The organism is Glutamicibacter sp. NPDC088483 (assembly GCF_044753145.1).
GTDB lineage: Bacteria > Actinomycetota > Actinomycetes > Actinomycetales > Micrococcaceae > Glutamicibacter.
In genome coordinates this window covers 454,207-505,939 of the sequence record NZ_JBIVMP010000002.1, presented here as the reverse complement: position 1 = coordinate 505,939, position 51,733 = coordinate 454,207, and the positions used below count along the sequence as shown (strand labels likewise).

Genomic DNA, 51,733 nt, shown 5'->3' with positions numbered 1-51,733 from the left:
ACTCTGATCGCAGAGCGGATTACTGGCCGCGTTGAGTACATCCAGCCAAGCCGAGAGATGACTAGAGGCACATTGGATGAACCATACGCAAGGGCAATCTACGCCGAGCATTACGCCCCGGTCACTGAGGTTGGATTCATCGTGAATGATGACCACGGCTTCAAGATGGGTTATTCACCGGATGGACTGGCTGGTGACGATGGGCTGATTGAGATCAAAAGTCGATCACAGCGCATCCAGTTACAAACAGTCCTACGCGATGAAGTACCTGCCGGGAACATGGCGCAAATGCAGATGGGCATGCTCGTTACCGGGCGTAAATGGTGCGACTACATCAGCTACTCAGGTGGCATGGCCCTCTACGTCAAGCGCGTGTTTCCTGACCCTGAATGGTTCGCGGTGATTATCGAAGCAGTGAGCGCTTTCGAGAAACACGCGACCGAAGTTATCAGTAAGTACCTCGAAGCAGTGGCGAACAGACCCGCCACCGAATACATCGAGCATTTCCCAGAAACGGAGTTCACGTTCTAATGGACATTTCAGCCGCTCTCGTAGCTAAGAGTGACCAGCTCAACGCCTCGGATTTGACCGGCGCACCAGTGATTGCAACTATCCAGAATGTTCGCCCTGGTGACCGTAATAAGCCGGTCATCATCGACCTCGCCGGCATGGACGGCAGGCCATGGAAACCATCCAAGGGCATGCTCCGTGTCTTGTCTTACCGGTGGGGCACGGAGACGGATACATGGATTGGCAGGCTCGTGAAGCTCGTCAACAACCCGGAAGTGATCTATGCCGGCGAAAAGGTTGGCGGGGTTGAAGTCGTGGCGATGTCTCATATTGATGCGGCGTTCACTATCCCGGTTCGTATCAGTCAGAAGAAGGTCAAGCAACATCATGTTGATGTGTTGGCTGAGCCGGTGACTGAGCCTTGGGTGGCTCAGTGGCAGGCGATCAATAACGCGCTCACTGAGGCTGGTTATCAGGGTGACGGGCCAGCGATGCTGGGCTACGCAAACGGAATCCTTGGCGCTAATTGGGATCATCCGAACAAGATCAGCGCTGAGGACGCGCAGAAGATCCTCGCAACTGTACGTGAAGACAACAACGAAGAAGGTAAATAAATGGGTCAGGCAGCTTTTCACGGGAACCTTGGAAAGATCCACGGTTTGAAGCATTCGAACGACGGCAAGCCTCGCATCAGCTTCTCAGTTGGTGAGGGGCATTCGAAGTTCAACAAGCAAACCAATCAGTGGGATAAGACGGGCACTACTTGGCGCAACGTCACAGTGTTCGGCAAGCGTGCCGAGGCGTTGGCAGAGATCCTGCAGGAGGGCGCTAAGCAGCAGTTGGTTGTGATTGGGCGTGAGGAGACTCGCGAGTATGAGCACAACGGTGAGAAACGGGAGAGCTTGGATTGCATCGCTGACATTGTTGGCCTTGTTCCTTCGGGCACTCCTGGCACTCAGTCCCAGCAGTCGGCCCCACAGCAGAACCAGTCCCAGCAGGGTTGGAATGCGCCGGCTGCTGACCCGTGGAGCACTGGTAGCAACCAGCCACAGGGCAACGGCGGTTGGGATCAGGGAACCGCGCCTTTTTAGGCCCGACACTTTTCCACAAACCTAAAGCATTTATCCACAAGCGCTAACCCAAACCGGGTAGCGCTTTTTTAGTACCCAAAACGCGGGGTCGGTCATCACGCCGGCCCCGCAGTTACACCTAAGGAACAGATTTTGATCAAGGTCTACTCGAAACCGTCATGCGTCCAATGCAACGCAACCTATATAGCGCTCAAGAAAGCCAACATCGCCTACGAGGTGATCGACGTTTCCCAAGACGCTGAAGCACTCGAATTCATCATGGGCCTCGGACACCAGCAAGCACCCGTCGTGTACGTGGACGAATTCACTCACTGGTCAGGCTTCCGACCAGACCTCATCCAAAAGCTGAAGGAGCAGAACGATGGCTAAGGCAAAGATCAGCATCAACGAGCTACCAAAATGCGTCAACGACGACTGCAAGATGCCCATCAGGCCAGAGCGGACAAGCATCGAAGACTACCCGGGAACGTGTGCGCGTGGTGCTGCTGGCGAGTGCGGCACCTGCTATCAGAAGGAGCGTCGCAGGAACCCTAAGCCTAAGCAACCTCGTGTTGTCACTGACCCGAAGATCAGGCGCGACAAGGCGAACACTGACGCGTTCTTACAGCAGATTCACGAGACTCGGCAACGCATGGAACGCCGGCAGAAGATCCGCATGGTGACCCGATGAATGAGAAACCTGAATGCGACTCGTGCTGTGCAGGAACGGCACCTTATTTCATGTGCCGTGACAAGGAGTGTTTCTGCCATGTGGAGAAGCACCTGAAAGCAATCAAAACCCCGGTGAACCTCGGTTACAACGACCCGACCTCACGGAAGGTACTAAACAAACTAGGAGCTAAACGATGAGCATCCAAGACGAAGAAATCCAGAACGACCTACTCGGCGAGCAGTTTGATCTCTCCTGCATCGAAGCGCTCGCACCAATCCTCGCCCGCATCCCAGACCAGGAGCCCAGAGTGATCGCACGTGAAGCCCGGTACCTCGCTATCAACGACCTCGGCAAAACAGTCAAAGGCGTGGACATGGCAGGTCGGGAATTTGACGGCAAACTGATCAACTTCAACCCCAAACCGAACCTCAGCAGCGCGATCCTCCTCACCGTGCGCGGACGGTTCTACGGCAACGAACACTACATCAGACCCCAAACCCCTATCACCATCACCGGCAAGGAGACCCTCAATGGGCGCTAATGAGAAGCACGCTGCCACCTACCACGGCGGAGAATACACGCATACCAGAGCCCAGATCGGGCAAGCGCTTGAATGCGCTTACATCGAGTCCAGCGAACTTGAAGAGGTTATCGACAACGTACTGGTGATGCTGTCCAAGGTCCGCGCCGAAGCGAAAGCAGAAGCGTGGGATGAAGCGGTCAAATGGTACGTCGAAAAAATCGCATGCCCACGAACTTGTGGCGACTGCGCTTACTGCCGGGAAGACGACACCTACAACCCATACAAGGAGGAATCATGAGTATTCAACCCGTAACGCCGCGCATAACCGAAGCCGTGGAAGCTGTACTCGCAGCGTTTGAAACCGCGTACCTGGAACAGCAGAAAAGCAACCAGTACCCACTCACGCTGACCGTGGCCCAAGAAACCACGCTAATCGCAGCCATCAGCCCACACCTCGGCAACGTACCCACGCCAGCGAAAATCACCGAGATCCTATCCGAGATTCAAGACCTCCACCGACTCGACGGCAGGTGCTTGGAATTCGAAGGCGAAGAATACGAACCCGAAGACGACGGATACGGTTACGCACTCTCCGACCACGAAGACAACCGCCGCCAATTCATCAGATACCTCATCCACCAACAAATGAAATAAGGAGCCGTAATGCGCATTCGGTCTATCAAACCGGAGTTCTGGCGATCGTCCGACATCTCAGGCCTAGTGATCGAAGACCGTCTGCTATTCATCGGTCTGTGGTCTTACGTGGATGACAACGGCGTTGGCCTGGATAAGCTCTCGGCCATCACCGCTGATTTGTTCGCCGATGATCTTGAACGAGACCCCAGCGACACATTCGCGAGAGTGTCGCGAGGGTTGCAACATCTTTCTGCAGGTGGTCGCATCCTTCGATACACACTCGAAAACGTTGATTATCTGTCAATTGTGAACTGGTCTAAACATCAACGTATCGACCGCCCTGGAAAGGCTCGACTTCCGCAGTATGACGCGGAATTTGCGACTATTCGCGAGGGTGTCGCGAGCCTTCCTGTAAATGTCTCTCCCGGATCAGGGAACAGGGGATCAGGGAACAGAGGAACAGAGGAACAGGGAACAAGGGAACAGAACACTTGCTCACCGGCTACGCCGTCGAGCGAGCGCCCAACCCGGTTCGAAGAATTCTGGGAACACTACCCACGCAAAGTCGGCAAAGACAAAGCCAAAACCAAATACCTTGCAGCAGCCAAACGAGCCGACGAACAAACCATCATCGACGGCGCAACAAGGTTAGCCTCCGACCCCAACCTTCCCGAGAAGAAATACATCCCACACCCAACAACCTGGCTCGAACGCGGCTCATGGGACGACGAGCCACTACCAGCACGCTGGGACACACCAAAGTCCGAACAACGCCTACAGCAAGGGCTAGAGCTAGTACAGCGAGCCACCAGCCGGCAACCAGCCCAACCAACATGGGAACTACCCGCATTCGATCATCAGGAGATTGAACAGTGACCCCCGAAGAAATCGCAGCCGCCATCACCTACGCCAACCAGATCGACCCACGCGTCCAACTCACCGACGCAAACCTCGAAGTATGGTCAGTCGGGCTATCCACGATCAAAGCTCAGAACGTTCGCTGGGCTATCAACCAGCACTACGCAAACGGCAACGCAAACGGTGAAGGTGTGCACGTCGTCAACCCTGCCAGTATTCGCAGGAAGATCACCGAAGCGCAGAACACGCATGATCGGAAGCAGCGAGCGCTAGAACCGCCGTTGAACAAGGCGTTCAAAGTTGGCGACTACCGCAAACGCAACCCTGAACTGTACGACGAACTTTTCCAGCAAGGCCGAGAACAGTATTACGAGGATTTGAAACGGCGCGGAATACCCGCAACCCCACCATGGGAAACCAACCAAGCCACTCTCAACGAGGGTGGCTTTTCTGATGGAGGCAAACAGTGATCACGTTTTTTGTTGCCGGACATCCAGCGCCGCAGGGGTCGAAGGTGTCTTACGGCAAGGGACAAATGGTTGAGTCCAGCAAGAAGTTGAAACCGTGGCGTGACCGCGTGACAGCTGAAGCCAAGACCCGCGTGCTCGATGAACCACTGGACGGGCATCTGCGGTTGATTGTGAACTTCTACATGCCAGCACCGTTGAAGTCTAAGTTTGGTTCACGTCCAGCCGGCACCCCCGACCTGGACAAACTCGTAAGGGCTGTCGGTGATGCACTAACCGCGTCAAAGCTCATCAAAGACGACGCACGCATAGTGTCACTGATCGCTCATAAGCATTGGGCGTTGGATACTCCCGGCGCTGAAATCACCATTGAACGGCTGCCATAGGCCACAGGAGCCGATCTGAGAGCCTGACCGCCAACTACACGCAAAACCCCACTTACCCAAACCCTCGTGACCAAGACAGTCACCAAACACCAAAGGAGCCAACGAAATGGCCAGCTTCGAAGAATCAGAAACCACCGTCACCGGAATCCAAGCCGACCGCTGCTACTACATCAGCTCAAACCGGCAGAAACACATCACCCGACTCAACCGCGAAGTTGAAGCAGGACGCGCCGAACTCATCAGCACCGAAAGCGAATGGTCCCAATACAAGATCAGCGAGAAAAACTTCGACCCGCTCACCGGATTCAAACGCCAAGTCAACATGAGCGACGAACAACGCCAAGCCGCCGCCGAACGACTCGCCAAAGCACGCGACAACAAGTAACCCAAGCGCCCCAAACACCGGGCGCTTTTCTCATACCCAAAGGAAACCTAATGCCACAGTGCAAATACGGCAACGAAGCAACACGCCCCACAGCAAAAGAACGCACCATCCGACGACACAACGCCAAACAATGCGTCTGCTACCGAGAACACGAAGCAGGGAACGCAAAAAACGCGACAACCGCACCAACCAAAGAACAAATCGTCAACGTATCCGGCTCAGGCGACACCCCAGACACGTACACCATCAGCAGTGACGTTTCTTGGGGCTACGACGACTTCGTAAACTTCATCCGCGCAAAGGGCCAAGACCCAGACAAAGTCACCTTCAAGTGGGGGTCAACTAGCACTCCAAGCGGCGGGTACTTCAACAAGATCAACGACGTTCGCTTCAAAACCGGCACCGAAGGAGGCGAACCCGCGTGGCCGGTCATCCAGCAAGCACAACCAGTCATCGTCAACACCCCAGCACCAATGCCAGTACCAAACCGAAAGCTAAAGCTCGCACTCAAATCAGCAGACCACCAAATCGGCTACAGGCGACTCGAAGACGGCACACTCGACCCATTCCACGACCAAAGGCCAATGGACATCTTCACCCAAGCCTGCGCCGTCTACCAGCCAGACAAGATCCAGATCCTAGGCGACTTCCTAGACCTACCATCACAATCACGGTGGGCACAAGAAGCCAGCTTCGCACGAACCACCCAACCAGCACTAGACACCGCCCACGCATGGCTAGCACAACTACGCGCAGTAGCACCCAACGCCGAAATGATCATCATCGAAGGCAACCACGACAAACGCATGCAGAACTTTGTTGAAGCCAACGCACTCGCAGCGTTCGGCCTCAAACGAGCCAACATGCCGAACTCGTGGCCCACCATGTCAATCCCATACCTGCTACGCCTCGAAGAGCTCAACATCCGATACGTTGACGCTTACCCGGCAGCAACCGACTGGGACAACGACACCACAAGGAACATCCACGGAACCCGCGCAAACAGTAAGGGTTCCACGACAGCCCAGTACATTCACGAACACCCACACCTGAACACCTGGGCAGGGCACACTCACCGCGCAGAAATCACTTACCACACCGTTATCGGCCCTCGGGGCGAACCGCTCCGCAGGTACTCAGCCAACCCCGGTGCAATGTGCCGTGTAGACGGTTCAGTGCCATCAGTAAACGGTGCAATCGGCGCTAACGGAAAACCAGCCAAGATCGTCGAGGACTGGCAGCAAGGCCTCGGATTCTCCTACTACAACGAAACCGAATCCTGGCCGTTCGTGTACCAGATCATCGACGGGCGAACCATCATCGACGGCAAAGAATACACCGCCTAAACCCCCAAACCCCACCCCTTGAGCGTCCGTTGTGGCGCTCATTTTTCATGCAACGAAAGGCGCACAAATGATCTTCACTTCTCGCACGTACCGGGTAGCCATCCGACGGTCGATCCAATTTGAGCGCATCAAACAAGGGTGGGTCAACGAAACCGAAGACCCGCAAATCAAACCACTCTGGGAACAAGCGCTCCACGAACAAATCAACCACACCCGCCGACTCCAAGCCCGCAAACGAAAGGAACGGAAATGAGCAAGCACGCCAAACCAGAAACACCACTCGAACGCGCAGACCGACTCATCAGGGAACTCACCACTCCCGCATGGCTCAACGAGCCACCTCGCCACCACGCAACCGACCGGCGCTGGGACGTAAGGAAGGCACTCATTGACGAGTTCCATGCGTTCCCACAACGAATCCTTTGCGGAGTAGTCACTGACCGCAAAGACCTGTGGGAGCGCAACTTGGCAGCAATCCGGTGGCAAATCGACAACCCACTATTCGGGAAGGCACTCCAATGAGCACCGACGAACTCATCACCCGCGCACAAAAAGCAATCGAAACCGGACAACCAAACCTCGCCCAGCTCTACATGCGCAAAGCACTCGAACAGACCAACCAGCAGCGACGAGAACTCAACCCAATCGGATGGCAAGCGCGACAACTAACCAAGGCCTTCCAATCAATCGGAGACGCGATAACCAAAGCAGGAAAGCAATGGGCCGACATATTCGAAAGCTTCTCCAAAGCGTTCGCGTCTGAAGCTGGCATCGACCACAAGACGAACTACGCGCTAGTAGGGCCGAGCAAATGAGCGCACGATTCATCTGCCGGCAAGACCCACTCGGCTACTGGCGCATCCAATACCAAGACGGGCAACTACTCGCACAAGGAGCATGGGAAGACATGCTCGCAATCATCCGCGCCATCCACGGCAGAACACTCCCACAACACCGCCACCCAGACAGGAAAAACAATGCCTAGGAAAACACGACTCGTAAGAATCCGGTTCTCCCACTACCAACGCGGCAACCCACCCGGATACCACGGCACATCAATCCAAAAACTAATCCAATACAAGCGCCGAGTATCCGAACCATTCGATGCCGTGGATTACGACTCTCGACGCAACCCTCACAAAAGAAAACTGCTCGGACTCAACCCAGACGGGTACTTCATAGGCAAACCACTCATCCACAACGGAAAGAAAGCACGATGAAAACCTACTACGTAATCGGTGAAGACCTCGGAGGATTCTTCGACACCGCAGACTGCACCCCAACATTCCACCGAACCATCGAATCAGCAGAAGAAGACCTACGCGACTGGCAAGAACACGGACACCACGACGACCTGAAAATCTGGAAAATCACCGAGGCCAAACCATGAGCCAGCGATTCAGCGACGCCGAACTAGCAGCCGAATACTGGCACGCAATGCACCAACGACGTATCGCCATAGAAATCTCCACAGCATTCTCATCCCCAACGCAATTGAAACAACGAGATCGAGAAGCCATAACCCTCCACCGCTTCGCCACACTCCCACACGCACACGAAACAAACGTTGTAAACGAAAACACAAAGGAAAACCCGTGAGTGAACGACGCGGAGGATGCCCAACCACCGGCAAAGCAATGTTCACCACACGCAACCAAGCCAAACAATTCCGCCGACGCAAAGAATACCGAGACCAACACATCTACAAATGCACCCACTGCGGATACTTCCACATGGGCGGAACACACGGCGAACAATCCAGACACGCACACCGCAACGGCATCGGCATGACACCCATCCCAGAAGCCGCCCAGATGCTCGCCGTATCACAAACCGTCATCCGCCTCATCATCCAATCCGGCAAAGCACACGGCGACGACAACAACATCCGAACCGAAGACCTCAACAAACTACAGAAAGCGATGTACCAAACATGAACATCACCGCCAAAGAACTCTCAGGCGAACACATCGGGAAAACCATCACCACCCCGATCGGCATAACCGGAAACATCGCCGCAATTGACCACGAAGAAGACGGCACATGGGTCCACCTCGACCCGCCAACAGCAAGCGGAATCCACACACTCGAACTCAACCCGGACACCCCAATCACCATCCAGGAGGAACAGTGAAACTCGATCCAGAAGCCCACGAAGCTGCCGCCATCGCCCTATTCGTCAGCGTCCGCAACACAACCCGCAAACCAGAAGACTGGGACAACACACGCGGCGTATACAAGCTCGCATACATGAACGACGCACAAGCCGCCATCACCGCCTACTACAACACCCTGCCAACAGCAGCGCAACGAGCATACGACGAAATCTACGGGAGCGAGGAAAAATGACCCTACGTTCACTCGCGCAAGAGCTAACCGAACCACACATGAAAATGATCGGAGGACGCATAGGCAAAGTACCCGCACTACTGTCTGAGCTACGGGAAGCAGTCAGCGGATCAACACACGAAGGCGGTGGCAACGGATCGAAACAACGCATCCTCGTCAACGCCGACGCCCTAGACCTCATCAAACAACTCAAAGACGAAGCGCAATCCTCCTACAGCGATCGGTTCGGACAAGAAGCGCCCAGCATCGAGCAATGCATCGCCATGGTTGGATCAGTGCCACACAATGAGGACTGGGAAAACTACTTCACCAACCAATACCAATCATTCAAAACCCGCATCGAAGCCAACCTCCGCCCAAAGAAACTACGCCGACTAGACGGCACACCCTGCCCCTCATGCGGACAAGCAACCTACGGCGAAGAACGCAAAACCTGCCTCTACGTAGACTGCTGGGCAGACAACGAAAACCTACGACCACACCAAGAATGGAGCGTCGAATGCAAAGCCTGTGAAACACAATGGACAGGCACAAATGAAATCAAATGGGTTCTAGTTGCACTAACTTCAAACAACTGTTAATCTGGTATCAATCCGGCAGAAGTGTCGGTATTTACGGAGCATCCTCACGGATCGCTCCTTTTTTTGTACCCAAAAGTGGTACCACACCGGCTGAGGGGCGAACCGGTAACACAACCCCTCACACAAAGCCCAGACCTGCACAGCAGAGTGGGCAACTCAGGCAGCGTAAACCTGAGGCAGATGAACCGCCAAGCATCGGAGCGCGTGCTTCCCACCTAGCGAGTGGGTAAGGGCAAAGCAAAGGAACATCTGCACGGCAGTAGAAGAGTCAAGGTGACAGGGCTGGCTGTAAACCGGTTCATGCGGAGTTCGATTCTCCGTGCTGCCACGGAGTGAAGATCGCGGATTGATCAGCTGCGTGAGTTCCCGTCTGGCCGGGTGGGTGAAGACGATAAAGAGACCCACTCTTGGATAGTGAAGCCGAAGCGGTTCGGCACCGGATTCGAAACCCGGGGGCGCTCTAACCGGCGCAGGCGTTCGACTCGTCCTCTATCCGCCGAGGCACGGAGACCCACGCGGTCAGCCATACACAGCGGTAACGTCCGTGCCAGGGAAGATAAGCGAATGGTCAGCAGCCTCTTTGCTAAAGAGGTACACCCGAAAGGGTTAGCAGGTTCGATCCCTGCATCTTCCGCGACGGGTCAACACTCCAATGAGTGAAGGCTACCCACGACGGTTGCGAGTAAGCACACGCTTAGTCTTCAACAACCCGAGGATAGACCTGCCCGACACAACCTACACAGCCCGATGAGGGGTAGCGCGTCACCTACTGGAGTACGCACCGCCGCCCGCGTTGGAACCGGACAACCAACGCGGGTAGCAACAAGAGGTGGTGAACGATGGCCGGCGACGGACAGACAAGCAGACGCTACCGACAACTACGCAAAGCATTCTTAGCGCGATGCGAACAAGTCAACACGCCGTGCTGGCTATGCTCACAACCCATCGACTACACCATCCCATGGCCAGACGAACAATCATTCGAGCTAGACCACCTCTACCCACGCTCCACGCACCCCGAACACGCCGAAGACCCCGCAAACTTCAGAGCCAGCCACCGCGCATGCAACAACAAACGCTCCAACAAAATGCAGGTCGGCGGACTCGGAACCCTCAACCGAAAATGGCTGAAGGGGTAGGGGCCAAACTGCCACGACCAAGTTTTTCGGACGGACAGTTCCCGGGGTGCTCCTGTTCTCTCCCCCCGCAATTTGCGAGAGGGGGTCGCGTGCGCGATTGTACCAACGAATGTCCTAGGAGGCTGCTTTGAGTGTTTTTGAGAGCTTCCAGGCTTCGGTAGAGGCTGCTGGGCATATTGATGCGGATGGTGTTGACGCTGCTGCGGTTGCTGCGGCTGGTGCGCTTGCTCGAAAGATTGATGAGTGGGACGTGATTGTTGAGTGGGCGAGGGAAGACGCGGCTGAGACTGAGTCCCGGCCTAAGGTTCCGGCGAATGACAATACGTCGTTGCCAACATTTTTGAGGTACTGCGAGGCGTTGGGTTTGACTCCTGCTGCGCGTAAGGCTGTGGGTGATCAGCCGAAGAAGGAGGCTGATCCGCTTGCAGATCTCAAGTCCAAGCGTCACGGGTCGTTACGGGCGGTTGGGGGCAACTGAGCCTCGCGTGTTTACTGCACCTTTGCGTGAGTTGACCCCTGATACTTCGTTGGGTTTTGAGGCTATTGAGACGGCTAAATTGTTTGGTCGTAAGCTTCACCCTTGGCAAGAATGGTTTCTCATTCATTCTTTGGAGCTTGCCCCTGGATCGTTTACTTCTGATGAGTTTCCGAAGCTTCGCTATAAGACGGTCCTGCTCTTGGTGGCGCGTCAGAACGGCAAGTCGTTCATCATGTCTACGCGCCTGTTGTGGCGCATGTTGATGTGGGACTCTCCGGAAGTTGAGCCTCCGCTGGTTTTGGGGGCTGCGCACAAGTTGAATGCTGCTGAGGAGATCTTGGATCTTTCCACTAAGGCGTTACAGCGTTCGGATGCCCGCCGTTATGTGGCCAGGAAGTCGAACGTGAACGGCAACAAGTACTTGGAACTGACGAACGGTTCCCGGTATAAGTGTGAGGCTGCGTCTGACGATGGTGGCCGTGGGTTGTCGGTTCTCGATCTTGCTTTTGATGAGCTGCGTCAGCAACGTGATTGGGAAGCTTGGTCGGCGTTGACGAATACGACTAATGCTCGGTTCTCCTCTCAGGTTATTGCGGTGTCGAATGCCGGCACTGGTAAGTCTGATGTGTTGCGTGGTTTGCGTAAGCAGGCCTTCGACCGTATCGCTGATTGGGAGAAGTACGTTGCTTCCGGCCAGCAGGATGCCGAAGATTTCGCTAACTCGCATGATACGACTCTTGGTTTGTTTGAGTGGTCAGCGCCGGATGATTGCGATATTCACGACCGCGATGGCTGGGCTATGGCGAACCCGTCAATGGGTTACGAGGACGAGCACGGAATCTGCTCTATCACTGAGGACATGATCGCGTCGAAGGCGGCGCTGGTGGGCTCTGGTGGTGATGAGGGTGTGCCTGAGCATGTTTTCCGTACTGAGAATCTTTGCCAGTGGGTTGTGGCCGCTTCTGATGGTCCGTTCCCTGCTGATGCGATTGCTGCGTGTGTTGACGATGGTGCTGATTTTGATCCTGAGTCGCCGATGGTTCTTGCTGTTGATACTTCGCATGACAGATCGATGACTTACTTTGCGGTGGCTGGTTATACGCCTGCTGGTGTTCCGTTGGTGCAGGTTATTGCCCAGCGTGCTGGCACTGAGTGGGTTGCTAAGACGCTTGCGGGCGGGCTTGAGTTCACTCCTGATTTGGTTGTGGTTCAGGGCCGTGGCGCGCCTGCTTCTTCGTTGATTGAGTACATAGAGCAAGAGGGTACTGAGGTTCGCAGGTGCGAGGGCACGAACCTGACTAACTCTTGTTCGCAGTTCTATGACCGGGTTATGAACGGCACGGTGCGGTTCACCAATCAGCCGGCTTTGTTGTTGGCGATGGGTGAAGCGGTGAAGAAGAGTCTCGGTGAGACGTGGGCTTGGAACCGTGCGAAGTCTCCTGTTGATGTTGCCCCGCTGTGTGCTGCTACTGAGGCTTTGTGGGGTTTGGAAATGCTTGAGACTGTAACGCCGGTAGCGACTGCTTACGGCGAGGAATACGATAAATGGTGGTGAGCGTGTGAGTGTACTAGATGCGTTTACCCGGATGCTTCGTGGCGGTACGCCGGGGAAGATGGTCACTGAACGGCTTGACGGTCAGGGCCCGGTTTACTGGTCGATGAATGAGTCTTCTGAATCTTCTTTGGACAATAAGACGATTGAAGAGCTGTGGACTAATCAGCCTCATCTTCGCACGGTGGTTAACTTCCTGGCGCGTAATATCGCCCAGCTTGGTTTGCACACGTTCAAGGCGAATGGGGAGTCAAATGAGCGGGTACGGGGCGATAGTGTTTCTCGGCTGATTTCTAAGCCGAATGCACGGCAGACTCGCTACGATCTGGTTCTTGCCCTCGTTGGTGATCTGGCGTTGTATGACCGCGCTTATTTGTGGTGTGCTCCTGATGCTAATCGTCCTGAGGGTTTCTCGGTTTATAACTTGCCGGCTGGGTGGGTGTCTTCGAAAGCTACTTCGTTCTACGGTTCGAATGAGTTCGTTGTTGCACTGCCGGGTGACGACGGCGAGAAACTGAGTTTCACCGCTGATGAAGTGATCGAGTTTGAAGGCTGGACTCCTGGCGATCCTACTTGCTCAACTTCACCGGTTGAGACTCTACGGTTGACTCTTGAAGAGCAGCATCATGCGCGTGTGCATCGGAAGCAGTTGTGGAAGAAGAACGGGCGTATTGGTTCGTTCATTACGCGGCCTAAGGATGCTCCGGCGTGGGATGGTTCGGCTCGCAAGCGTTTCATGGACATGTTGGAGGCGTTCACCGGGGATAAGGGTTCGCGTGCTGGTGGCATGCCGATGCTTGAAGATGGTATGGACGTGAAGCGTGTTGGTTTCTCGTCGGCTGATGAGCAGTGGGCGGATTCTACGAAGCTTTCGTTGGCTACTGTCGCTCAGGTTTATCATGTGAACCCGACGATGATTGGCTTGCTGGATAACGCGAACTATTCGAATGTTCGTGAGTTCCGGCGTGGGCTTTATGGTGACACTCTGGGCCCTTTGATTGCGATGATCGAGTCTCGTCTGAACGCTTTCTTGTTGCCTATGATCAGTGCTCCTGATGGTGTGTTCTTGGAGTTCAATGTTGAGGCGAAGTTGCGTGGCTCGTTCGAGGAGCAGGCGGCGGTTATTTCGTCTTCTGTTGGTGGTCCGTGGATGACTCGTAACGAGGCGCGACGTTTGCAGAATCTTCCGGCTATTGATGGTGGCGACAGCTTGATTGTTCCTTTGAATCTCGGAACGCCTGAATCTGGGTCTACCGAAGCTGTGGAAACGGTGGAGGAAGCGGAAAAGGCGGTTGCTGACCTGTGGCGTAAGTGTCTAGTGCGCCAACAAGCGGTGGTGCCAGCCAAGGGCTGGGACGGTGACCGGTGGGACCGGGAACTACAGGCTGATCTTACGGTTGCGGGCGTTCCTGATGCGTCTGAGGTTGCTAAGCGTTTGAACGCTAAGACTAAGGCGGCTCTGGATTCGTCGCCGGATAACCCGACGCACGTGTTTAACATGCTGATCTTGGAGGCTAAATGATAACCGTTGTTATTGGCCCTCCCTGTGCTGGTAAGTCGACTCTTATCGCTGAGAAGCGTGGAGAGAATGACCCGGTTATTGACTTTGATGCCATGTGTAAAGCTCTTGGTTCCCCTAACCATCACGATGCGCCGGACAGTATACGCCGTGTGGCTACTTCGGCTCGCGCTGCTGCTGTGAACCGCATTCTGAAGGGTGTTGACGATAACTCGTGGATCATTCACACTTCACCCTCTGATGCGCAGTTGGATGCGTATCGGGATGCGAAAGCAGATCTGGTCCTTCTTGATCCGGGCATTGAAGAGTGTCTGAAGCGTGTCGAGAGTGATGGGCGACCTGAACGCACAAGTGAAACCATTCGCGAATGGTATAAGAACCCGCCGGTTATCCCGGCTGAAAAGAGAAGCATCATGTCGAAAGTTAAGGCGACTGTAGCCGAGCTAAAGGCTGATGGCGACGGATTGTCTGATGGGCAGTTTGTTGGTTATGCGTCTGTCTTTGGCAATAAAGATTCTTACGGCGATGTTGTTGTGAAGGGTGCTTTTGCCTCAACTATTGAGGGCAGGCAGTTCCCGATCTATTGGCAACATCGAACCGATGACCCTGATTTGAACATCGGGAAGACCGTGGAAATCCGTGAGGATGACCACGGTTTGCTCGTTAAAGGCCAACTTGATCTTGACTCAGCGAAGGGTGCTCAGGTGCACCGGCTGATCAAGGAGGGCCGTGTTTCTCAAATGTCGTTTATGTACGACGTAGTGAAGCAGGCGGAGGTTGATGGTGGCCCTTGGAATGGCGGACATATGGAACTTCAGGAGTTGAAACTCCATGAGGTGTCAATTGTGCCGGTAGGAGCCAATCAGGAAACAGAACTTCTTGCTGTCAAAACTGGCAGTAAGGCAGGTCGAACTATTTCGGCCAAGAACGAATCCAAGATCAAAGCAGCGTATGAGGCGTTGGGGGAAATCTTGTCTTCGATTGAGTCTGACGATTCGGATGTCAGCGGCGAGGAACCAAAGAGTGGCAAGGCTGAGGAACCGGAAACGGTCAAGGCTGAGGACCAGTCAGCGGTCAAGGCGCGTAAAGACCCGGATGCAGCACTCGCACTAATCAACGCCCTAACCATTTAGGGCATAACTGAAAGGAGCCATTGTGGCTACTCTCTTGGAAAAGCGCGAGGCCGCAGCCGTGAAGGCGCGTGCTATCGCTGAAGAAGCAAAGAAGAACGGCGCAGATCTGACCCCCGAGCAGGTCGAAGAAATCGACGGACTGATTACTGAGGTCAAGACCTTTGACGAGCAGATCGTCAAGGCTAACGAGGCTCAGGCGAAGCTTGACGCTATGGGTTCTGTGAAGATGCCCGAGAAGAAGAAGGAAGATACTGTGCAGGCTAAGACCATCGGCGAACATGCTGTCAAGGCGTTCGGCGCTGAACTGGCTAACTTCAAGGGTTCGTCCCAGCGGTTCTCGCTTGGCTCCCAGGAGTTCAAGGCTGCCGGCGATTCGCACGCTCGTGTTGATGGTGGCGCATTGCACCCGCAGATCGATGAGACTGTGGTTCAGGGCTTCCGTGAACGCCCGACCATCGCTTCTTGGCTCGGCACCGGCACCCTGACTGCCGCTTCGATCACCTATTACGTGGAGGCTCTGCGTGAAGGTGCGTTCGAGGCTGTTGCTGAAGGTGGCCTCAAGCCGCAGCTTCATTACACCTACGATCAGGTCAACGACGCGCTGACCAAGATCGCCGGTCGTATCAAGATCAATGACGAGATGGCTGAGGATCTGCCGTTCCTTGTGTCGGAGATCAACGGTCGTCTGCTTTACGATCTGGTCATGTTTGAGGAGCAGCAGCTCTTGAACGGCAATGGCACCGCACCGCAGTTGCGTGGTCTGCTGAACCGTGTCGGTGTGCAGACCGAAGCGGCTGCCGATAACACTGACAACGCGGATGCGATCTTCCGTGCGCTGACCAAGGTTCAGACCGCAACCGGCCTGACTGCCGATGGCCTTGTAATCAACCCGCTTGATTACCAGACTTTGCGCCTGTCCAAGGATGCCAACGGTCAGTACTTCGCTGGTGGCTTCTTCACCGGGGCTTACGGTAACGGTTCGGTGAACGCTGCTCCGGGTATCTGGGGTCAGAACACTGTTGTTACCTCTGCTATCGCTCAGGGCACCGTCTTGGTTGGTGCTGGCAAGCAGGGCGCGACTGTTTACCGTAAGGGTGGCGTGCGTGTTGAGGCTACTAACTCTAACGAGGACGACTTCAACTACAACCGTATTTCGGTTCGTGCTGAGGAGCGTATCGCTCTGGCTGTTCGTAAGCCTTCCGCTTTCGTGAAGGTTACCTTGTCGAGCACCGCTCCGGTTGCCGGCTAATCATCTAGTTGTCTAGCGGGGGCACCATTTGTAGGTGTCCCCGCTGGTTTATCAGGAAGGAATAACTGATGGAAATCTATGAAGTTCTGATCGGGAACATTCCTCACCAGATGCAACTGGATAAGGAAACTGCTGACCGTATTGGCGCTAAGCCGATTGCGGTTCAGGAGCCGGTCAAGGTGCCGAATAAGGCACGGCGCGGGAAGGTGAAGGCTAGTGTCTCTACCTCCGATACTGACGAATAAGCCACTTCCAACAGATGACCAGTTTTGGATTGATGCTGCCACTAGTGCGGTTCGCCGGTACTGCGGTTGGCATGTAACGCCCGTTCATTCGGAGACGTTGATTGTTGATGGCAACGGTGGCGAAGTGTTGCAACTGAAGTCTAAGCATGTTGTTTCCGTGGAAACAGTTCTTGTCGACGGTTCTCCCGTTGACACGGATTGGTCTGAGGCTGGTTTGCTGGCCCGCAGTGACGGCGGTTGCTGGCCTGCCAAGTATCGGTCGATCTCGGTAACGCTGACGCATGGTTATGAGTCTGCTGGGGAGCTCGGTGCTTTGATCGCAGGCATCGCTTCCCGTGCTGCAATGAACCCTTCTGGGAACGTTGTTTCACAGCGCGCCGGCACTCAGTCGGTAACGTATGCGGCTTCTGGCGGGGCGGTTGCTTCGATTCCATTGCTTGCAACTGAGATGGCGTTGCTTGATACGTACAAGTTGAACTGGGGGCCGTGATGTTGCAGATCCAGGGCGAGCAGGTGATACGTCACCAGTGGATCAGGAATGACCGCAACCTGCAAGGTGCACTTGTTCCGGTCTATCAGGACGTTCTCTTGGAGGACGTTGGGGTAGACGTTGCTGCTGCTGATGAGCCACGCAACATGTCCGCTGAGCGGGATGTTGTTGAGCGCGTCTTGTTTCTGCCTCCTGGGATGACGATCAATCACCTTGATCAGTTCACCGTGTACGGTCAGCGGTTCGGCGTTGAGGGGTACGCGCCTCCTGTACGTAACTTCTTTACTGCGTCTACTTTCCGCACTGAAGTGAAGTTGAAGCGGGTGACTGGTTGATGGCTCGTAATTTGAAGTTCAATCAGAAGGCGTTTGAGGAGTTGCGTAAGTCGCCGGGTGTGGTTGCTGATTTGGAGCGTCGTGCTGAGCGGATTGCGGCTGCTGCTGGTGGCGAGGGCATGGGTTATAAGGTCACTGAGCTGGTTTTGGAGGGTCCGCGTGGTGCTGTGTCTGTGATGGCTACAGGGCACGCGCACTTTCATAATAGGAAGCACCATGCGCTGCTTCGAGCCTTGGATGCCGGGAGGGATTGATGGCTGAAATCATTCTCTTCCAAGATCCTGTTGTTCGTGCCGTGTCGTTCCTTGGCAAGTATGTCCCGGTTGAGGCTGGCCCGTTCATGGATGTGCCGCCTGATTGGGAGTGGGGTCCGCTACTGGTGACGGTGGTGGACACTGGTGGCCGTGGTGAGCGTGACGTTGTTCTCGATGATGCGCGCCTGACTGTTGAGGTTTCTCACGCTGATTCGATGAAGGCTTCTCGTATTGCTCGTGAGCTTCACGGCCTGATCCGCCAGTGGCCTTTCGAGGAAAAGGGCGTGATCTTCTTGCGGACTGTTCAGCGTCCTACTTTTCAGCCTGATTCTGAGACTCGCACGCCGGGTTATTCCTTCACTGTGGAACTGAGTTTCAGAGCGTCCACAGCCGAGATTCCTGCTATCTAACCAAATCATTTTCTAAGCCTGACCACGTTTGTGGTTGGGCTTCTTTTGTATGCCCTTTAGGAGGCAAATCATGGCAACTGGTACAGCTGCTATTTTGACTGGTGCTCCGGTCACCGCTACTGGTGGACTGCTGTTCGGTGATACCACTGTGGCCGCTCCGACCGATGCTACTACCGCGCTAGATCCCGCTTGGATCAAGGGTGGGTACATTGGCGAGGACGGCGTAACCCGTACCACTGACGCTTCGGATGAGAAGATCCGGGCATGGGGTGGCGACACTGTAAAGATCGTCCGCACTGAGCACTCGATCACTTACACCTTCCAGTTCTTGGAAGCCGCAAACGCTGATGTGTTGAAGCTGATCCATGGCGACGCGAACGTTACTGTGACTGCCGGCAAGGTCAAGGTCAACCACACCGCGAAGATGGCTCCGCGTAAGTCTTTCGTGATTGACATGAAGGACTCTGAGGGTGGTTTGCGTGAGTATGTGGCTAATGGTCAGCTCTCCACTTCGGGTGATGTGACGTTCGTTCATTCGGACGTTATTCGCTATGAGGTGACTATTGAGGCGTTCCCGAACGCTGCGGGTGTCAAGGCTGTTTCGTTCATCGATGCGCCTGTCGTTACTCCGTAACTAAATTTCCTGTGCCCGGTGTGTTGGTCAGCTCCACCGGGCACAGGTTCACCTTTTGATGCTGACTGACCCCAATTACTTTTATTGAAAGGGCTGACCGTGCCTGTATCGAAGAAGCGCAAGTTTGAGCGCAAAGTTGAAAAGTCTTACCCGTTCGTCACGTTCAAGTCGGAACTGTTTGACGATGAGTTCAGTTTCCCGAAGCTTGAGAGCGCACCGTTGCGCGTTATTGAGGCTATGAACACTGGCGAAGTGCAGCATGTTTCCGCTTGGCTGATTTCTGCAGGCGCGGATAAGGACGCTGTTGAGGCGTACCGTGACCTGTCTCAGGAAGAACTCATGGAGTTCATTGAGGACTGGACTGCCGGCCAGCCGGTGGGTTTAGGGAAATCAGCGAGCTAATCCAGCTCCACACACAGCATCCCGCCGCGTTCGAAGCGTCCCTCATCGATAGGGGTTTGCGTTGGCGGGATATTGCCACTGAGGACTTTACGTGGTCTGACTGTTGGGCTGTGATCAGCAATCTTCCTTACGATGACCCTTTGATCCGTGCGATCAATGGTAAGGACTGGTTCTGGTTCAACCCGATGTTCGACGTGTTGACTGGGATCTATGACGGGATTAGCCAGCTTGTTGCTGTGGTGAATCGTCGCCAGGGTATCAAGCGCACTGAGGTTCCTAAGCCTGTTCCAAGGCCGTGGGATAAGAAGCAGGAAACGGAAGTCCTGAAGGTGAAGCCTTCGAAGATCGAGGATCTTCGCAAGTTGCTTGGCTGGGACAAATAAATTCATATCACGCAGGAAGGCACCGACTAATCGTGGTCGGCGCCTTTCTTGCATTAAGCCATGGGGGTCACTTTGGCATCTGTTGAACTTGCTACTGGTTACGTCACCATTGCTTCTGAAACTTCCAAGCTGGCAAAGCAACTTGGTGGCATGTTTGCTGGCGTTGAGAAGGACGCCTCTAGTACTGGCAAGAAAATGGGCGCGGCGATGGCCAAGTCCTTTGACGCTGCGAAGCCTGATGTTGATTCGTTGGCGGCTGAGGTTGAGCGTGCTGAGAAGCGTGTTGCGGCTCAGGCTGATGTGTCGGCTCGTAAGGTTGAGGCGGCTAAGCGCAAGACTGAGATTGCCCAGGCAAAACTTAACGAAACTACCGCGAAGTATGGTCCAAAGTCTTCTCAGGCGTTGTCTGCTGTTGACCGTTTGGCGACTGCTGAGCAGAAGTTGGAAGCTGAAACTAAGGGTGCTGCGGACGCTCAGAATCGTTTGCAGAATGAGTTGAAGCAATCCAAGGATTCCTTGGCTTCCGCGTCGAAAGCATCTTCCACCGCTTCCACTACTTACGCCAAAGGTTGGAAGGGTGTTGGGCAGAAGCTCAAGGCTGAACTGTCGCGGGGCATGAAGACTGCCACGACTGCTGCTAATAAGCAGGCGGAGGATGGTGGCAAGCGTGCTGGTGGTGGGTTCTCCAATGCGTTCAAGGGGGCGCTGGCGGGTGTTGCAGCGGGGTTCTCTATCGGCGCTGTCGTCGGTGGAGTCAAAGAGGTTGTTGGGCTGGCTGGTGACGCTGAGCAGTCCATCGGCGCGATTGACACGGTGTTCAAAGAGAACGCTAAGACGATGCACGATTGGGCGGCTACAGCTTCCCAAACTGTAGGCATCTCGGGCAATGAGTACCGCGAGTTGGGTACGCTGCTTGGTTCGCAGTTGAAGAACATGGGTACTCCCATGGATGAGATTGCCGATAAGACTAATGGTCTGATCGGCATGGGCGCGGACATGGCATCCATGTTTGGCGGTACGACCAAGGAAGCTATCGAGGCTATTTCGTCGGCCCTCAAGGGTGAGATGGACCCGATTGAGAAGTACGGCGTGACGTTGAACGCGGCGACTCTTGAAGCTGAGGCGCTGTCCAAGGGTATTTTGAAGCCTGTTGTTGATGCTGACAAAGTGGCTACTGCTGCCACGAAGATGACTCTTGCGCAAAACAAGTACAACGAGGTTATCAAGAAGCACGGCAAAGACTCGGATGAGGCTAAGCGTGCACAGTTGGCACTCACTTCTGCGGAGGAGAAGTACAACAAGGAGACTGCTGGTAAGGTTCCGAAGTTGGATGCGGAGTCTAAGGCGCTGGCTATTCAGTCGGCGCTCTACGGGCAGTCTGCTGACGCTCAGGGTAACTTTGCTCGCGAGTCTGACACTTTGCAGAATAAGCAGCAGAAGGCTACTGCGTCGTTCCAGGATTTGAAAGAGACGATTGGTACGGCGTTTTTGCCGGCCATGACTTCGGCTTTCGGTTTCTTGAATGAGAAAGCTATCCCTGCGCTTGTTTCGTTTGGTGGTTGGATTCAGCGGAATCAGGAGTGGTTGAAGCCGTTGGCGGTGACCCTCTTGTCGGTGGGTGGCGCGTTCTTGATGCTGAAGGGTGCTATCAGCATCATCTTCGGTGTGACGAATGCTGTCGCGGCTCTCAAGGGTGGTTTCGCTGCGTTGAACGTGGTGATGAAGGCGAACATTTTCGGTCTGATCATCGCGGCGATTGTTGGTTTGGTTGCCGGGTTCATTTACTTGTGGAAGACAAACGAGGATTTCCGTAACTTCTTCATCAACATTTGGAATGGAATCTCGTCGTTCTTCGTTGGTGTGTGGACTAAGGTTCTCAAGCCAGCTTTTGAAGCTGTCGGCAAAGTCTTCGGCGTTGTTATTGGTGCGATAGTTGGTTTCTGGAACAGCACGCTTAAGCCAGTTTTCAGTGCTATCGGCAGTGTGTTCAAGGCCATCTGGGAGACGGTTGTCAACGTCGCCCTGACTGCCATGCTGCTTTACTTCGGCGTAGTTTTCTACGCTCTGAAAGCACTCTGGGATACGGTTCTTAAGCCTGTGTTCAATGCGTTGGGCACGTTCTTCAAATGGGTTTGGGAGTCAGTTCTCAAGCCGGCGTTGACGGCGATTGTTGCGTACTGGCGGGACACTCTAGCGCCTACGTTGAGCACCGTGTGGAATAACATCATCAAGCCTGTTTTCAAGGCTTTGGGTGACTTCTTTAGCGGGGTATGGAACAACGTTCTCAAGCCTGCTTTTGGGGCTCTCAAGCTTGGCTGGGAGGCTTTGTCTTCTGGAATCAAGCACGTTTGGAACACTTACATCAAGCCGGTCTTCCAGGCTCTTGGCGACTTCATTGAGAACAACGTAAAGCCTGCGTTCCAGCGTGGTGTTGATGGGATCAAGAAGGTTTGGGACACGATCAAATCGATTGCGTACAAGCCGATTGATTTCGTAGTGAACACGGTCTACAACAACGGTTTGCGCGAGATGGTCAACACCATGTCTAGCAAGCTCGGGTTGGACTGGAAACTGCCCGAGGTGAACATTCCTGCGTTCGCCAAGGGCGGGCACATGAAGAACGGTTGGAAGCTCGTCGGCGAAGAAGGCCCCGAACTGATCAACACCGGCCCCGGCTACGTGTACACCGCTAATGAGACTCAGAAGATGCTCAGTGGCGGTATGCAAGCGCCTATGGCTGCGTTGCCGGCAATGAACGGTGGGCATGACGAGAAGAAGTCTCAGATGCCTATCGGTGGGTTCTGGTCGGATCTTTGGGGCGGTGTGAAGAACACTGTTGGCAAGGTGAAGGACTGGGCTGTGGGCATGCTCGCGGCTGGTGTTCGTGCTGTGACTGCGCCGTTGAAGGATTCAATGTCTTCGTTGATTCCTGGCGGTGGTTTCAATGAGCTTATTCGTGGTGCCGGGTTCAAGGTGATCGATGGGTTGACTGGTTGGGCGACGAAGAAGGATGAAAGCGCTGGCGGTGGCTCTGGCTCCGATAGTGCGATGTTCTTCGATGGGCCGTTGGGTTCGTTTGCTAAGCCTGCTGCTGGTCCGATTACTTCGGGGTTCGGTACGTCGCGTGGCGCTTATCCGCATGCTGGTATCGACTTTGCTGTGAGTATTGGCTCAGCGGTTCGGGCGATGCTGAATGGTGTTGTCCGCAAGATCGGTTGGAACGCTGTCAGCGGGCGTACTGGTAAAGGCATGGTCGTTGACCACGCTGATGGTTTCTCGTCCTACTACGGCCACCTTAGCGGCTGGGGCAAGAAGCCAGGGGACAAGGTGTCTGCCGGCGAGCGCATCGCATCGTCTGGTAATACTGGTCGGTCTACTGGCCCTCACTTGCATGCGGAGTTGTGGAAGAACGGTTCGCCGTTCAACTACATGTCGTATTTGCATGATGATGGTGGTTGGTTGCAGCCGGGTGTGTCCACGATTGTGAACAAGACGCGCAAGCCGGAAGCTATCTTGAATCCGGGTCAGTGGGACACGGTTACTAAGGCTGTGAACCAGACTGTTGAGGGTGGTTTCCGTGAGTCGGATATTGATCGGTTGATTGCTGCTATTCGTGAGCGCGAGCAAGTGGTTAGTGTTCAGGTTGATTCGCGGGAAGTGGCGAAGGCGAATATCAAGGGGCGCAAGGAATTGCGTCTTAAATAATGATTGAAGTGGCTCACTGGAAACGGTGGGCCACTTCCATTTGGAGGGTTTTGTGACTGTTTATCTTGGCACGTTGGGTCGCATGATCCCCATTTATTCGACACCTTCAGCACAGTTGGAAACTGAGGAACGGTATGCGTTCACCCGAACCCTGGAAGGGCGAAGGAAAGCGCAGGTTAAACCCGTTGGCCGGCGCACTTGGGGTTTGAATGCTCAGTTCGCTGAGCCCAACGAGCACTCGCTCCTGTCCCAGTTCGCTAATGGTGTGTGGGGTGCGGGGCCGTTCGTGTTCGTGTCGGCTGATGCACCGGTGTCTAACATGTTGACGCCAGAGGTTTCTACGTGCGGGCCTGCTGCGAAGATTTCTTCAGTGATAACTTTGGCGGGCCCGCATTATCTGGGGTTCGGAGAGTATTCTGCCCGCTCCTTGTTGAACACGGACCCTAGCGTGATCATGTATTTCGGTTCGACTCGAACCCCTGTCGCTCAGGGTAAGGCTGTCACTGCTTCGGCGTGGGTTTCTGGGGCGGGCGCGGCTGTGAGGTTGTTCTGGTATGACTCTGCTGGGGCTTTGATTACTTCGGTGACAAGTTCTGTTTTGGCTACGTCTACTACGACGGTGCGTTCTTGGGTGACGAGTGTGCCGCCTGCTAATGCGGTGGCGTGCCTTGTGGGGGCGGTGAACGCGTCTCGTGGTGCCCAGCCTGCCATTACTTGGTCTGACACGCTGTTGCCGTGGAGTGATGGGCAGGGGTGCCCTAAAGCGGTTGTTTCGTCTATGTCGCGGGATCAGGTGCTGGCTGCTCCGGGGTATACGTTCTCGAATTTGAGTTTCACGGTGACGGAGGTGGGCTAATTGCAGGCAGGAAGCCTTGTTACTTCTGATGTTCAGGAGTTCACTACCCGCATCCTTGTGAACGGTGTGCAACGGTACGCTTCTTCGTGGTCTGATGACCGAGAGTTGTCAGGGGACTTGCCTCAGCAGGTTGTGGCTGCGTCTGGGGTTACTCAGGCTACCGGGTCGATTAGTTGGGTGTCGGAGAAGGACGTGAATGAGCGTCCGATGAATCCGTGGAATCCTTCTGGCTGGTTGCCGGCTAAGGGTGACCGGGTGGAGATCTATGCCGGCGATGGTGTTACTGAGTGGAAGCAGTTTCACGGGGTGATTGACCGTACTACTGGTGATCTTGAGTCTGGTTTCCAGTCAACGATTATCGATGATTACGACAAGCTATCCGCGACAGTCTCACATCAGGCGTTGTTGCGTGTCATGCCTCCTTCGAATGGTGGCGGTGAAGCGTATCGGGGCATCGGGTTGATGGCGCTTTATTATGTGGACCACGCGATGCGTCAGGCTGGTTTCCATTGCACCCCTAATTCGGAGTTCAACGCGGCGTTGACTGTGTACGGGCAGGGGTCTATCTGGCCTGCCCGGGGGTCGCTAGCGAGCACGTCTTCATCTAGCAGCCACGCGAGCACGCATGTTGCGCCGTGGGGTCTAGCGTTATCGAATTTCGAGGCGACCTACTCGCTATGGGGTTCCCACGATGCGAGCGAGCCGGTTCAGATCACCATGAACGTCGCTCCGGGACATACGGGGGCAGGCTACCTTCACGTCAGTTATGCGACTGGACATGTCCGATTGCAGATGGATGGTCGGGTGGCGACGGTCATTCGCAGTGGCACGACTATCGGCACCCTGAATATTGGTGCTGCAACTGTCGTCTCGTTGCTGGCTAAGGGTGGCGCGTGGACGTTGCGCACTAATACTGGCGCAACAGCTACTGGCTCCATGAGCATGCCTTCGGGTGCTGCTAGTACGGCGATAGTTTCTGCTGACGCTAATTCGAGGCTGGCGGGATTCCAGGTGTCTTTCCCTTCCCGCACGGTTGACGAGTTGCGGTCCACCTACCATGTGCCGAACGCCCGGTTGGATACGTCCAGCTTGTACTTGAACGGCATCATTGATGCTGCTCCAACGATTGAGAATCGTACTGCTCAGGACTTGTTGCAGGAGATTGGCGATGCCACACTCTCGGCAATGTGGATTGATGAGACGGGGGTTATGCAGTGGGTGCCATCTGACACGCTGCGTGATCGAACACCGTCCAGGACTGTCACCACGCTCGATGATGTTCTGTCATTGAGCTGGGAAGACGGGCTTCTGGGTACGGCTTCCAAAGTGACCGCTAAGGGGCGTAAGCCAGGTATCACCAAGGGGCGTTGGAAGACTGTCGTGCTTGCTCGTGGTGGCGGCTCGAACTCGATGAAGTCCGGCGATGAGCTGGAAATCTTCTTGGAACCTGACGGTGATTCGGATTGGATACAACCGTCAACGACGTTCTTGCAGGTTGGTGGGTCTGGGGCGATTTGGGGTTCAGCTAATAATCCCGACTATTCACTGACCGGACTTTATTACTCTGCGGACGGTGGAACCACTGAAACAACCGGGCTGAACGTCACCATTACTACTGAGGTCCTTGGGCTTCAAAAGGTTCTTGTGAAGTATGTTGCAGGGAATTGGCCGTCTGATGTTGAGGGTGTCCTTTCCACGTCGCCCACAGCCGAAACGTTGTGGCCCAAGAATCGGGATAAGGAACTACCCAAGCTGGTGGGTGCTGGCCGGGTCGAATGGACTGACCAGCAAGTAGTAGCAACTGGTGCTGGCGGTCCTGGCCCTGAGCTTGTGCATGAGGTGGGGCCGTGGGGTTGCCGCACCGATTCGACGTTGATGCTTGACCGGTACGCCTCCTATATCCAGTTGCAAACATCGAAGCCGCTGCCAGTGATTAACGGTTTGGGCATTGTTCCTGATCCTCGGTTGCAGCTGGGTGATGTGATCACGGTGAATTCGGATCTGATGGGCGTGAGCTTGCGGGTTCTAATCACTGGGGTTTCCAAGAGCTTCGACTCTGGTGGGCTGTCGATGGAACTGAGTGTCCGGGTGATCAGCGCGTCAGTCACTGGCATTACTTACGAGCAGTGGAATTCCATCGGGGATCTTCCGTTGACTTATGCACAGCTCAACAGTCTCGCACCCACCCCGCAAACGTATTCGCAGTTCAACGCGGACAGATAACAACATTTTTGAAGTAGCCCTCGCAGGGTAATCCTGCGGGGGCTACGTGATTTAAGGAGCGAAAATTGCCGGGTTCAACCGAAAATGGAATCACCTTCCCAACCCCTGGGGACTACGTAAAGGCAGCGGAGTTCGCTTCGAAACTGGCCAAGGATTTCGAAACCTTGGCGCTCACCGCTGATCAAGCGATTGTCGCGGGCGTGGCTCAGGGGATTATCCCTGTGTTGAGCGGGTACGTGAAGCCTAAGCCAATTCCTAGCGGGACTGATCTTCTCTCGTTGGATACTGGCTGGTGGTACAACCGTTTGACCGGAACTGCCGGCACTATGCTGAACCGCCCTCCTGGTGTGGCTGATGGGCCGTTCATGGTGCATATGGTACGCACCCCGTTCGGTCATTCCACGATCACTTACTATGGGTACTCGGGTACCGCTGGCGGCTTGTTTGAGAACCATACGGGTAACGCCGCGCATACCGCTTGGGTAGGCTGGCGTCGCTTGGACGGCACTACTGGTGGCGGCATTACCCAAGGCTCTGGGCTGGCCGGGTTCGCAAACATCCTGCGAACCCAGATGTTCCGTGATGCAATGGGGACAGTTGTTACGGGTAACAAGGGTGCGATTGCGTTCCGCTTCGACCATGGACTATCCAAGTTCGACAGCATCATCCGGCCATTGCTGGAAGCTCGCGGGATCAAGTACTCGCTTGCATTATCGGCGCGGAACTTCAACGCGGGTGAGAATGCTGGGGTCACCCCTTCCATGGTGAACAGCTGGGTTGGCGCTGAAGTGTGGAACCATGGCGCTAACCAGCATCAGGATGAATCCAGTGTTCCGGGTCTAACCGATCAGATCGTCACCGGGCTTGCTGAACTGCAAGCTGCTATTCCCGATAAGCAGATCTGGGGCTACGCGGTTCCGGGCACTGGTGGATCGGGTCAGGGTGGCTTCTTCGGTGGCGCAACTGCCGAGCAGTTCTATGAGACTGCTGCCGGCGATCTGATCCTGACTAACCATGCGGTTTCGTCTGGTTCCATGTCGGGCACTTCGCGTCGACCATTGGATGGGCGTATCCGTCAGGGCATGGCGCACTTTACGATTGAAGCGCAGACAGTGGCGCGCATCAAGTCTGAGATTGACAACGCAATCTCGAATAAGACTGGTAACCAGCTGATGATGCACCCTAACCTGCTGAACACTGAAGGTTACCTGACTACCGCCCAGCTGGTGGAAGTGCTGGACTATGTGGTGGCGAAGCGTGACGCCGGAACTTTAGCTGTGTTGTCTCCTTACGAGATGGTCGTGGCACAGTTGAGCACGTCGGGTGGTGGCAGTGTTCCAGGCCCTCCGGGTGCTGGTGTTCCTGCTGGCGGTGAAGCGTTGCAGGTTATCCGCAAGAATGCTTTCAACACCACCACTGAATGGGCGACACTGACGAAATCGTTGGTCGGCTTGTCGAACGTGGACAACACGTCAGATATGAACAAGCCTGTTTCGACTATGCAGAAACTAGCGCTCGATGAGAAAGCCGACAAGGCAGAGTTGGAGACTAAGGCAGATCTGGTTGAGGGGAAAGTGCCAGTTGCGCAGCTTCCTTCAGACGCTTTGGTGACTGATGCCAATGTGGCGGTGCAGATCAATGGTGCTCAGACAGGGCCGGCGATTGACGCACGTATCAACACTCAGGTCGCTCCGGTCGTAGAGCAGCTTGTTACGGACGCTATCGCAGATGACCAAACTATTGTTGACGCGGCAGCAGCAGCAGTGGACGCTAACCCGACGATCGCGACGCTCATGGAGAAGAACGTAGAGCAAGATGGCCGCATCGATGCTGTAGCCGAGTTCGCTCCTTCAGCTGTTCCGGACGATAACGACTTCGCGCACTTAACCTTGGATGTAGCGGGGAAGCTGATCGAAGGTGAGAAGTGGGATGGCACGAAGTACGTCACCCACCTCGAAGCTGGAACAGTGGATACTCCGGCCGGGTTAGTCAGCGTGGATTCTTTCGCAGGCTACGCGCATGTCACCACCGACGCTGCCGGCAAGCTGCTGATTGGCGAACGCGAGGATGGCACCATCCACATCCCCCACTTGGACGTGGACTCGCTCAACGGAGGGGCTGCTAAGACCGGGACCGCGAAGATCCTTATCGTTGCGGGCCAGTCCAATGCTATCTGGCGTTTCAACACTGACGGACCCGAACTGGCTGAGCCTGATTCCCGATTGAAATGGTGGAACCGGATTAACGGAACCGTGGTGGACGTCTCCCCGAACGTAACCCCGTCGATCGCCTCGGCGTTCGCCCGCAAGTACCTGGATGATAATCCGGATGCTGAATTGCTGATCGTACCCGTCACCGTGGGGTCGACAGGTTTCAGTTCGTCCTCGATCAACCCGCCGCCGGAAGGCTACGTCTATAGCTCTGGTGGCACGTGGGACCGCACGCTGACCGAAGATCCGAACAACCTCGCACAGCGGTTGTTCGACTCGCTGGCAGGCGCCTTGGAATACACCAACGACGCCGAAGTGCTGGCGATGCTCTGGTCACAGGGAGAGAACGACCGGACACGGAAAACGGAAGCGACCTACGCCGCGGCTTTCGATGACCTGGTAATGCAGATCCGCAACCAGACTGGACAGCCGGATCTGCCGGTAATCCTCGGGTCGCTGACTCCCGAGGAAATCGCCAGTCCGCAACAGGGCGGGCGTGAAGGAACCGACGGGATTGTGCGTGCCCACGAGAACACCCAATCCCGGCTCTTCAACACCGCCTATGTGTTCGGACCGGCAAACCACCTCCAATTCAACGAGCAGATCCACTTCTCTCCAGAAGGCAACCGCGAACGTGGGGAGCGCATGGCCATCGACGGATTGCGTCGGGCACGACTGAATCTGGCAAACGGCCTGCCGTACTCGCCTCGCAACCCGCAGGCACACCGTGCAGGCGACCAAGTCACCATCACCTGGGACTACCCGCTAGGCCGAGCCGTGTCTTTCACCCTCGAAACCAGCGCCGACGGGATCACGTGGGCTAGCCAAACCTTGGCCGGTCCGTTGGCCACGACTCACACCATCACCAGCAGCATTCCTGTACGTGCCCGTATCAGCACCACGAACGAATCAGGAACCAGCTACCCGACCATGGAGGTATCAGCATGACCGTCATTGAACGACGAAAGTACACGGCAACCGGAGGCAACAGCGCCACCCTGCCAACCCTCCTGCCCGGGCTGGGAGTTGCAGGGGTAGCTCACCGGTGGTCATCGTCCATGCTCGGAACGATCGGGCAGCCAGTTTCCAGCTGGCCTGCCTACAGCGGTGGCGTCGCCCTGGCACAATCCGCAGTGGCTGCGCAGCCCATCGCTGGAACTGGCCCCAACGGGACGAAGGTTCTACGCACTGATGGCGTGGACGACGTGATCACTGCCGGTTCGCAGCTGACTAATGCGAAGACGGTGACGTTCTTGCTCAGGGTACTGGACCCGGCAGGAACCACTGAAGGAGCAGTCGCTTGGGATGGCGGCTACCTGATGCGCGGATCGCAGGGTGGAAGTTCCTCCACGCGCATTGGCGCCACGGCTTTGTCTCAGCCCGAAAGCTTGGATCAGCCGAAGTTCCATGTTGTGACGGTGATCAACGATTTCGCCGGCGGCGTCGGCGCGACGGTGGTCGACGGGAACTACGGTGCCCAGGCAACAGATCGTGAAAACACGAACGTGTCCATCGGACGCGCATCAACGAACTATGGCCGTGTCGAAGTGCTGGAAGTGGCGGTTTGGAAGCGGGCGCTAAGCCAGACGGAATGCCAGACCGTGCGTACTGCTTTGCAGTCCGCCTATCCTGGGCTTGTTGCTTAGGCTAGGTTTCCTTTGGCGGCTTCTTCTGAGTACCAATCGCTTAGGTAGTCAGATTCCATGAGAATCATTTCGGCTGCTTCAGTGATGTCCATGACGCTAATGCTAGCGGAAAATCCGTCTCTAGTCCTCGGTGGTGTACTGAACGCCTTCTATGACGCCGGTGAACTTGAAGTTCCCGTCGTTGTAGGAGGCGTTTGGTTCGCCTACTTCTGATTCCCATGTGTCTACGACTGTGCCTACTGGGAGTTCCCGCACCTTGCCGAATTGATCGGTGAACGGTACTTCCATGAGAAGGCGGGCGCGGGTTGTTTCTACAGGCATGTTTCCCCATTTGTAGTAGTGCTTCGTGACTAATTGAAGCATGTTGGTTCAAGTGTTGCCGCACCAACTATCCAAACGTTGCATAAACGTTATAGACCTCTAGGAGGCTTCATGCCTACTCATGTTTTTCAGCCGTCCCGCAACCCGCCGAGGGGGTGCGTCGCATGATCTTGAAGGGTAAGTATCAGCAGGGTCGCCGGCTCATGCTCGGCGCGGTGGTTTTGTTGGCGGTCACCCACATTTGCGGGTACCTGCCCAACTCGGCACCGAATAACCTGCCGGTGAATTGGACGCGCATTGTCACGTTCATCCCGGCATGGGTGTGGGTTATCGGGTGGGCGGTCACAGCGGTTGTTGCTGTGTGGGAGATGATCGCGCAACGGGGCAGGAAAGCTATTAGCCTCACCGTCGCACTCTGTACGGCAACCGCAGCAACCTACCTGTTCTCCTATATCGTGACCATCCTCAACGTTGGTTGGGGTTCCCGCGAATGGTTCTACCTAGGACTCTACGGTGCATTCGCGCTCATCGTCTCCGGGCTGCTAACCAAAATCGGTGCACTCAAGCGCGGAGGTATCCGAACCGATGACTAACATCAACTGGGGGGTTGTTGCACAAGTCGTCGTCCCAATCGTCGTCGCCGCACTCGCAGCATGGGCTACACGTGCAGCGCACCGAACCCAAAAAGGCAGCCGAGAAAACGCGCTCATCGACCAACTTCAAGAACAGCTCATCCAAGCTGACAAGCGTGCTGATAAGCAGGATGAACGGTTGGACAAGATGGAAGCGAAGCTGAACACGGTGATGCGTACTAGTCGTGTTCGTCTCGATTACATTTACCGGCTCCGACACCACATTGACACTGGACAACCTCCACCAGCGCCGGATTGGCCTGCTGGTATTCACGACTGACCGCCGTTAGCGGTCTTTTCTTATGCCCCGTCATGGTGTGTGGCGGGGCTTTCTCATGCCCGAAAGGTGGCAATCATGTCTGATCTTGACCCGCTCGAAGCGATCGACCAAGAAGAATACGACGACCCGAACCCCGAGGAAGTCACAGACCCGAAACACCCGGACTACATTGCGCCGGCGAAGAACATCAAGAGCGTTGGAGGTGGCAAGTAATGGCGATCTTCAACGGATACACCGGGGCTAAGTCTTGCACCAAGGGGCCAGCGTCCGGCGCTAAGGGAGCCATGTCTTGGTTCCTGGCGGCGTTCAAGGACCTCAATGGACGCAACAGCGGTATTTATAATTGCCGTGCCGTTCGTGGCTCCACCCGCACTACTTCGTTGCATGGCGAGGGGCGTGCTGTGGACTTCGGGCTGAAGTACGCCGAAGACATTCCCGCTTATGACCGGTTCGCTGAGCAGTTGCGCCTTAACTCGGCTGAGCTTGGCATCCAGTGCATCATCTTCAACCGCAAGATTTTCTCCGGCGGGTACGAGAGCAAGGGCTGGCATCGTTACACCGGCGTGAACCCGCACACCGATCATCTGCATGTGGAGTTCTCGTGGTCGGCTGCACGTCGAAGTGTTGACGACACTGTTGCCCTGTGGGAGAAGGAACTGCGCGGTAAGACTACCGGCGTTGTGAAGCCCCAAGGCAACACGGCTAAGCCTGTCGTGGAGAAGTACCCGACCGACTACAAGGATCTCGCTGTTGATGGCGTGTTCGGGAAGCAGTCGGTCAAGGCGTTCCAGATCCTCATGCGTGCTGTCGGGTATTACAACCGTGCAGTTGATGGGGACTTCGGCTACTACACGGTTATCGCGTTGCAGAAGTGGCTACGCGGGCTTGGTTACTACCCATCGTCCAAGTACGTAATCGACGGCAAGGCAGGGCGTGCAACTTACAAGGCGTTGCAGCAGTTCCTCGCCAAGAAGAAAACCCTGGACACCCGCAAGTGGTTGATTGACGGCAAGTTCGGCAAGGAAACCATCAAGGCGTTCCAGCGCTACCTCAACACCCAGAACGGAAAGTAGGCAACAATGGCATCTCGTACTGTAGGACCAGTTACCGGCGCGGCAGCAGGAGCGGCAGCGCTAACCACGATCATCTTCTGGGTCCTCACCGGATTCGGAATTGAGGCACCCGGCGAAGTGCAGGGCGCGGTAACTACTTTGCTGGTTATCGTCGCCGGCTGGCTTGTACCGTCGCAGGACGACCCCGGAAAGCACGTAGCCGAGTAGGTAGCATCTTGCCGTTCGCGCAACTATCAGCCCAAGAATGGGTTTGATGGTAGCAAACCGGAATAATGTGTAGGTTTGTGCACATTCACGAAAGTGAACACACGTACACAAAAAGACCCCACCTCAATCGCGAGGTGGGGTCTTTTCTGCGTTAAGAGACTAGCCCAAGCACTTCTTCGCGCCCTCAGAAACCTTATCCGCAGAAGACACCTGCCATGGAGAACCCTTAGCGTCCGGCCAATTCGTGAACTCGTTAGCGATCCCATCAGCAGCACCAATCACAGACTCGCCAGCAGTCAAACTACCCGAAGCCCACAAGCCGGTCAGATCCTCATGGCCCTCATTGAACTTCATGGCGATCACATACAACTCGCCATCCTTAGCGGCGGCACCCTGGATCGGCTTCATGGGGTCGCCTGAAGTGCCATCAGCGATGGCTTGAAGCATCGCATCATCGACAGGCAAGCAATCTGCGCCGATCGCTTCAGATTCAGCACTGCCACAGCCGGCGAGTGCGAGTCCTGCAACGAGCATGAGAGGGGCAAACTTTTTCATAGTGACCTTCCAAAAGGGTGCGTGTGCGATTAGTCCTGAGTCTAGACGATTGAAACGACAACTTCACGACTAGAATTCGCCTTATGGATCAGTACGGAAACCTCGGCCCCTACCAAGACCCCAAAATCCGGCAATGGTGGGACGAACTAGAAGTAGATAAGCAAGACGACGAGAAATGAACTATGTCGCCGTCAGGTGGGTTTAGGTTGGCGCAGGCAATGATGGGCGCGAATAGGCATCTGGCTACACCATCGGCTACACTTTGAGGGGTCGAACATAGTCATGAAGCCCTAGAATTCAACGATCTAAGCACCTAGACTTAACCGGAGCACATGTCACGTCTATATGGGCCACCTGGCAATCCTATCGGGTAGATTGCCGAACATGCAGATCACAGTAGAAATCTACGGAGCGCTCCATGCCTGCTGCCATTCAGCGTTTTCGGTAGGCGATCACGTGCGCTGGCAGCTGGCCCAGGTGCGCAATGGGCGCGGGGAAATTTCCTTCGAGCTCGATGACCACGGCACCTTCGATGGCACGGGGGTGCCCGTGGCAGCAGTCGCCGCCCGGGTGGTGCGCATCCAGTACCGGGATCATGAACGTGCGGCGAAGGCCGGGGGACTGGCAGGTGGCCCTGTCCCGGTGGTCGATACCCTGCATGTTCCCGAAGGCACGGATTTCGACCACGACTGGATCGTGGTGGGACTGGAAGTAGCGGATCCGAAGAGCCTTCCGCCGCTGGCCGACTGGGATGAGGGCGCGCCCCTGCCTGGTGGCGCGCCGCGCGGCGGCTAGTTGTACTTGTAGAACCCTTCGCCGGCCGCCGCGCCGAGCTTGCCCTGGTCGATGTACTGGGTCTTGAGCAGCTCGGCGAACTTCTGGCTGGTTGCATCGCCTGCACGGGAAATGTTGTAGGCGGTGTTCAGCCCCACGATGTCGTAGATCTCGAACGGCCCATGCGGTGCCCCGGTGCCCAGCTTCCAGGTCTTGTCGATGGTCTGCGCATCGGCGACCCCGTTGACGAGCAGGTGGCTGGCGGACTGCAGGAAGGGGACCAGCAGCGAGTTCAGCACGTAGCCCGGCTGCTCCTTGAGCACCCGGATCGCGACCAGCCCGGTACGCTCGGCGAAATCGACCACTGCTTCGTAGGCTTCGGGGGAGGTTGCTGGTGTGCCCATGACTTCGCCGGTGTTGTTGGACCAGATGTGGTTGGCATAGTGCAGGGCGAGGAATTGTCCGGGGCGGCCAGTGAATTCGGCGATATCCGAGGGCAGCAGGGTCGATGAATTGGTGGCGAATATGGCCTGTTCGGGGGCCAGCACGGCCAGCTTCCGGTAGGTCTGCGCCTTGATCTCCAGATTCTCGGGCACCGCCTCGATGACCAGGTCGGCCTCCCGCACCGCGTCGGCCAGATCGCTGGTCAGTTCGATGGACTCGCGGGCGGATTGGGCCTTCTGCGGGTTCCCGAAGTACTGGGCGTACTGCGCAACCAGGGCATCCAGCCGCTGGTTTGCGGCGGCCAGCGCTTGCTCGCTGATGTCGTAGCCGATGACAGGCAAGCCGTGGTAGGCGGTTTGGAAGATGATTTGTGCGCCGAGCACGCCAGTGCCCAGAACGGTGATGCGTTGCAGTTCCATGATTCTCCTTGGGGTACAGCTTCACTCTCCGCTTTTAGTTGCGCAATTTCAACTAAATGTGAGCGGGAGAACGCCCGACACCTGCTGGTTGGCTGCCAGTTGCCGAAGATTCACTTTCTGGCTAGGTGGTGCTGGAACTCTTGGGGAGTCATCCGCAACCAGCATGGGGGAGAATTACGTGCACCGCATATCCAAGAAGGCCCCGGGAGTCCTGGCCGCCGCCGTCATCGCCGCGAGCCTGTCGCCGCTAGCCGCCGCCGCGGACCCGCGTGAGTACTTCGAACGCGAGGCCACCTACCCGGTCTACCAGAACCACCCCGAGGGCGCCGCGGCCCAGACCGCCGCAGAAATCTCCACCGTATCGGCGGACGGCAACACGCTGATCTACTCCGATGCGCTCTCGCGCAGCGTCGGCTTCCTGGACATTTCCAACCCTGCCGCACCGAAGGGCCTGGGCCTGCTGGGCCTGCACCAGCTGGGCAGCGCCGAGGACGAGCCCACCAGCGTGGCCGCCTACGGCGACTACGTGTTCGTGGTGGTGAACACCTCGGCCAGCTACAGCGACCCCTCGGGACGGGTGGATGTGGTGCGGATTGCCGACCGCACGCTTGTGCACAGTTTTGCGCTGCCAGGCCAGCCCGATTCCATCGCGCTGTCTGCCGACGGTGCCTACGCGGGCATCGCCATCGAGAATGAACGCGACGAGGATGCCGGCGAAGGCGCGCTGCCGCAAGCCCCGGCCGGATCGATCGCCATCATGGACCTGCAAGGCGCGGACCCGGCCGGCTGGAAGCTGCGCGAAGTCCCGCTCACCTCCGGTTCCCGCACCGAACCGATTGCGCTGCCGCTGCTGGCCGCGGCCGGTCTCGACACCCCGCAAGACCCCGAGCCCGAGTACGTCACGATCAACGAGAAGAACCAGCTGGCGGCAACCCTCCAGGAAAACAACGGCGTGGTGCTGGTGGACCTGGCCTCGGGCGGGATTACCGGCGCCTTCAGCACCGGGACCGTGGATCTGGCGGGGATCGACACCGAAAAGGACGGCGTGCTCGATCCCAGCGGGGAGCTGAAGGGCGTGCCGCGCGAGCCCGATGCCATCGGCTGGATCCAGGACCGCTATCTGGCCACGGCCAATGAGGGCGACTGGAAGGGCGGCAGCCGCGGATTCACGATCTTCGATTCCGCCACCGGCGACGTGGTGTGGGATGCCGGCAATAGCTTCGAGCACCTCGCGCTATCCCAGGGCTTGTTCCCGGAGCAGCGCGCAGGGAAGAAGGGCGTTGAGCCCGAAGGGCTGGCCATCGCCGAATTCGGCGGCGTGGACTACGGATTCATCGCGGCCGAACGCGGGAACTTCGTGGCCGTGTACGACCTGTCCGAGCCATCCAGCCCGCGCTATCTGCAAAGCTTGCCGACTACCAACGGCCCGGAAGGGATCTTGCCGATCCCCGGGCGCAACCTGCTGGCCATCGCCTCGGAAACCGATGAGGGCCAGGTGCGCTCGGCGGTGTCCCTGTACTCCTTCGGTGCCGCCGCGCCGCAGTTCCCGCAGCTGTCCTCGGATGCCGCCGATCCGGTGCCTTTCGGTGCGCTCAGCGGCCTGTCGGCCAACCCGGCCGATGCTTCGCAGCTCTTCGCGGTCAGCGACAACGCGTACCAGCCGCGCATCTACACCCTGGAAACCGGGACCCCGGCCACCGTTGAATCCTCGATGGCGGTCACCTCGGCCAGCGTCGAACTGGATCTGGAAGGCATTGCCGCGCGCGCGGACGGCGGATTCTGGGCCGCCCATGAAGGGGAAACCGGGGCGGACAACCTGCTGGTGCTCATCGACGCGGCCGGTGCGGTGCAGGAAGAAATCGCGCTGCCTGCACTTTCAGGGCTGGGCAAGCACGGGCTGGAAGGCATCGCCGCGACCGGGTCCGGGAAGCAGGAAGAAGTGGTGTTCGCGGTGCAGCGCGAACTGCCCGGCGAGGACGTCGTCCGCCTGGGCAAATACCTCCCGTCCACCGGCGAGTTCAGCTGGTACGGCTACCAGCTGGACCCGGCAGCCGAAGGCGCATGGCATGGCCTGTCGGAAATCACCGCGCTGCCCGATGGCTCCTACGCGGTGATCGAGCGCGATAACCAGGTGGGGCCGGACGCCAAGCACAAGGCGGTCTACCAGTTCCGGCTTCCGCAGGCCCAGGCAGGAGAAGTGCCGCTGGTGCAGAAGAAGCTGGCGGCCGATGCGCTGCCGGTCCTGCAGGAAACCAGCGGCTGGACCCAGGAGAAGCTGGAGGGGCTGGCGGTAGCCGATGGCCAGGTCTACGTGGTGACCGATAACGATGCGGTGGATGAGGCCACCGGCGAGACCGTCTTCGCGAACCTCGGTGCGACGGATGAAGTGTTCGATCTGGCCGGCCAGGCACCCAGCGAGGAGCCCGGCGAAGAAGAGGGCAAGGACCAGGACGAAGAGCTAGCCGCGGAACCAACCCGGAACCCGTCGCCGCAGCCGAGCGGGGAATTCCCTGCACAGGTCCCGGAGCCGACCCGGGAAGCCGGCCAGTCCCAGGCGCCCCAGGCGCCGCAGGAGACGCGGCCAGCCCAGCCGGAAGCCGGCGAAGAGCTCGCAGCCACCGGTGCGAACAGCTTCTGGCTGATTCCGGTGGGTGCAGTGATCGCGCTGCTCGGCGCGGCGGCGGCCCTCAAGACCGCACGGGCCCGCGCGAAGTAGGCCGCACGGAAGGTACCGGGAAAACAGCGAAGGCGTGGCACCTATGCAGGTGCCACGCCTTCGGGATTGACAGCTAGTTCTTCTTCTGCGAAATCACGACCGCGGCCACGACGGCGATGATCAGCGAGATGACCAGGAACTTGCCGCCATTGCCGGACTTCTTGTCCTGGGCGGCGAGGTTCTTCTGCGCGGCCTGCACAGCGCTCTCCACCGAGGCGCGGGCACGCTTGGCGGCCTTGGAATTCCCGCCGACATTCTCGATCAGGTTGGCGCCGGCCTTGCTGATGGCTTCAGTGTTGACACCGGAGACGGCCTCGTTCCAGCCGCCACGGATTTCCTTCGGCAGCTCTTCCTTGGCAGCCTTGGCGAGTTTCGCCAGCGACTTTTCAACTTGCTTCAAGCTCTTGGCAGTCTTCGACATGTTGTTCCTCTCTGATGGACCTTGAGTCTGGTGGACCTTGAGGTCTCAGCTCCCAGCCTAGCCATCCGGGGGTGGGCACTCAAGGCCGCGCCGTTGCGCTGACTGCGAACTGGGAATTTACTGGGAGGCTGCGGGCGGGCGCAGCTTGCGAATGCGGGTCCGCAGCGCGCTGAGCAGGCACAGCAGCATCAGGATCGCCGCGATCGAAAGCACCGTGGCAAACCCGGGAGAGGTGGCGTGGCCGGTGTAGCGGTCCACGATGATCCAGCCGATCACCCACAGCGCGCCGGCGTTCAGGTAGATCCCCATGGGATTCTTGAAGCTCACCGCGCTGAGGAACAGCGCCAGGAGCAGCACCGACAGGGCGCAGGCGCCCTTGAACATCAGGGAGCTGGCGTCGGCCCCGGACAGGGCGGCGAAGGCGACGGTTTCGGCCAGCACGATCACCGAAAGCCACCCGGTGAACAGCCCGAAACTGGCGCGGGTAATCCACCGGTCCACTTGCTGCAGGGCAGGGGTCTTGCCGATCATCACCACGATGCGGATCAGCAATGCCAGCAGGAGCAGGCCGAACACCAGCGAAGTGCCGATGCGGTCGCGCTCCAAGAACGCCACCCACAGCGCATTGCACAGCACCGCGCCGAGCACCCAGGGGCGCAGCCGCCGATGGAACCCGGTGCGTTCTTGCGGCAGGCATTGCCAGATCGCGTAGAACGCCACTGCGGCCATCAGCCCGAACCAGGGCAGCTGCCCGATGCGCGGCACCGAGGTGACGGTGGCGTCCTGCCCCATCCACCCGCCGGCGAGTGTTTCCAGCCCGGCGGCGGAAAGCACTGCCCACGCCGCCCAGCCCAAGCCGAGCAGGATGATGGCGGCATAACCGCCGGTAACCAGCCTTCTTTTCACGATTCCGAAGGTACCACGCCGCCAAGGTTAAAACCGTTCGCCACGGTTAGAGTGGAGGCATGACAGATCTTTGGGTACGCCGTGCCATTTCCCTGCTCGACGCTGACGCGAACCGCAGCGCCGACACCCACCTGCATCGCTTCGAACTTCCCGCCCACTGGGGGATCGAGCTCTATTTGAAGGATGAGTCGGTGCACCCCACCGGTTCGCTCAAGCACCGGCTGGCACGCTCGCTGATCCTCTACGGGCTGGTCAACGGGAAGATCGGCGAAGGCACCACGCTGGTGGAGGCCTCCAGCGGATCCACGGCCGTTTCCGAAGCGTACTTCGCGCGGATGCTGGGGCTGGACTTCATCGCGGTGGTGCCCAAATCCACCAGCGGCGAGAAGATCGAGCTGATCGAGTTCTACGGCGGGCGCTGCCACCTGGTGGACGCGGCCGGCCAGGTCGATGAGGCGGCCCGCGCGCTGGCGGCCGAAACCGGCGGCTACTACCTGGACCAGTTCACCTATGCCGAGCGGGCGACGGATTGGCGCGGGAACAATAACATTGCCGAGTCGGTGTACGCGCAGATGGCCGCCGAAGCCCACCCGATACCCAGCTGGATCGTGGTCGGCGCCGGGACCGGCGGCACCAGCGCCACCTTCGGGCGCTATGCGCGCTACAAGCGGCACGAAACCAGGATCTGCGTGGGCGATCCGGAAGGCTCCTCCTTCTACGGGGGATGGCGCACCGGGGACATGGGCTACGCGACGGGGCAGGGATCGCGCATCGAGGGGATCGGCCGGCCCAGCGTGGAACCGAGCTTCGTGCCAGGGGTAATCGACCAGATGGTGCAGGTGCCCGATGCCGCCTCGCTGGCAGCCATGCATTTCCTGCGCGCCAAGACCCGCTACTTTGCCGGCGGCTCCACCGGGACCAACCTCTATGCGGCGTTCGGGATCATCGCCCAGATGCTCGAACGCGGCGAGCAGGGCTCGGTGGTGACGCTGATCTGCGACTCCGGCGAGCGCTACGCGAACACCTACTACAACGAGCAGTGGGTGGCCGAGCAGGGCCTGGACCTGGAGCCCTACGCCGCGCAGCTGGAGCGCTTCATCCAGACCGGGGCCTGGAGCTAGCTGCCACGCAGTGCGGGCATGAGCCCGGCCCGCTTCTTGCGCTGGTGCACCGAGAAGTAGCCCAGGCCCGCTTCGCCGGCCACGAAGCGCCGTTGGGAGCGGGCGGGCAGGTAGATGATGTCGCCGATGGCCAGCTCGATGGATCCGCTGGCGGTATGCAGCACCCCGGAGCCGGCGAAGACGTGCAGCACCACGTCCAGCTCCGGGCCCTGGTGCTCCCCGATCTCTCTGGACGGGGCCAGCGAGATCACGTTGGCGTCGAGGTCGCGCTGCCCGGGTTCCAGCTTCCAGATCGCTCCGTTGGTTTTTCCTGCGGCCAGCTCGGTGGTATTGGCCATGCGGCGCGGTTCGGGCATCGTCTCTCCTTGAAGTTCTCTGCTGCAGCTTCCAGCCTATCCAATGGCGGGCAGCGCCCCGGTCCACCCGGCGGTGACGCGGTGCGTGCCGAACTGAGCCAGTTGGCCACGCGGCCGCTCATCCTGGCCATGGCACTGGGAGCGCGGGTCAACGGGGGCACCTTCGCGGCGTTCACCTTCATTGCGCCGGTTGCGGCTATCACCGCCGGCGTGGCCGAGGGATGGGTTTGGGCCGCGCTGGTCCTGTTCGGGCTCGGATCCTTCCTCGGCGTAACCAGCGCAGGGCGCCTATCGGATCGGCGACCGGGCCTGGTGCTCTTCTCCGGAGGACCGCTGCTGCTGGCCGGTTGGGTCGTGTTGGCTTGGACCGCGTCGCATCCCATGGCGCTGCTCTGCCTTGTCTTCATCCAGGGTTTCCTGATTTTCGGCGTCGGCAGCACCGTGATTGCGCGGGTGCTCTACGCGGCCTCGGCATTGTCGGCGACCGCTCCCTTGGCCATGCTGCTGAGCCGGCGCATGCTGTTGGATACCACGGCAGGCTCCCATCGATGATCCGCCGCGGGGTGCACCGGTGCGGGGTAGCCGGCGTTGCCCCGTAATTTGCGCTCGTTGCGTGCGCCACCTGCCGGTGTGTTGGGAGGAACCTGCGGCAGCGTCAAAAACCCATGACACAAGGTGGCTGGCGCAGTAGGGTGAAGAATAGACCCACTGGAAAATTGTGTGCAGGAGGAATGTTTTGCCTACCGTAGCCGACCACCTGATTGAACAGCTCGATACCCAGGGAGTGCGCCGGATTTACGGCCTTCCGGGGGATTCCCTGAACGGCTTGACCGATTCATTGCGGGAGAACGGGCGGATCGAATGGGTCCACCACCGCCATGAGGAAGCCGCTGCCTTTGCCGCGGCGGCCGAAGCCGGAATCACCGGAGAGCTGACGGTATGCGTCGGCTCTTGCGGACCGGGGAACCTGCACCTGATCAACGGGCTGTACGACGCGAACCGCTCGCGCGTGCCGGTGCTGGCGATTGCAGCGCACATCCCTACCGAGGAGATCGGTTCCAACTACTTCCAGGAGACCCACCCGGTGGAAGTCTTCCGTGGCTGCTCGGTCTATGCCGAACAGGTTTCCGACCCCAAGCAGATGCCGCGCATGCTGCGCATTGCGATGCGCGAGGCCATCGAGAAGCGCGGCGTGGCAGTACTGGTGATTTCCGGCGATGTCGCGTTGGCGGAGATGGAACGCACGCCCACCCAGGAAATCACCAAGACCAACCCGCGGGTGCTGCCCAATGAAGACGAGCTGGAGCGTACCGCAGAGATCCTCGAAGGCTCGCGCAAGGTCACCATTCTGGCCGGTGCGGGCGTGGCAGGAGCTCATGACGAGGTGATCGCGCTGGCTGGCAAGCTCGGGGCGCCGATCGTGCATGCGATGCGAGGCAAGGAGCATATCGAGTACGAGAACCCCTTCGATGTGGGCATGACGGGCCTGCTGGGTTTCGCTTCGGGCGCCAAGGCGATTGCCGAATGCGACGTGCTCCTGATGCTGGGCACCGACTTCCCCTACCAGCAGTTCTACCCGCAGGACGCGACCATCATCCAGGTGGATATCCGCGGCGAGCAGATCGGCAAGCGCACCCGGGTGGACATCCCGCTGGTGGGCACCGTGAAGGACACCGCGGCGGCTCTGGATGCGCTGCTGCCGGTGCAGACCCACCGCAAGCACCTGGAGACAGCGGTGGAGCATTACCGCAAGACCCGTACGAAGCTCGACGAGCTCGCCACGCCCTCCAAGCCGGGTGCTGCAATCCATCCTCAGTATCTGGCTCGGCTGATCGACCAGCACGCAGATGAGGATGCGATTTTCACCGCCGATGTGGGATCCCCGGTGATTTGGGCGGCCCGCTACCTGACCATGACCGGCAAGCGACGGGTGCTCGGCTCCTTCAACCACGGTTCCATGGCCAACGCACTGTGCCATGCCCTGGGCGCCCAGGCAATTGACCGGCAGCGTCAGGTTATCGCCTTCGCCGGGGACGGCGGATTGGCCATGATGCTCGGTGAGCTGCTGACCGCCACGCAGAACAAGCTGCCGATCAAGATCGTGGTGTTCAACAACTCCTCGCTGAATTTCGTGGAACTGGAAATGAAGGCCGCCGGGTTCGTCACCTACGCCACCGATCTGCACAACCCCGACTTCGGGGCCGTGGCTACCGCCTCGGGGCTCAAGGGCTACCGGGTAGATGATTCGGCGCAGCTTGAAGCCACGGTGCAAGAATTCCTGGCCCATGACGGTCCTGCGCTGCTGGATGTAGTGACCGACCGCCAGGAGATGTCGATGCCACCGGAAATCAAGTTGGAACAAGCCAAGGGATTTGCCTTGTATGCCATACGCACCGTGCTCTCCGGGCGTGGCGACGAGCTGCTGAATCTGGCTAAAACCAATTGGCGGCAATTGTTCTAGCCCTTTTATGCCTATGCTTGTTGCTGGTGCCCTTGGCACCAGCAACACGTTTGTGACATCAAGAAAGTTGGCGCTTTGGCTTCGCAACCTGCCGCTACCCACGCGGCCACCATCGAGGATTTCACCCGCAACCTGGCTGCTGTCAACCAGAAGATCGCCGCGGCGGCGCTGGCCGCCGGCCGCGACGCTGGCTCAGTTCGGCTGCTGCCGGTCACCAAAACCATCGATTTCGATCGCTTGGCATTGGCCATTGCTGCCGGTGTGGACACGCTGGGGGAGAACAAGGTCCAAGAGGCCCAAGGCAAGTACGAGCACTTCTGCGAGGATTTCCCGCACCTGCGTTATGCGATTATCGGTCCCTTGCAGACCAACAAGGCGAAGTTCGTGGCGAAGTTCGCTGATGAATTCCATGCCTTGGACTCGCTGAAACTGGCACAGACCCTGCAACGCCGTTTGGAGGCAGAGGATCGGACGCTTGAAGTCTTCATCCAGGTCAATACCTCCGGCGAGGAAAGCAAATCAGGCATCGAAGCTGCCGGGGCAGCGGACTTGCTTGGCGGCTTGGCGCCGCTGGATCGCTTGACGCCAGTGGGCTTGATGACCATGGCCGCAAATACCAAGGACGAAGCATCCATCCGTGGCAGCTTTGCGTTGCTGCGCGAAACCCGTGACCAATTGCAACAGGATGCTCCTGAAAGCTTCCAGCACCTGTCCATGGGCATGAGCGGCGACTACGAGCTGGCCATCGCCGAGGGGGCCACCGTCGTGCGTGTAGGCCAGGGAATCTTCGGTGCCCGCGCCTACCCGGCCTAAGACGCTTCTGCGTCGCCACTGAGCTTCGTTGCAAGGGCAGCTGGCAAATCGCCAGCTGCCCTTGCTGCGCGTTCTCCACAGCCGGCCGCGCGTCGGCCAAACTGTGGGTGCCAGGGGCGACACTACATGTAGTGGTGCACACCGTGTACCCCGAACTACATGGAGGGTGCAGAACACGCCGACGAACATCTCACAAGAAGAATTTTTAACCCACAGCGGACTTCTGCCAACCTGTGGACAAAGGTCTCGAGTCCGCGAGAAATCGCGGTTTAATCGGGGGTTAATATCCACAGTTCCTGTGGACGTTGCCGTGGATGAATGACATACTTGTAATACATCATGTTGTGGCCGCTTGACCCGCCAAACACAAGATGTAGTATTGAACCCGTCGGTGCGGCTCGCACCAGAAGCACCTCGAAACAGTGGTTTTGAGGCATCCGAGAGGATGGCTAGGACTTTTCCGAAAATCCGGGATCCTAGCCGAAACAAAGACTTTTTAAAGGGGATCAGGGACATGGCCATCACGGTTTACACGAAGCCTTCCTGCGTTCAGTGCAACGCTACGTACCGCGCGCTGGATAAGAAGGGTGTCGAGTACAACAAGGTAGACATCTCTCAGGATGCGGCAGCCTTGGAGCACGTTCGTGGCTTGGGCTACATGCAGGCACCAGTCGTAATCACCGATGACGATCACTGGTCGGGCTTCCGCCCAGACAAGATCGAGCTGCTGGCTCCAGCCAACTAATCAAGAATTCCATCCGCTAGCTTGTAGTGGAGGCGAAAAGCAATGTCACCTGCAGCGCTTGCCGATAGGCAAAATGCTGAGGCCCAGGAACCGCTGGAACTCACCGATTCGAAACTGATCTATTTTTCATCTGTTTCGGAGAACACCAAGCGTTTCGTGGACAAACTTGAGATGGATGCCGCACGGATTCCGGTCTATGCGACCGAACCGCAGCTGATCTCAACTGCACCATACGTGCTGCTCATACCCACTTATGGCGGAGAGCGTGGCAAGCGCTCGATCATGCCGCAGATCATGAAGTTCCTGCGGCATGAGGCGAACCGCGTGAATCTTCGCGGCGTGATCGGTGCAGGGAACACAAACTTTGGCGAGTACTACTGCATTGCGGCAAAACGCATTGCCGAGAAATGCAACGTACCCGTGCTTTACACATTCGAAATTATGGGAACCTCAGAAGACGTTCTCAACGTCAAAGAAGGGCTTGAAACCTTTTGGACACCAGCGTCGCAGAACCGGCAGCAACGATGAATAGCTCAAAGGAGCTCCCAGCCCAGTTCCAGGGCTTGAGCTACAACGACCTCAACGCCATGCTGAACCTTTACGGACCAGATGGAAAGATCCAGTTTGAGGTGGACCGCTACGCGGCTCGCCAGTACTTCTTGGACCACGTGAACAACAACACCGTGTTCTTCCATGACCTCGATGAGAAGCTTGAATATCTGGTCAAGCACGAGTACTACGAGCGTGAAACCCTCGATCAGTACTCGATGAACTTCATCCGGGATTTGTTCAAGCACGCCTTCGGCAAGAAGTTCCGTTTCGAAACCTTCTTGGGCGCCTTCAAGTTCTACACCTCGTACACGCTGAAGACCTTCGATGGCAAGCGCTACCTGGAACGCTACGAAGACCGCGTATGCATGGTTGCCCTGCACCTGGCACGTGGCGATGAAAAGCTGGCAATGCACCTGGTCGATGAAATCATTGAAGGCCGCTTCCAGCCTGCCACCCCAACCTTCCTGAACGCCGGCAAAGCACAGCGTGGCGAACTCGTCTCCTGCTTCCTGCTGCGCATCGAAGACAACATGGAATCGATTGCCCGCGCAGTCAACTCGTCGCTTCAGCTGTCCAAGCGCGGAGGTGGCGTTGCCCTGTCGCTGACCAACCTGCGTGAGCACGGTGCGCCGATCAAGCAGATCGAGAACCAGTCTTCCGGCGTCATCCCGGTGATGAAGCTTCTTGAAGATTCCTTCTCCTATGCAAACCAGCTCGGTGCACGCCAGGGCGCAGGTGCCGTTTACCTGAACGCACACCACCCGGATATCTACCGCTTCTTGGACACCAAGCGCGAAAACGCTGATGAGAAGATCCGTATCAAGACCCTGTCCTTGGGTGTTGTTATTCCGGATGTCACCTTCGAGCTGGCTCGCAAGAACGAAGACATGTACCTGTTCAGCCCGTACGACGTCGAGCGCGTCTATGGCGTACCGTTCAGCGAAATCTCCGTCACCGAGAAGTACTACGAGATGGTAGACGACGCTCGGATCAAGAAGACGAAGATCAGCGCCCGCGAGTTCTTCCAGACCCTGGCCGAGATCCAGTTCGAGTCCGGTTACCCGTACATCATGTTCGAAGACACCGTGAACAAGGCCAACCCGATTGCCGGCCGCATCACCATGTCGAACCTGTGCTCGGAAATCCTCCAGGTTTCCTCCGCTTCGGAGTTCTCTGACGATCTGAGCTACAAGACCGTCGGCAAGGACATCTCCTGCAACCTCGGTTCGATGAACATCGCCAAGGCCATGGACGGCAAGGATCTGGCTACCTCGGTAGACATCGCCATCCGTGCCCTGAGCGCAGTCTCGGACATGTCCTACATCGCCTCGGTTCCTTCGATTGCTGACGGCAACAGCAAGTCGCACGCCATCGGCCTGGGCCAGATGAACCTGCACGGCTTCCTGGCCCGCGAGCACATCTACTACGGCTCCGAAGAAGGCATCGACTTCACCAATATCTACTTCTACACGATCCTGTTCCATGCACTGACTGCATCGAACAAGATCGCCATGGAGCGCGGCGAGACCTTCGATAACTTCGAGAACTCGAAGTACGCCTCCGGTGAATTCTTCGACAAGTACACCGAGCAGGAATGGGCTCCAGCTACCGAGCGCGTCCGCGAGCTGTTCGACGGCATGCAGATTCCTACCCAGGAAGACTGGAAGGCGCTGAAGGCTTCTGTCATGGAGCACGGCATCTACAACCAGAACTTGCAGGCAGTTCCTCCCACCGGTTCGATCTCGTACATCAACAACTCGACTTCCTCGATCCACCCGGTCGCAGCGAAGATCGAGATCCGCAAGGAAGGTAAGATCGGCCGCGTTTACTACCCGGCTCCTTACATGAACAACGAGAACATCGACTTCTACGAAGACGCTTACGAAATCGGCTACGAGAAGATCATTGACACCTACGCTGCCGCAACCCAGCACGTAGACCAGGGCCTGTCGCTGACCTTGTTCTTCAAGGACACTGTCACCACCCGTGACATCAACAAGGCTCAGATCTACGCATGGCGCAAGGGCATCAAGAGCCTGTACTACATCCGCCTTCGCCAGCTTGCGCTGGAAGGCACCGAGGTTGAAGGCTGCGTTTCCTGCGCACTGTAAGACCTTGATCCATTGACCGGTTGGCCGGGCAATGGCATCACGCAACAGCTGCCGCATGGTTTCGTCCAACGGCAGCTGTTGCATATCAAAACGACCTCAGATCGTGTCAGCGATCTGACAATAACTTGGGGCCTTGCTGTACAGGTGGCGTTCGAAAGAACGGTAGAGTTGTAAGCAAAGTTCTTAATACGATTTAGCTTTTCGATGAGGGGCAATGACCGAGAAGATTCAGCTCACCAACAAGGTTGAGGCAATCAACTGGAACCGTATCCAGGACGACAAGGACGTAGAGGTCTGGAACCGTCTCGTCAATAACTTCTGGCTGCCGGAGAAGGTGCCGCTGTCCAACGACATCCAGTCGTGGGGAACCCTGACCGAAGACGAGAAGCTGCTGACCATGCGCGTCTTCACCGGTCTGACCCTGCTTGATACCTTGCAGGGCACCGTTGGCGCTGTTTCGCTGATTCCAGATGCGATCACCCCACACGAAGAAGCCGTGTACACCAACATTGCCTTCATGGAATCGGTACACGCAAAGAGCTACTCCTCGATCTTCTCGACCTTGGCATCGACCAAGGAAATCGACGAAGCCTTCCGCTGGTCCACTGAAAATGTGAACCTGCAGAAGAAGGCTCAGATCATTGAGAGCTACTACCACGGCGAAGATCCACTGAAGCGCAAGATTGCTTCGACCCTGCTCGAATCGTTCTTGTTCTACTCGGGCTTCTACCTGCCAATGCACTGGTCCTCGCATGCGAAGCTGACCAACACTGCAGACCTGATCCGCCTGATCATCCGCGACGAAGCTGTTCACGGTTACTACATCGGATACAAGTTCCAGAAGGGTCTGGAAAACGAGACCGAGGAGCGCAAGCAGGAGCTGAAGGACTACACCTTCGAGCTGATGTATGAACTGTACGAAAATGAAGTCCAGTACACCCACGATCTCTATGATCCGGTAGGCCTGTCCGAGGACGTCAAGAAGTTCTTGCACTACAACGCCAACAAGGCGCTGATGAACCTGGGCTATGAGGCAATGTTCCCGTCGACCGTGACCGATGTGTCGCCAGCGATTTTGGCTGCGTTGAGCCCGAACGCTGATGAGAACCACGACTTCTTCTCCGGTTCCGGTTCGTCGTACGTGATCGGCAAGGCAGTGAACACCGAAGACGAAGACTGGGATTTCTAATCTAGAAAATCTTCAGCCTAATTGGTGATGGCCAGCAGGCCTGGACTCATGCAGAGTCCGGGCCTGCTGGCATTTAAACAGTTCCGAACTTGACGTATCCGGCTGGGCTAACGGTACGTCAGCGGTGTACCGAGCAAGAACTTGGGGCTCCTGTGGTGTTGGAACCGCCAATAGTTATCACGTGCGAACCCGGTGCGTGGACAAATGTCCCGTTTCCGCGGTGAGCAGCGGTTATGAAATCTGGAACTCGTTCTCGCAGTATCCCCATTGAGGCAAGGACAACCGCCAGATCGCGGGGAATTATGGCTTGGGCGGAAGCAACCTGGCCCGCAACCGCAGATGAACGCGAACTGGCGAGATTTCGCAGGTATCGTGAGCAATGAGGTTTGACTAGCATCCACGCGAGTCCAGCCTCTTACGGCAAAAACTCCTTCGGGCACAAAAGCAGAAGAGAGCGACCTCAGCACGGCGGCCGAATAATCAGATCGCTGCATCATTATGGTTCTCTGCCAAAGCAAGAATGGGGGTCCAAATGCCTAGCTTGTCAGGCAAACTGGAGCGATTGAAACACCAATTATCGGGGCTTGGCGAGGTCTTTATTGTGCCTCCTGCTGAAGATGGATACGTATTCTTGCGGTATGCGGACTCCCAAGAGCTATATGCATTCGACTGCACTTTCGAAGAAGTGCTCAATCACGCGGTTCAATCTGGTGGCGAAGAGTTCTGGCCTCAACTGGAACCATTTGAAGCTCAAGTGGCGCTCTTCGCGGTGCACGTCATGGAAACGATCGAGACTGCGCCGGACAAGGCACGTATTTTGAGCTTTGGAGGCAGTGGTCTTGAGGCAGCGAAAGGTAAGCTGCCTGCGGCAGCGATTCGTGAAAACGAGTAACTTGAGTAGGCGTAATAGCAATCTCGGTATGCTTCCACAGAAGCATGCGTCGCCGTTGCCCTATTCGGAAGGACCGATCTCACATACGGGTCCGAAATTTTGCGCCTTCGCCGACGGCTCAGCCAAACTGGGGTCTGAAGACCGCGAGATGGACTCCAATCCGGAGCCGCAGAGGTGTTCGCTGTTGATGTGAACCGTGAACTTAAAGTGGGACTGTCTGCTGACCCGGCAGAGCGATACGCCAGTATTATTCGAGCGTCGACAGATGCGGATCCGCAATCAAGGTGAGTTACCTAGCCCATTGAATTGGAAATTCATGGGGATGCGACCACTCCGGCTATAGCCCAGCTTCGGTGGGTCCATAGTTATGCACAGCGGCGCAATCAACGCTCGGAGATAAATAGTAGATACTTAGACAGTACAGGTAGCTATAAATGCGGGGGAGTCAATGTGCAGATCGAATCCACTTCGGATGAACAGCGTTCATTGGACGACCAGCAGATTCAGCGGATTCGACGCAAGTCGATTTCCGTCCTCGCTGCGGGACAAATTCTTGGAGGTCTAGGCGGTGGCGCAACCCTGACTTTGGGGTCGCTGCTGATCGTAAGCATTTCCGGACTCGATGCATTGGCTGGCATGGCCGCGACCATGAATACTTTAGGTGCTGCCATCATGGCGTTGCCTTTGGCATTGCTTGCCCAGAAGTTCGGCCGGCGTATTTCGCTGTCGACCGGCGCATTGCTGGCAGCCAGCGGTGTTGTCGTCATCATTGCCGCAGCTTTTCTGAGATACTGGCCATTGCTGCTGCTTGGAATGCTGGTTCTGGGAACAGGTTCGGCAATGAACCTCCAATCTCGATTCGCCGCCACCGACTTGTCCACCACGGCTACACGAGGCCGTGACCTTTCCCTGGTTGTGTGGTCAACAACTGCGGGTGCAGTCATCGGCCCGAATTTATTTGAACCTGGAGAAGAGCTAGCGCAGTTCATTAGCCTTCCACCGTTTACCGGTGGCTTTCTTATTGCGATGTGCGCCCAGCTGGTAGGGGTTCTTGTTTATTGGCTGGGCTTGCGTCCCGATCCGTTGCAGATCGCACAGCGTCAGGCGGCTGCCCAAGCGAGTGAGGTTCAGCTTCGCCGCCGCGGCTGGAGCATCCTAAGAAACACTTCTGCTGCCAGGCGTGCCGTGCTTACCGTCGCCTTGACTCATCTTTATATGGTGTCCATGATGTCGATGACTCCAATTCACATGCAGCATCAAGGGGCAAGCCTCACGCTCATCGGGATCACCATTTCGGTCCATGTTGCGGGGATGTATGCGCTCTCACCAGTCTTTGGCTGGCTCACAGATATGCTAGGTCCACGAACGGTCATCTTTACCGGGCAGGCGTTGCTAGTTACCGCAAGCATCTTGGTATGGAGCAATGCAGAGAACCATACCGTGACAACTTTGGCGTTGCTTAGCCTAGGCCTCGGTTGGTCGGCGTCGACGGTTGCAGGCGCAACGATGATTACTGGATCAGTTGGCCTTGCCGAACGTCCGAAGTTGCAGGGCACGTCGGACCTCTGCATGAATCTGGCTGGTGTGCTTGGCGGTCTCACCGCTGGCCCAATTTTGGCAGCTGTAGGGTTCCGCGGACTGGCCGTGGTGCTGTTGATTTTCGCGATGTTCATGATCGCTGTGAATATGAAGTCTAATAGCGCTGGAACTGTTCACGAGTAGGCTGCAAATCCAATTCGGTAATAGGCATTTTCAAATGCAGGAGAGCATATTCATGGCAGGCAGAAGGCGGTCAATCAAAGTTGGGGGAGGGCCGGCTGGAATGGCCGCCGGTTTAATGCTTGCTCGCAGCGGTGTGCCAGTAGCGGTTTATGGCAAGCACGGTGAGTTCCTCAGGGACTTTCGCGGTGGCACCATCTGTCCGTCAACTTTGTACGTGCTCGATGAACTGGGACTGGTGGGCGAATTCGAAGAATCGGGTTCAGCAAAGTTACCCAGGCAAGTAGTCCGGTCTCCAACGGATCGCCGGTAACCGTTCCTAACCTGTCGCGAATGCAGCTCCCTTGTCGATTCATTGCCGTGGCGCCACAGTGGAGTT

General features: G+C 57.1%; 59 protein-coding genes, 3 tRNA genes and 1 pseudogene. 57 read left to right on the top strand and 6 right to left on the bottom strand.

What is annotated here, in order from left to right:
- The 39 genes from ACIP6G_RS06750 to ACIP6G_RS06560 form a co-directional block, all read left to right on the top strand.
- The coding region (locus tag ACIP6G_RS06750) for a lambda exonuclease family protein (protein WP_365946587.1) at positions 1–531 on the top strand (531 nt) is incomplete at its 5' end.
- The gene (locus ACIP6G_RS06745; protein WP_365946586.1) at positions 531–1,124 is read left to right on the top strand and encodes a hypothetical protein; all 594 of its coding nucleotides are present in this window, start codon (positions 531–533) and stop codon (positions 1,122–1,124) included. The genes ACIP6G_RS06750 and ACIP6G_RS06745, both read left to right, overlap by 1 nt.
- Positions 1,125–1,601, top strand: a complete 477-nt coding sequence (locus ACIP6G_RS06740) for a single-stranded DNA-binding protein (protein WP_365946584.1) — start codon at positions 1,125–1,127, stop codon at positions 1,599–1,601.
- 129 nt (positions 1,602–1,730) lie between these two features.
- Positions 1,731–1,970 (top strand): glutaredoxin-like protein NrdH, encoded by a 240-nt coding sequence (gene nrdH / locus ACIP6G_RS06735; RefSeq protein ID WP_400289353.1) that lies wholly within the window; start codon positions 1,731–1,733, stop codon positions 1,968–1,970.
- A complete protein-coding gene (locus ACIP6G_RS06730) occupies positions 1,963–2,271 on the top strand; it encodes a hypothetical protein (RefSeq protein WP_365946581.1) in 309 nt (102 codons plus the stop codon). Before nrdH (ACIP6G_RS06735) ends, ACIP6G_RS06730 begins: the two co-directional genes overlap by 8 nt.
- 175 nt (positions 2,272–2,446) lie before the next feature.
- A complete protein-coding gene (locus ACIP6G_RS06725; RefSeq protein WP_365946580.1) occupies positions 2,447–2,794 on the top strand; it encodes a hypothetical protein in 348 nt (115 codons plus the stop codon).
- Positions 2,784–3,074, top strand: coding sequence for a hypothetical protein (locus ACIP6G_RS06720; RefSeq protein ID WP_365946579.1), 291 nt, complete (start codon positions 2,784–2,786; stop codon positions 3,072–3,074). Before ACIP6G_RS06725 ends, ACIP6G_RS06720 begins: the two co-directional genes overlap by 11 nt.
- Positions 3,071–3,430, top strand: a complete 360-nt coding sequence (locus ACIP6G_RS06715) for a hypothetical protein (protein WP_365946578.1) — start codon at positions 3,071–3,073, stop codon at positions 3,428–3,430. The genes ACIP6G_RS06720 and ACIP6G_RS06715 overlap by 4 nt, the downstream gene beginning before the upstream one ends.
- Before the next feature lie 9 nt (positions 3,431–3,439).
- Positions 3,440–4,288: a hypothetical protein gene (locus ACIP6G_RS06710; protein ID WP_365946576.1), complete on the top strand. Its 849-nt coding sequence runs from the start codon at positions 3,440–3,442 to the stop codon at positions 4,286–4,288.
- Positions 4,285–4,740 carry a hypothetical protein gene (locus ACIP6G_RS06705; RefSeq protein WP_365946575.1) on the top strand — a complete coding sequence of 152 codons (456 nt, stop codon included), beginning with the start codon at positions 4,285–4,287 and terminating at the stop codon, positions 4,738–4,740. Before ACIP6G_RS06710 ends, ACIP6G_RS06705 begins: the two co-directional genes overlap by 4 nt.
- Positions 4,737–5,123 (top strand): RusA family crossover junction endodeoxyribonuclease, encoded by a 387-nt coding sequence (locus ACIP6G_RS06700; protein WP_365946574.1) that lies wholly within the window; start codon positions 4,737–4,739, stop codon positions 5,121–5,123. Before ACIP6G_RS06705 ends, ACIP6G_RS06700 begins: the two co-directional genes overlap by 4 nt.
- Before the next feature lie 106 nt (positions 5,124–5,229).
- Positions 5,230–5,508 (top strand): hypothetical protein, encoded by a 279-nt coding sequence (locus tag ACIP6G_RS06695; RefSeq protein WP_365946573.1) that lies wholly within the window; start codon positions 5,230–5,232, stop codon positions 5,506–5,508.
- Positions 5,509–5,558: 50 nt separating this feature from the next.
- Entirely contained in the window at positions 5,559–6,854 is a 1,296-nt protein-coding gene (locus tag ACIP6G_RS06690; protein WP_365946572.1) for a hypothetical protein, read from the top strand.
- Between the two features lie 518 nt (positions 6,855–7,372).
- Positions 7,373–7,669: a hypothetical protein gene (locus ACIP6G_RS06685; protein WP_365946570.1), complete on the top strand. Its 297-nt coding sequence runs from the start codon at positions 7,373–7,375 to the stop codon at positions 7,667–7,669.
- A gap of 401 nt (positions 7,670–8,070) precedes the next feature.
- A complete protein-coding gene (locus tag ACIP6G_RS06680) occupies positions 8,071–8,244 on the top strand; it encodes a hypothetical protein (protein WP_365946569.1) in 174 nt (57 codons plus the stop codon).
- Positions 8,245–8,449: 205 nt separating this feature from the next.
- Positions 8,450–8,791, top strand: coding sequence for a hypothetical protein (locus ACIP6G_RS06675; RefSeq protein WP_400289338.1), 342 nt, complete (start codon positions 8,450–8,452; stop codon positions 8,789–8,791).
- Entirely contained in the window at positions 8,788–8,988 is a 201-nt protein-coding gene (locus tag ACIP6G_RS06670) for a hypothetical protein (RefSeq protein ID WP_400289336.1), read from the top strand. The genes ACIP6G_RS06675 and ACIP6G_RS06670 overlap by 4 nt, the downstream gene beginning before the upstream one ends.
- The gene (locus ACIP6G_RS06665; protein ID WP_400289335.1) at positions 8,985–9,203 is read left to right on the top strand and encodes a hypothetical protein; all 219 of its coding nucleotides are present in this window, start codon (positions 8,985–8,987) and stop codon (positions 9,201–9,203) included. Before ACIP6G_RS06670 ends, ACIP6G_RS06665 begins: the two co-directional genes overlap by 4 nt.
- Positions 9,200–9,784, top strand: coding sequence for a hypothetical protein (locus tag ACIP6G_RS06660; protein ID WP_400289333.1), 585 nt, complete (start codon positions 9,200–9,202; stop codon positions 9,782–9,784). Before ACIP6G_RS06665 ends, ACIP6G_RS06660 begins: the two co-directional genes overlap by 4 nt.
- Positions 9,785–10,039: 255 nt before the next feature.
- Positions 10,040–10,112, top strand: a tRNA-OTHER gene (locus tag ACIP6G_RS06655).
- 81 nt (positions 10,113–10,193) lie between these two features.
- Positions 10,194–10,280, top strand: a tRNA-Ser gene (locus ACIP6G_RS06650).
- A gap of 55 nt (positions 10,281–10,335) precedes the next feature.
- Positions 10,336–10,418 (top strand) — tRNA-Ser (locus ACIP6G_RS06645).
- 205 nt (positions 10,419–10,623) lie between these two features.
- Positions 10,624–10,923 (top strand): HNH endonuclease, encoded by a 300-nt coding sequence (locus ACIP6G_RS06640; RefSeq protein ID WP_400289331.1) that lies wholly within the window; start codon positions 10,624–10,626, stop codon positions 10,921–10,923.
- 127 nt (positions 10,924–11,050) lie between these two features.
- Positions 11,051–11,401: a hypothetical protein gene (locus ACIP6G_RS06635; protein WP_400289329.1), complete on the top strand. Its 351-nt coding sequence runs from the start codon at positions 11,051–11,053 to the stop codon at positions 11,399–11,401.
- 22 nt (positions 11,402–11,423) lie between these two features.
- A complete protein-coding gene (locus ACIP6G_RS06630; RefSeq protein ID WP_400289327.1) occupies positions 11,424–12,956 on the top strand; it encodes a hypothetical protein in 1,533 nt (510 codons plus the stop codon).
- 4 nt (positions 12,957–12,960) lie between these two features.
- Entirely contained in the window at positions 12,961–14,475 is a 1,515-nt protein-coding gene (locus tag ACIP6G_RS06625) for a phage portal protein (RefSeq protein ID WP_400289325.1), read from the top strand.
- Entirely contained in the window at positions 14,472–15,605 is a 1,134-nt protein-coding gene (locus ACIP6G_RS06620) for an HK97 family phage prohead protease (RefSeq protein WP_400289323.1), read from the top strand. Before ACIP6G_RS06625 ends, ACIP6G_RS06620 begins: the two co-directional genes overlap by 4 nt.
- 22 nt (positions 15,606–15,627) lie before the next feature.
- On the top strand, positions 15,628–16,854 hold the full coding sequence (locus ACIP6G_RS06615; RefSeq protein ID WP_400289322.1) for a phage major capsid protein: 1,227 nt from the start codon (positions 15,628–15,630) through the stop codon (positions 16,852–16,854).
- A gap of 68 nt (positions 16,855–16,922) precedes the next feature.
- Positions 16,923–17,099, top strand: coding sequence for a hypothetical protein (locus ACIP6G_RS06610; RefSeq protein ID WP_400289320.1), 177 nt, complete (start codon positions 16,923–16,925; stop codon positions 17,097–17,099).
- Positions 17,071–17,589: a hypothetical protein gene (locus tag ACIP6G_RS06605; protein WP_400289318.1), complete on the top strand. Its 519-nt coding sequence runs from the start codon at positions 17,071–17,073 to the stop codon at positions 17,587–17,589. Before ACIP6G_RS06610 ends, ACIP6G_RS06605 begins: the two co-directional genes overlap by 29 nt.
- Positions 17,586–17,924: a hypothetical protein gene (locus ACIP6G_RS06600; RefSeq protein WP_400289316.1), complete on the top strand. Its 339-nt coding sequence runs from the start codon at positions 17,586–17,588 to the stop codon at positions 17,922–17,924. Before ACIP6G_RS06605 ends, ACIP6G_RS06600 begins: the two co-directional genes overlap by 4 nt.
- A 253-nt stretch (positions 17,925–18,177) precedes the next feature.
- Entirely contained in the window at positions 18,178–18,588 is a 411-nt protein-coding gene (locus ACIP6G_RS06595; RefSeq protein ID WP_400289314.1) for a hypothetical protein, read from the top strand.
- Positions 18,589–18,658: 70 nt separating this feature from the next.
- Positions 18,659–19,222 carry a hypothetical protein gene (locus ACIP6G_RS06590; RefSeq protein WP_400289313.1) on the top strand — a complete coding sequence of 188 codons (564 nt, stop codon included), beginning with the start codon at positions 18,659–18,661 and terminating at the stop codon, positions 19,220–19,222.
- 99 nt (positions 19,223–19,321) lie between these two features.
- Positions 19,322–19,624 (top strand): hypothetical protein, encoded by a 303-nt coding sequence (locus tag ACIP6G_RS06585; RefSeq protein WP_400289311.1) that lies wholly within the window; start codon positions 19,322–19,324, stop codon positions 19,622–19,624.
- Between the two features lie 110 nt (positions 19,625–19,734).
- The gene (locus ACIP6G_RS06580; RefSeq protein WP_400289310.1) at positions 19,735–20,007 is read left to right on the top strand and encodes a hypothetical protein; all 273 of its coding nucleotides are present in this window, start codon (positions 19,735–19,737) and stop codon (positions 20,005–20,007) included.
- A gap of 60 nt (positions 20,008–20,067) precedes the next feature.
- Positions 20,068–23,712 (top strand): peptidoglycan DD-metalloendopeptidase family protein, encoded by a 3,645-nt coding sequence (locus tag ACIP6G_RS06575; RefSeq protein WP_400289308.1) that lies wholly within the window; start codon positions 20,068–20,070, stop codon positions 23,710–23,712.
- Between the two features lie 1,048 nt (positions 23,713–24,760).
- The gene (locus ACIP6G_RS06570) at positions 24,761–26,791 is read left to right on the top strand and encodes a hypothetical protein (protein ID WP_400289306.1); all 2,031 of its coding nucleotides are present in this window, start codon (positions 24,761–24,763) and stop codon (positions 26,789–26,791) included.
- Between the two features lie 65 nt (positions 26,792–26,856).
- Positions 26,857–29,949 (top strand): sialate O-acetylesterase, encoded by a 3,093-nt coding sequence (locus ACIP6G_RS06565; protein ID WP_400289304.1) that lies wholly within the window; start codon positions 26,857–26,859, stop codon positions 29,947–29,949.
- Positions 29,946–30,647: a hypothetical protein gene (locus tag ACIP6G_RS06560; RefSeq protein ID WP_400289302.1), complete on the top strand. Its 702-nt coding sequence runs from the start codon at positions 29,946–29,948 to the stop codon at positions 30,645–30,647. Before ACIP6G_RS06565 ends, ACIP6G_RS06560 begins: the two co-directional genes overlap by 4 nt.
- A gap of 120 nt (positions 30,648–30,767) precedes the next feature.
- On the opposite strand, the gene ACIP6G_RS06555 is transcribed toward ACIP6G_RS06560, so the two are convergent.
- Positions 30,768–30,968, bottom strand: coding sequence for a hypothetical protein (locus tag ACIP6G_RS06555; protein ID WP_400289301.1), 201 nt, complete (start codon positions 30,966–30,968; stop codon positions 30,768–30,770).
- A 164-nt stretch (positions 30,969–31,132) separates the two neighbouring features.
- On the opposite strand from ACIP6G_RS06555, the gene ACIP6G_RS06550 reads away from it, so the two are divergent.
- From ACIP6G_RS06550 to ACIP6G_RS06530, 5 genes are all read left to right on the top strand, one after another.
- Positions 31,133–31,561, top strand: a complete 429-nt coding sequence (locus ACIP6G_RS06550; RefSeq protein WP_400289299.1) for a hypothetical protein — start codon at positions 31,133–31,135, stop codon at positions 31,559–31,561.
- Positions 31,554–31,880, top strand: a complete 327-nt coding sequence (locus tag ACIP6G_RS06545) for a hypothetical protein (protein WP_359196041.1) — start codon at positions 31,554–31,556, stop codon at positions 31,878–31,880. Before ACIP6G_RS06550 ends, ACIP6G_RS06545 begins: the two co-directional genes overlap by 8 nt.
- Positions 31,881–31,955: 75 nt before the next feature.
- Entirely contained in the window at positions 31,956–32,093 is a 138-nt protein-coding gene (locus ACIP6G_RS06540; RefSeq protein ID WP_400289296.1) for a hypothetical protein, read from the top strand.
- Positions 32,093–32,953, top strand: a complete 861-nt coding sequence (locus ACIP6G_RS06535) for a peptidoglycan-binding protein (protein ID WP_400289294.1) — start codon at positions 32,093–32,095, stop codon at positions 32,951–32,953. Before ACIP6G_RS06540 ends, ACIP6G_RS06535 begins: the two co-directional genes overlap by 1 nt.
- A gap of 6 nt (positions 32,954–32,959) precedes the next feature.
- Positions 32,960–33,160, top strand: coding sequence for a hypothetical protein (locus ACIP6G_RS06530; RefSeq protein ID WP_400289292.1), 201 nt, complete (start codon positions 32,960–32,962; stop codon positions 33,158–33,160).
- A 159-nt stretch (positions 33,161–33,319) separates the two neighbouring features.
- Here ACIP6G_RS06530 and ACIP6G_RS06525 read toward each other — a convergent pair whose 3' ends face one another.
- Positions 33,320–33,715 (bottom strand): hypothetical protein, encoded by a 396-nt coding sequence (locus ACIP6G_RS06525; protein WP_400289291.1) that lies wholly within the window; start codon positions 33,713–33,715, stop codon positions 33,320–33,322.
- Positions 33,716–34,099: 384 nt separating this feature from the next.
- On the opposite strand from ACIP6G_RS06525, the gene ACIP6G_RS06520 reads away from it, so the two are divergent.
- Complete coding sequence (locus tag ACIP6G_RS06520; protein WP_332595379.1) at positions 34,100–34,510, top strand: hypothetical protein; 411 nt, start codon at positions 34,100–34,102, stop codon at positions 34,508–34,510.
- On the opposite strand, the gene ACIP6G_RS06515 is transcribed toward ACIP6G_RS06520, so the two are convergent.
- On the bottom strand, positions 34,507–35,352 hold the full coding sequence (locus ACIP6G_RS06515; RefSeq protein ID WP_181148916.1) for a 3-hydroxyacyl-CoA dehydrogenase: 846 nt from the start codon (positions 35,350–35,352) through the stop codon (positions 34,507–34,509). The genes ACIP6G_RS06520 and ACIP6G_RS06515 overlap by 4 nt on opposite strands.
- Before the next feature lie 178 nt (positions 35,353–35,530).
- On the opposite strand from ACIP6G_RS06515, the gene ACIP6G_RS06510 reads away from it, so the two are divergent.
- A complete protein-coding gene (locus ACIP6G_RS06510) occupies positions 35,531–38,068 on the top strand; it encodes an esterase-like activity of phytase family protein (protein WP_400289289.1) in 2,538 nt (845 codons plus the stop codon).
- Positions 38,069–38,141: 73 nt separating this feature from the next.
- On the opposite strand, the gene ACIP6G_RS06505 is transcribed toward ACIP6G_RS06510, so the two are convergent.
- Positions 38,142–38,489, bottom strand: coding sequence for a hypothetical protein (locus ACIP6G_RS06505; RefSeq protein WP_105658525.1), 348 nt, complete (start codon positions 38,487–38,489; stop codon positions 38,142–38,144).
- A 117-nt stretch (positions 38,490–38,606) separates the two neighbouring features.
- Positions 38,607–39,395, bottom strand: coding sequence for a hypothetical protein (locus tag ACIP6G_RS06500; RefSeq protein ID WP_105661401.1), 789 nt, complete (start codon positions 39,393–39,395; stop codon positions 38,607–38,609).
- Positions 39,396–39,454: 59 nt separating this feature from the next.
- Between ACIP6G_RS06500 and ACIP6G_RS06495 the strand changes: the two genes are divergently transcribed.
- Entirely contained in the window at positions 39,455–40,516 is a 1,062-nt protein-coding gene (locus ACIP6G_RS06495; RefSeq protein ID WP_332488758.1) for a PLP-dependent cysteine synthase family protein, read from the top strand.
- Here the strand turns inward: ACIP6G_RS06495 and ACIP6G_RS06490 are convergent.
- Positions 40,513–40,872, bottom strand: a complete 360-nt coding sequence (locus ACIP6G_RS06490) for a cupin domain-containing protein (protein ID WP_400289285.1) — start codon at positions 40,870–40,872, stop codon at positions 40,513–40,515. The genes ACIP6G_RS06495 and ACIP6G_RS06490 overlap by 4 nt on opposite strands.
- An 84-nt stretch (positions 40,873–40,956) precedes the next feature.
- Here ACIP6G_RS06490 and ACIP6G_RS06485 point away from each other — a divergent pair.
- From ACIP6G_RS06485 to ACIP6G_RS06440, 10 genes and pseudogenes are all read left to right on the top strand, one after another.
- Positions 40,957–41,343: pseudogene (locus ACIP6G_RS06485) on the top strand (Cmx/CmrA family chloramphenicol efflux MFS transporter); the annotation flags it as partial.
- Positions 41,344–41,608: 265 nt separating this feature from the next.
- Positions 41,609–43,333, top strand: coding sequence for a ubiquinone-dependent pyruvate dehydrogenase (gene poxB / locus ACIP6G_RS06480; RefSeq protein ID WP_105658529.1), 1,725 nt, complete (start codon positions 41,609–41,611; stop codon positions 43,331–43,333).
- 75 nt (positions 43,334–43,408) lie between these two features.
- A complete protein-coding gene (locus tag ACIP6G_RS06475; RefSeq protein WP_133833297.1) occupies positions 43,409–44,146 on the top strand; it encodes a YggS family pyridoxal phosphate-dependent enzyme in 738 nt (245 codons plus the stop codon).
- Positions 44,147–44,660: 514 nt separating this feature from the next.
- The gene (nrdH, locus tag ACIP6G_RS06470) at positions 44,661–44,891 is read left to right on the top strand and encodes a glutaredoxin-like protein NrdH (protein WP_013349130.1); all 231 of its coding nucleotides are present in this window, start codon (positions 44,661–44,663) and stop codon (positions 44,889–44,891) included.
- A gap of 42 nt (positions 44,892–44,933) precedes the next feature.
- Positions 44,934–45,419 (top strand): class Ib ribonucleoside-diphosphate reductase assembly flavoprotein NrdI, encoded by a 486-nt coding sequence (gene nrdI / locus ACIP6G_RS06465; RefSeq protein ID WP_105658531.1) that lies wholly within the window; start codon positions 44,934–44,936, stop codon positions 45,417–45,419.
- Positions 45,416–47,554, top strand: coding sequence for a class 1b ribonucleoside-diphosphate reductase subunit alpha (gene nrdE, locus ACIP6G_RS06460; protein ID WP_105658532.1), 2,139 nt, complete (start codon positions 45,416–45,418; stop codon positions 47,552–47,554). Before nrdI ends, nrdE begins: the two co-directional genes overlap by 4 nt.
- Before the next feature lie 214 nt (positions 47,555–47,768).
- Positions 47,769–48,743 (top strand): class 1b ribonucleoside-diphosphate reductase subunit beta, encoded by a 975-nt coding sequence (nrdF, locus tag ACIP6G_RS06455; protein WP_105658533.1) that lies wholly within the window; start codon positions 47,769–47,771, stop codon positions 48,741–48,743.
- Positions 48,744–49,275: 532 nt separating this feature from the next.
- Positions 49,276–49,635, top strand: a complete 360-nt coding sequence (locus ACIP6G_RS06450; protein ID WP_133833298.1) for a hypothetical protein — start codon at positions 49,276–49,278, stop codon at positions 49,633–49,635.
- Between the two features lie 450 nt (positions 49,636–50,085).
- Positions 50,086–51,357 (top strand): MFS transporter, encoded by a 1,272-nt coding sequence (locus tag ACIP6G_RS06445; RefSeq protein WP_400289280.1) that lies wholly within the window; start codon positions 50,086–50,088, stop codon positions 51,355–51,357.
- A 34-nt stretch (positions 51,358–51,391) separates the two neighbouring features.
- Complete coding sequence (locus tag ACIP6G_RS06440) at positions 51,392–51,667, top strand: FAD-dependent monooxygenase (RefSeq protein WP_400289278.1); 276 nt, start codon at positions 51,392–51,394, stop codon at positions 51,665–51,667.
- Positions 51,668–51,733: the final 66 nt, after the last annotated feature.

Excerpts from the sequence above, each read along its gene's own strand:
- ACIP6G_RS06680 (WP_365946569.1), top strand. The coding sequence starts at position 8,071 with ATGAAAACCTACTACGTAATCGGTGAAGACCTCGGAGGATTCTTCGAC.
- ACIP6G_RS06545 (WP_359196041.1), top strand. The coding sequence starts at position 31,554 with ATGACTAACATCAACTGGGGGGTTGTTGCACAAGTCGTCGTCCCAATC.
- ACIP6G_RS06440 (WP_400289278.1), top strand. The coding sequence starts at position 51,392 with ATGCAGGAGAGCATATTCATGGCAGGCAGAAGGCGGTCAATCAAAGTT.
- nrdI (WP_105658531.1), top strand. The coding sequence starts at position 44,934 with ATGTCACCTGCAGCGCTTGCCGATAGGCAAAATGCTGAGGCCCAGGAA.
- ACIP6G_RS06710 (WP_365946576.1), top strand. The coding sequence starts at position 3,440 with ATGCGCATTCGGTCTATCAAACCGGAGTTCTGGCGATCGTCCGACATC.
- ACIP6G_RS06715 (WP_365946578.1), top strand. The coding sequence starts at position 3,071 with ATGAGTATTCAACCCGTAACGCCGCGCATAACCGAAGCCGTGGAAGCT.
- ACIP6G_RS06730 (WP_365946581.1), top strand. The coding sequence starts at position 1,963 with ATGGCTAAGGCAAAGATCAGCATCAACGAGCTACCAAAATGCGTCAAC.
- ACIP6G_RS06660 (WP_400289333.1), top strand. The coding sequence starts at position 9,200 with ATGACCCTACGTTCACTCGCGCAAGAGCTAACCGAACCACACATGAAA.
- ACIP6G_RS06595 (WP_400289314.1), top strand. The coding sequence starts at position 18,178 with ATGGCTGAAATCATTCTCTTCCAAGATCCTGTTGTTCGTGCCGTGTCG.
- ACIP6G_RS06720 (WP_365946579.1), top strand. The coding sequence starts at position 2,784 with ATGGGCGCTAATGAGAAGCACGCTGCCACCTACCACGGCGGAGAATAC.
- ACIP6G_RS06555 (WP_400289301.1), bottom strand. The coding sequence starts at position 30,968 with ATGCCTGTAGAAACAACCCGCGCCCGCCTTCTCATGGAAGTACCGTTC.
- ACIP6G_RS06575 (WP_400289308.1), top strand. The coding sequence starts at position 20,068 with ATGGGGGTCACTTTGGCATCTGTTGAACTTGCTACTGGTTACGTCACC.
- ACIP6G_RS06725 (WP_365946580.1), top strand. The coding sequence starts at position 2,447 with ATGAGCATCCAAGACGAAGAAATCCAGAACGACCTACTCGGCGAGCAG.
- ACIP6G_RS06640 (WP_400289331.1), top strand. The coding sequence starts at position 10,624 with ATGGCCGGCGACGGACAGACAAGCAGACGCTACCGACAACTACGCAAA.
- ACIP6G_RS06745 (WP_365946586.1), top strand. The coding sequence starts at position 531 with ATGGACATTTCAGCCGCTCTCGTAGCTAAGAGTGACCAGCTCAACGCC.
- ACIP6G_RS06590 (WP_400289313.1), top strand. The coding sequence starts at position 18,659 with ATGGCAACTGGTACAGCTGCTATTTTGACTGGTGCTCCGGTCACCGCT.
- ACIP6G_RS06490 (WP_400289285.1), bottom strand. The coding sequence starts at position 40,872 with ATGCCCGAACCGCGCCGCATGGCCAATACCACCGAGCTGGCCGCAGGA.
- ACIP6G_RS06690 (WP_365946572.1), top strand. The coding sequence starts at position 5,559 with ATGCCACAGTGCAAATACGGCAACGAAGCAACACGCCCCACAGCAAAA.
- ACIP6G_RS06505 (WP_105658525.1), bottom strand. The coding sequence starts at position 38,489 with ATGTCGAAGACTGCCAAGAGCTTGAAGCAAGTTGAAAAGTCGCTGGCG.
- ACIP6G_RS06520 (WP_332595379.1), top strand. The coding sequence starts at position 34,100 with ATGCAGATCACAGTAGAAATCTACGGAGCGCTCCATGCCTGCTGCCAT.
- nrdH (WP_013349130.1), top strand. The coding sequence starts at position 44,661 with ATGGCCATCACGGTTTACACGAAGCCTTCCTGCGTTCAGTGCAACGCT.
- ACIP6G_RS06540 (WP_400289296.1), top strand. The coding sequence starts at position 31,956 with ATGTCTGATCTTGACCCGCTCGAAGCGATCGACCAAGAAGAATACGAC.
- ACIP6G_RS06685 (WP_365946570.1), top strand. The coding sequence starts at position 7,373 with ATGAGCACCGACGAACTCATCACCCGCGCACAAAAAGCAATCGAAACC.
- ACIP6G_RS06550 (WP_400289299.1), top strand. The coding sequence starts at position 31,133 with ATGATCTTGAAGGGTAAGTATCAGCAGGGTCGCCGGCTCATGCTCGGC.
- ACIP6G_RS06740 (WP_365946584.1), top strand. The coding sequence starts at position 1,125 with ATGGGTCAGGCAGCTTTTCACGGGAACCTTGGAAAGATCCACGGTTTG.
- ACIP6G_RS06560 (WP_400289302.1), top strand. The coding sequence starts at position 29,946 with ATGACCGTCATTGAACGACGAAAGTACACGGCAACCGGAGGCAACAGC.
- ACIP6G_RS06620 (WP_400289323.1), top strand. The coding sequence starts at position 14,472 with ATGATAACCGTTGTTATTGGCCCTCCCTGTGCTGGTAAGTCGACTCTT.
- ACIP6G_RS06450 (WP_133833298.1), top strand. The coding sequence starts at position 49,276 with ATGCCTAGCTTGTCAGGCAAACTGGAGCGATTGAAACACCAATTATCG.
- ACIP6G_RS06515 (WP_181148916.1), bottom strand. The coding sequence starts at position 35,352 with ATGGAACTGCAACGCATCACCGTTCTGGGCACTGGCGTGCTCGGCGCA.
- ACIP6G_RS06535 (WP_400289294.1), top strand. The coding sequence starts at position 32,093 with ATGGCGATCTTCAACGGATACACCGGGGCTAAGTCTTGCACCAAGGGG.
- ACIP6G_RS06670 (WP_400289336.1), top strand. The coding sequence starts at position 8,788 with ATGAACATCACCGCCAAAGAACTCTCAGGCGAACACATCGGGAAAACC.
- nrdF (WP_105658533.1), top strand. The coding sequence starts at position 47,769 with ATGACCGAGAAGATTCAGCTCACCAACAAGGTTGAGGCAATCAACTGG.
- ACIP6G_RS06530 (WP_400289292.1), top strand. The coding sequence starts at position 32,960 with ATGGCATCTCGTACTGTAGGACCAGTTACCGGCGCGGCAGCAGGAGCG.
- ACIP6G_RS06525 (WP_400289291.1), bottom strand. The coding sequence starts at position 33,715 with ATGAAAAAGTTTGCCCCTCTCATGCTCGTTGCAGGACTCGCACTCGCC.
- ACIP6G_RS06695 (WP_365946573.1), top strand. The coding sequence starts at position 5,230 with ATGGCCAGCTTCGAAGAATCAGAAACCACCGTCACCGGAATCCAAGCC.
- nrdE (WP_105658532.1), top strand. The coding sequence starts at position 45,416 with ATGAATAGCTCAAAGGAGCTCCCAGCCCAGTTCCAGGGCTTGAGCTAC.
- ACIP6G_RS06495 (WP_332488758.1), top strand. The coding sequence starts at position 39,455 with ATGACAGATCTTTGGGTACGCCGTGCCATTTCCCTGCTCGACGCTGAC.
- ACIP6G_RS06610 (WP_400289320.1), top strand. The coding sequence starts at position 16,923 with ATGGAAATCTATGAAGTTCTGATCGGGAACATTCCTCACCAGATGCAA.